Origin of the sequence: Zooshikella ganghwensis (assembly GCF_018263875.1) — a bacterium.
GTDB classification, from domain to species: domain Bacteria; phylum Pseudomonadota; class Gammaproteobacteria; order Pseudomonadales; family Zooshikellaceae; genus Zooshikella; species Zooshikella ganghwensis.
This window is the reverse complement of sequence record NZ_JAEVHG010000011.1, coordinates 1-57,671: the sequence shown is the minus strand read 5'-3', so window position 1 is coordinate 57,671 and position 57,671 is coordinate 1. Positions and strand designations below refer to the sequence as shown.

The window sequence follows — 57,671 nt, the reverse complement described above, 5'->3', positions numbered from 1 at the left end:
AAACTATTACTCTCTATTCATAAAGGTTAACTATATTTAATCCTCTTTAATGATTAAATATTTTTTTATAAAGCTGGTAACGTTATACTTGCTTTATTATTACTTAAATTCACTCCACTTCTATATACCCAATACGAATGGTTTTTAGGTGCGACCATCGAGTGACGAAGCCCCATGAGCCTATATTAATAGGTGATTGCGGGTGAGGAGTGAAGATAACAAAACCTAGAAATCATTTGTGAAGGGTATACTTCGCTGTGGGTATCACTCTTCTGCCATTAATTAAAAATGAGATGTCTATGCATCAGCTTAAAACAAAGCTCTCTACTTTACTAACATGCTTGTTTATTACCTTTACCAGTCATACATTCGCTACCCAAACATCCACACCCATTGACAATAAAAAACTTCGTCCCCTATTGAACAGTGAACGTATTGAACTAAAGTTTGGTAGCTACGGGATTGACGTACTGGAATCTGGAGAGTCAATTAGAGTATCACGCTTATACAGTACTCACTCAAGTAAAAAAGTAACCAGGACTTTGGCAATTGTGCATTACCCTGAGCAAGTTGATACCTCTTTTGCCAATGAGCACAAAAAAATTCTCAATGGAGGGTCTATTGGCGCAGTTTTAAAAGCGGCTGGATGGAAAATAAGTAAACAACCTCAATTCTTTGGCGAACTAAAATCTGACCAGGATTTAGCTGCATTATACAAAAGCTTTCAGTCGTCTTCGAAAGAAAATTTAGCTATTCATATATACTCATTATATATTGAGAAAAACAACACAAAATTTAAGTATGCTACAATTGCCGAAGTTCACCACCCGGATTACTTAACGTTAAATGACTTAAAAGAAATATACAGTACTGATTATAATAATTTCAATACAGAAACTGAGGAAGTTAAAAAGCTCATTGCTTTTATCCAAAATAAAATTAAGTCCGTAAAAATCCCAACCACATAACCTAGGTAATTACGCATAAAGTAAGCGCATATTACTGCGCTTACTCATCATTGATTAAAAACAATTTTCATTGTGAGGCTGGACCCTACCATACCTAGCCTTTCACACAAACAATTTGTTTTAAGGTATAAACCACTTCGATCAAATCTGACTGAGCAGCCATCACGTTATCAATAGGTTTATAAGCAGCTGGTGTTTCATCAATCACAGCCTCATCTTTACGGCACTCAACCCCTTGAGTTGCCGCCAAGTGTTCTGCCAGTGAAACTACTTTCTTCGCTTGAGTACGCGACATAACACGTCCAGCACCATGACTACAACTGTTGAAACTTTCAGGATTTCCTTTACCTCTTACGATAAAAGATTTTGCCCCCATACTTCCTGGGATAATACCTAACTGCCCCTCTCTCGCACTCACAGCCCCCTTACGAGTAATCCAGACATCCTTTCCATAGTGATGCTCACGATTTACGTAATTATGATGACAGTTTACTGCTTCAACATGCGCCTCAAAGGTACGATTCAGTGCTTTTTGTACTGCTTGAATCACACGCTGCATCATGACTTCTCGGTTAATACGAGCATAGTTTTGTGCCCATTCAACACTTTGCATGTAGTCAGTAAATAAATTTGACCCTTCGGGCAAGTAAGCCAAGTCACGATCAGGCAGTTGAATTTGCCAGCGTTCCATTTCTTTTTTAGCAAGCTCAATAAAGTGAGTACCAATTCTGTTACCTACGCCACGGGAACCGCTATGTAACATAAACCAAACACTGTTCTGCTCATCTAAACAGACTTCTATAAAATGGTTTCCTGTACCAAGAGTTCCTAGATGATTTACGTTATTGGTTTGCTTCAAGACCGTATGCTTTTCCTGCAGCTGATCAAACACAGGCGCCAGTGCACGCCACGCATTAGCAACATCTTGCGGAATATCACCCCAGGCACCTTTATCCCGCCCTTTTCTGGCTCTAGCTGAACGCCCATGAGGAACCGCTTGCTCAATTGCACTTCGAATTCCACCAAGGTGTTCAGGTAAATCACTGGCGTTGAGTGATGTCTTACATGCCATCATTCCACAGCCTATATCAACACCAACAGCAGCCGGGATCACACAGTCAACCGTAGGTACCACACTACCTATTGTGGCTCCCTTACCTAAATGGACATCCGGCATTACCGCCAGCCATTTATACACAAAGGGTAACTGAGCTATATTCAATAACTGTTGTTTAGCGGCTTGCTCAAAGGCAACATCACGGGTCCAAGCTTTAATGGGAACACCTTTTTGTCCTTGAACAACTTCATATTTTCTACACATTGGAATGCTATCTCATTTAGTCAAAATCAGGTAAGGTAAACCACATATAACAAAGACCATGCCAAAATTTTTTTACACTAAATTCAATAGGATAGCAGTTAGCCGCTCAATGGGGACTATCTAAAAAGATAGATAATTATCAAATAAGTGAGTGACTTATGCCTACCCATACTACCCACTTCCCATTACTGCATCACCCTGTTATTCGCAAACTCTATGGAGCCTGGCGAAAATACCTTTATGCAATGAATGCACAGTGTGACAGCCAAACTCAGTATAAGGTTTTTGCCCAGCTCATTTCCCAATATCAGCAAACCCACCGCCATTACCATAACATTTACCATCTTGCACATTTAATGACACTTGCGGAACGATTTGCCGATTTAAGTCATGACTTACCAACAATTATGTTGGCCATCTTTTATCATGATAGTGTGTATAAGCGGTTTAGTCGGAGAAATGAATTAGCGAGTGCGAATCAAGCAAAAAATGAGTTATTGGATTTGGGTGTGGCGCCAGCACAAGTAGAATGCATTAGCCAGTGGATACTTTCGACAATACATCACCAGCCCTCCTCAAGTAGTAAAGACGAGCAATTATTTCTCGACCTGGATTTAGCCATTCTTGCAGCACCTGAAGCGCTTTATCAACGATACCAGCAGCAGGTACGCATGGAGCACCGCTTTATACCTTATCGTTTATATAAACGCCTAAGAAACCAAGTGCTTTCCAAGCTGCTATCACGTCCAACCCTCTACTTTACACCAGCACTACAAGCACGCTGGGAGCAACAGGCCAGAAAAAATATCATGCAGGAAATTAATGGAGAAGTTATAACAGAGTCTAGCTTTAAAGAGTGTGGCGCCTAGCCCAATACACCTGAGTTTCCTCCCCAAAAAAAAGCTACCTTACGGTAGCTATAAAATGTTGTTGGAAACTATATCGTTGGGCAGATATTTTCAAGCCAACAGCACTAAGAGGCCGCCTGACGTATATTTTCAAGCGTTTTCTTGCCTACTCTTGGTAATGAAGTCAATACTTCTTCTGGCGCGGTTGCAATCGCACTTAGTGACGTATAACCTTGATTAAACAATGTTTTAGCATTTGCCAGCGATAACCCCGTAATCACTCGCGTCTCTTCCTTAATAATCAAGTCACTTATCCAGTCTTCTTTGTTTTTAAGCTTTTTTTGCCCCCAGCTATGCCAAAGTGGGTTTTCTTCCATCTTGGCGCTCAAATCTTTAAGCTTTTCTTCATAGCCTAAATTACTCTCAACAACTTCTCGACATGCTAGCAAGAACGCCAAATACTCAGCCTCTTTAACAAAGCCAATATCACTTTTTAACATGCCATTTTCGTCAACACGAAGGGCAAAATCTGCAGCCTTTAACCACTCACCCTCTTTCTTCGAAGTCGACGCTTCAGGCAATTCAGCAATCTGTTTACCATGTTGTTGAAGCACATCTAACGAGGTATATAGTGTTAAGTTAGCAGCAAATACAAAAGTCTCTTCTTTCGTCACACTTAATGGTGCTTCTGGTGACTGATCAAATGTCTCTTGTGTCTCTGTAACCGGCTTAATTTGCTCATCACACTCGCTTGATTTCTCATTAACTGAGTCAGACTGTATTGAGTTATCATCAGGCTCATCCACAAAGGCTTTGGTTTGTGTCTCCTCAGTAAACTCTCTATCTGTTACTGAGTGAGTATTAGCCTGATTATTTTGGGTCTGAAGCGTTGTGTGCTGTTGATCATCGGAATGACCGTTATTATTCGCTTTATCGCTAGCGTTATCCTCACTAGCTTTTCCACTAAACCATGAAAAAAGTTTTTTAAACATTCAGCCTCCGTCATTAAAACGTACTGAAAGTATCTTCAATAATGACTTGGTTATGATTTCCATTTCGAAAAAATGTATTTACTTATCAGCCAAACCACACACTTAATTTAGCTTCATCCAATTCCAAACCAGCAACATACTACTGATACGCTTATGGCACTAAATATCAGCAACAATTAATACTTGCTTTTTGTTCATGAATTACACACCGTATAAGTCTTAGCCTCATCATCTTCTTTAATATACCTTGTCAACGGCATATACTGCTTATGGTGGATGACAAGTGTCATAAAATTCAAGTCCCTATTGAAAATTTAATATATTACAGTGAAATATACCCAGTACGAAGTTTTTTTGGGGTGGCCGTCAAGTGATGAAGCCCCAGGCGCTTATATTAATAAGTGACTGAGGTGAAGAGCACCGACAACAAACCCTTAAAATGATTCGTGAAGGGTATAAAGTTACACGGGGTAAGAATTCAATAGTACTCTATGATAAAAAGCCTTGACCAGTTAGAAACCAAAAATCAAACAAAAAAACACTATATTTATGAGACAACTCACATTAAAAAATAGCACTTAAGCATTATAGATATCACAACAATACACAATAAAACATAATGTCACATGGATATATACAGTGATTAATCCTCGTAACCTACAAACTTCGACAAATAACCAAAACCACCTAATTGCTTTACTTGCCGTCTAATCCAGTTGCTGCGCTTAACAACATAGTTGGATGGCCGATCGGCTCTATATATTACCGGGTTCGGTAAAACCGCTGCTAATCGCGCAGCTTGCCAGCCATTCAGTTCACTGGCTTTAATTCGATAGTACTGTTGTGCTGCTTGCTCTACACCGTAGGTACATTCACCAAACTGAGCAATATTCAAATACACCTCTAAAATACGCTTTTTTGGCCAAAGCAACTCAATCAGCATAGTAAAGTAAACTTCTAACGACTTTCTAAACATGTTTTTTGCCGGCCAAAGAAATACATTCTTTGCCACCTGCTGTGAAATAGTGCTACCACCACGTATTTTCCCCGTCTTTAAACGGGTTTGTAACGCGCTTTGCAGAGCTGCAAAGTCTAAGCCCCAGTGTGTTGCAAACTTTTGATCCTCTGCAGCTATTACCGCAATGGCAAGATGTTTCGATGTTTGAGACCATGGAACCCACTGATAACGAAGAGTTGAGCAAGGAGAGTGAGCAGACAACCACTGTTGTAACATAAATGACGTTGTTGGTAAGGGTAACCAACGAAAAAGTAAAACCAACAATACCGAAAAGAAAACCCAGATTAGCACTAGACGCTTTATGAAGTGCTTTACACCCTCCATTAAGCCTTGCTTTTTGCGTTTATGCCGAGCTTTTTTAGTCACCATATGTCTTAAACTGTTAAGTCTGGAGTTGACAAAAAATACTCCAAAAGGGTTATTTTCCTGGTTCACCTGCGAGCTGTTGGGCTCACAAAAACATAAATAGTTCCTAGTGGTCCTCGCGCCAAATATACCCAATACGAATGGTTTTTAGGTGCGGCCATCGAGTGACGAAGCCCCATGAGCCTATATTAATAGGTGATTGGGGTGAGGAGTGAAGATAACAAAACCTAGAAATCATTCGTGAAGGGTATAGGATAGCAGCTTCTTTGCTTACAATGCAGTATTATACGAACCAATCACTAGGGCCTGTTAACAGCCTCTAAGATACCCAGATATAAAAAGTATGAGTTATATCATACTTTTAAAACTTCCGCGAAACCCCAACGATGACGAAGTGACTAACCCTAGAACATATTTTCTCCGTATCAGTGGTATAACCTGTCCGCTGAGTCAAAGCTGTTAACTACTGCTATAGGGGATAATACTAAGCTAACTCACTAAACCAATAGAAAGGCCTATAATGAAAAATACGTTAAAACTTACACTTTTAGCTACCGTACTTTGCTTACACATACCTGCACATGCCGATACTGCAAGTCATCAGGCAGCAGCAGAAGAATTACTGAAAGTGATGAAAGTGAAAAACATGTATGAACCTTTGTTCAGCCAATATAAAACAATGTTTACTTCCCAATTAACTCAATATGCTAAAGATCCTGCTACTAAAGCTAAAGTGGAAAAGCATGTTACCCAAATCACATCAATTCTTCAGTCAGAACTTACTTGGAGTGCTATCAAAAAAGATTTCGTTAACATCTATATGAAGCATTACAATGAAAATGAATTAAAAGAAATGACTAAGTTTTATCAAACACCTGTCGGCCAAAAAACTATTAATATCATGCCAACAATTTCTAAAGAGTCTATGCAAATAGCTCAAGAACGTGCGAAAAAACTAACTCCTCAAATTCAAAAAATATCAATGGATCTCATTAAATCATTAAATACTGAAAAAAAGTAACCGCACCACTCGGTTATAAAACTCACGATAAGTTTATACCCTTAAGTCAAAGGGTATAAATTATTTCTCCACCTATTCCTTCATACAATACTTTCGATAAAGGTTTATACTTACCAATGGGTGTTGCAGACCAGGCTAAACACTCATGTAAAACACTTGTTCACTTTATGAAACATATTGACAAGTAATGCCTTTAAATCACAGCAATTTCTTGCTACATGACTAGGTTTTTGATAAAAAATGACTTAACCAAGACCGTCTCAAGCCAAGCGACTAGCAACTGTAGTCTTGCAATTTGCTTACCTTGCAACAACATCGGATAGGTATGAAAACGTTAAAACCCTTATTTGAAAAGAACCAAGCATGGGCAGCTCGGGTTACTCAAGAAAGTCCAGATTTTTTTGCTAACTTGTCAGCCCAGCAGTCACCTGAAATTCTGTGGATTGGCTGCTCAGATAGCCGAGTACCTGCTAACCAGATTGTTGATATGGAGCCAGGCCAGCTATTTGTCCACCGCAACATCGCTAATCAAGTAATACAAAGCGATCTTAACTGCTTATCTGTTGTAGAGTATGCCGTCAATATTTTAAAGATTAAGCACATCATTATTTGTGGGCATTACGGCTGTGGCGGTGTAAAAGCTGCTTACGATAATGTACAAGATGGCTTGGTCTCATATTGGCTTGCCCACATTCGAGATATTCACTTGAAGCACCAAGAAAACCTGGCAACGTTTAACAAAGAAGATCAGCTTGCTAAGCTTTATGAACTCAATGTCATTGAGCAGGTCTACAACCTTTGTCGCACACCCGTCATACAAAAAGCCTGGCAACGAAACCAAACGCTTTCCATTCATGGCTGGATTTATAGCCTACAAACTGGCTTATTAACCGATTTATCCGTATGCGTTAACCATGAGCATGAGCTAGACCAAGAATACAATAGCGCAATCGAAGCCTGCTACCGGTCAGAAACGAAGTCTTAAACCTTTATGGGACCTGCTCTTGAGATACTTTAGGGGTCCCCGGTGCTGTATACGGGTCATACAGTGTATGATAAAAGTCTGTTTGTTTAGCTTGTTGAATCACTTTATTTAAGTATTTTACATCTGACTCAGACACACTGGCTCGACTGAAGATGATAAATAGGGGATTATCGTGCACTTTATAGGGATGAATATCGACTGAGTCAGTAATCCCCATTTTTTCTACCTGATGCTTAAGAAAAATCACATCATTAATCACACCATCTGTGCGTCGATTAACCAATCGATTTAGATGCTTATCCGTTTCAGCATCAAGGGTAAGTAAATACTTGTACTTTGTATTCTTTTCTATTTGATCGAACTCTGCACCATACCATGCACCCAACAACCCTGTTAGATGCATGTCAAAGTTAGCAATATCACTTAATTTTTGCAGAGGCCAGCGCACCACCTCCCCTTTTCTAACCACAATTCTCATCTGTTCCCAGCGATACTCTTCGGAGTAATACGCATATTGGCTACGCTCTTCAACCCATGAAGATGACGCAGTGAGATCAACTGAACCCTGTTTGATCTCATATAACACTCTATTCCAGGGAAGCGCCTTAAATATTAATCGACACTTCGCCAGACGAAAGACCTCTTTAACAAACTTGATATCAAGCCCAGTGACTTCTTCATTGACATCGTAATACATCAGCGGCTCATAGTCGTCACTCCACCCCATTATAAATTCTTTCTTTTTACAGTTCGCAGAAACACTTAGTGAAGCGACTATACCGACTATCGTTAACACCAGCCATTCAAAACTAAAACGACCATCATTCATTTTAACCGCCCTACAAGTATTTCTTAATTATAATATCGAGCGGCGAATAAATGCCGTCTTTTGATTTCCCTTTGATAATATCTACTCCCTTTTGTAATAACTTTACTGCTTCTGGGTTTGATTGTTTATTAAAGGCAAAATGGGTTTTCGTTTTAGAAACCACATATACAACTTCAAAATCTTTTGAGTTATAACCTAAGTTATCTAACACCCAGTAACCAACAATATCATCATAAGACCATACGTGAATACGCCTTTGTGCAAGCATTTTGGCTAAGTTTTGCGGATAGCTTGCGATATAAACCCCTGATTTTGGTATGCCCAAGTTAACGATAACTCGTTCACCAATGTCATCACGGACAACACCTATCCGTAAATTGTGTAAATCGGCTACATTAGTAACGTTCAACTTACTGTCTTTACGTGCAATTAAACTATTATTAACCTCCATAATGGGTCCGACCCACGTAAATAAATTTTCACGCTCTAATGTTTTACTCATTCCAAAAAGCACAACATTTTTTTCCGAGAGTACGCGCTTATACCCCCTTGCCCAGGGTAAAACTCTAATTTCAGAGCGTTCAACTTTACAATTAACTGAGGTTGAGGCTGCTATCAAAATATCAACAACAATACCTTTCAGTACATTTTTTTCGATATAGCTATGTGGAGGGTATTCTTCTGTAATAAAGGTAATATCCTGCAAAGGACAGGAAATGGTCCAAATTGAATAGGTAGATAAAAAAAGTATGCCAACAAGTCTAATCATTTAAACAAATAATCATACAAAAATTGTTTACTTAGCTTGTTTTTATTTTAGACTTTATTTGATGAGAACACATTGCTACCTCCCTGCAAGAATACATTACATGTATAAACAGTATTTTTTAAACAAGGAGGCAAAGTTGTTTTGTCAATATACCCGCAAGCAAAGAATTTTTAGCAATAATCGCTCCCCTTGGAGTATAAAGATATAGTTTAAGGATATACGGTAAGTTTACAAAACACCCTCTGGTAACAGCTGCCCACCATCAACAACCAATGTCTGACCTGTAATAAAGCTGGCATCTTTACTCGCAAAAAAAGCAACAGCTCGTGCAATGTCATAAGGCGTGCCAAGCTTGCCTGTTGGAATAGCCTGTGCTACAGATTCGATGTAATCATTTCCCTGTTCCAGAAGAGCTTCCGTTATAATATTACCTGGCAATACAGCATTAATCGTTACATTATGTGATACCAACTCCAATGCCGCACTTCTCATAAAACCCAGCATTGCCGCTTTACTGGCTCCGTAATGTGTCCAACCTGGATATCCTGTAAAAGGCCCAGTAATTGATGATATTAATACCACTCTTCCAAATTTTTGCTGCTGTAATAATGGTAAAAACCCCTTAATTGTGAAGAAAACACTTTTCAGATTGGTATTTAAAACAGTATCCCACTCTGACTCCGTTATTTTATCCATCGTATTACTCGGGTAAATACCGGCACAACAGCACAAAACATCAAGCTTACCATAAGTATTGCAGATATAAGCAACCAGCTCTTGTTGACATTGCTTTTCGGTTAGATCAGCTTGAAAAAATACAACTTGCTTACCCTGCTTTTTATACAACTCAGTTAACTGCTCACCTTGTGTTTGGTCTCGGCCGACAAAAACAACAGTAGCATTTTCAGCAGCAAAGTAATCAACTATTCCCTTGCCAATCCCCTTAGTACCCCCTGTCACAACAACCACTTGATGACTAAACTGGCTCATGAGAACTCCTTTTTCTTAAAGTACTACATCGCTATTTATACTTATACTGATGTATTTTTTGGGAGCAGGTCAAGTAATACATTATCAGCAATAAGTTATACCAAACTCCGTACCCGATGAAAATTCTGCTTACTGAGCACTCTTCAAGTTTGAGAAAAAGTAGTGCAAATCACTATTTAACCTATGTTATGCTTGTTCGCCCTGATGGTTTGAACACTGTCAGTACCTCTGGCTAGGTGCTTGTGTTGGTGGTTTCATACCCTTACTTTATTCCGGTAGAAGATAGCCTGAGAGGCTTAGCTATCACTTTTATTTTATAGTGGTAGCATTATCTGCTATAGAATATAGATATAGAGAGTAATAACAGTACCATCTCAGGTTCCATCTCAGTCACTATACTAGATGTATAGTGGGTCAATAGTCACAGACCTTAGGTGTCTGCCTGTAACGAGTGGCGCACCAAAGGATTGAGTCAGATCTGGTATCGTTTCCACTTTACTGGGTAATGTTTAACCAACTAATCTAAAAGCTAACTTATGTCATTACTGATTGAAAAGAACACAGTTGTCAGCTTCCACTATACCCTGACGAATGCAGAGGGTGATGTACTGGATCGTTCAGAGCAAGATGCACCTATGACTTACCTCCATGGTGCAGGAAACATTATCCCAGGGCTTGAAAGCGCACTTGTAGGTAAAACAACAGGTGATCAACTTAAAGTAACAGTAGCCCCTGAAGAAGGATATGGTGAAAAGCACTCTGACCTAATCCAAACTGTTTCCAGAGAACTGTTTGAAGGTGTTGAAGATATCCAGGCTGGCATGCAGTTTCAAGCTCAGTCTCCAGATGGTAACGTTCAGGTCATTCGGGTTGTAGGTGTTGATGGTGATGAGATCACAATTGATGCAAACCACCCTCTGGCAGGTGAGACACTTCACTTTGAAGTAGAAATCACGCAAGTACGTGAAGCTGCTGCTGAAGAGCTAGAGCATGGACATGCCCACTAGTCGTTAATCTAGCGCTATACCCATTGCTGTGTCTGTAATGGGTATAACCCAGCTCTTCAAGCTTACAACATAATAGCCTAATGACTACCCCCTCCTCCCTGTAACAATCTCCAACAACCTTTCACCTTCCCAATTCAAACACTGTAAACCAGACCTACTTATACCGCCCTCTCATCACAAAAAAATAAACCATCATGATATTTGAGGTAAGGCCTGACATGCCATAGCCTGAGTAAAGTACACTTAACCATTTACCACAAAAGCCTCAAGAAAATAACTCACAATGAGCTCAACAGTTGTTATGCACTCTTTGGACAAAGTGCGCTTTAAAGGAGTATTTATACGATTGTCCTGTAAAACTCTGCCAAGTGTTTTTTAAACCTATAAAAAATCATTATTTGTAAAAGTGCCTAAAAGCTAAATTTTATTACAAGTTATACATCTTTAGTTCACATTATATAAATATACCAATCAATTTAATTAAGAAGGTACTAATTAACAATTCGATACATCTGGATTTACAAGTCTATTAATGACCAAAAAGTATTGAAATTCTGTTATTTTTTTTATAGCTTTAGTTTCACGAATAAAACTCCCTAAAAATGATGTAAACATTCACTTAATGAAGTAAGTTATTTAAGAAAAAGTAGCACGGCTTTAGTCAACAGTTACTGACTATCAACTAACTATAAACTGTTCTATACAGTAGCTCTAGAGACAAGCCAATGTACAAACTTCAGAGTACTTGCTAAAACCAATTATTATATTAAGACATATGCACCTAATTTAATTAACGCGAATATAACTATACTGTTAATTTTTATAAAGTATAAACCCTAATTCTGGGAGGCCGTTTTTTATCGAACAGCACTAGCACAACATAATACATTTCAGTGAAAACAAACCATATTATTAACACACTATTAATAGAAAATTAAAAAATTAGAATGCAGGAGTTATGCAATTTTTTCTACAACCGCTAATACCCCTCTTTACTCATCAATTCGGGGTATAAAAAGCCTTGAGCAAAGTGTTTATCCTTTAAACATGAAAGAATTTATTTTTAGCACAACCCTGCAATTGCCTATTTATACTTACTATTTACCCTTGAAGGTCAATTATGACGTGGTCTGCCAAAAGTATTAATCCTGATCATTTTGTTATTCCTGCCGATCTTAAAATAAATGCTGAGATTACTTCTATTCAACAACTGGCAAGCGATAAGTACACCACTACATGGATTCTTGACGAATACGGAAAAATACATTTAGTCAATTACCATGAAGGACAACGAAAACACCCTGCAGACCTCACCTTCTTACATACCATATTACAAGAATCCAGTTATTCATTTTCCCAGATTATTGCCAAAGATTCCGGCTCAATTTACGCGCTTGATACAAACAACCATATTCACCATTTTCAGTTGGATGACCAAAGCCTTACATGGCAAGTTGCACAATCAACAACAGGTAATAATTCTCCCAGTAATTTACAACAAGCCATTCAACGTACAGACTTAACCTATACAGACTTATTGACATTTAAATCCAACCCGGCAGAAACCTTTGCTTCAGTCAATGCACTCTGGCAGCGATTAAAATCAGGTGAAACTAGCGTTAGCATTCCTGGAACAGGTAATAGTGTAGATATCTCTAACAATGTTTTAACTGGGCCAGCCCCCTTCCCTAACAACGCATCTAAAAGCCTCACTGCTCCTCTGATTAATTACTTTAAAGCACACCTAATTAATATCGATCCCAGTAAACCTTGGTCCTCACATAGCTTCCCCCGTCCCATAAAAACACTCTCCTATTTTCTGCAACACAAGCTGACCGGGCGAAAAGGATTGTCAAACCTCTACCAAGCAACTAAAACGCTCTATGCAAGTCTTACCAATAAGTCCCATACTGCTGCCAGCCGCGTTAATATCAATACACTATTAAATCAGTTAAGCAGTGATGACCGCCCCAATAATCACCGACTAAATGACACGCAAGTTACTGACGCTAAAGAATTCCTAAGCTCATTATACAGTCACTCTGAGCAGCAGCTGACTCGTTTAGAAAAAAAACTGGGTATCTTAACAGAAGCGGGAACCCTTAATCCAAACTACAAGCCCAATAAAACAGCACATATCACAGCAGCATTAAACCCTAGCAGCACAACAGAAAACTTAACACACATTTGGAATAATTATTGGTCAACCTTTACCGATCAGGATACAGAAAACTCAATAACAAACGTTAAACGCATTGCTCAGTTATTAGTTAGTAAGGAGACTTTTTTAAAAACACCCTCTTCAAAAAATAACTTCTTGAACAGGGATCAGTATGACAATGTGAGCTTAGTTAATGCAGACATTTCTCTCGATTTAAATACGCATCAACAAGTTATCGCCTTACTTAGAGATGTTCAGCTGAGAAAAATTACTGCTGTAGAATTTTCGTCCAGACTAGAATCAATAAAAAATAATTATACGAATAGCCCAATTAAAAAAGTTGCAGATTTAGGTTTTTCTAACTTTGATCGACTTGAAGCGGCCTACGACAGTTTTAAGTACTTTAGTAAAGTGCTAAACAAATCTCACCATGCCGTGAATGTCGCAGCAGGAACATCGCTCGAAACAACAGATAGTAAAAGTACTATCGAAAAACTCCACAAGATTGTTAAAGATCTTTCACCAGGAGAGTCTGTGTCCCTGGAGCGGAATTATGGCTTTGGCCTAGGCACAAGACTGGTTGTTAAAGGGGTTCCAGATCATCTTGACCCTATTCCTGTGGTAGCTTCAGGTATGGACCGCAGTTACCAACTGATTATTTCCAGAAGCGACAAAGGCTACAACGTCATTGTTGGTCGCGATGGCACTATTCCTCTCTTTTTAGGCTACAGTCGAGGTATGTCACATGAGCTTAATGGTGATACAGGTGACAGCGCCTCCACAGAAGGTAGTGATTGGCAAACCAAGCTAAGGTTACCAGGTGTTTATGGTAAATTTCTCTTCCGGGCCAAGTTCAACAATGAAACAAATCTTGAACTATCAGAAGAAGAGTTCGACCAGTTCTATAAACTCCTCACCAAAAAAGATGCAAATCCCCTCGAGTTAATGACCTATGCCCAAAAGCTTGAGTTTAAACGTGGCCGAAAGCTGGCTTTCGATGCCGATGTAGGTGCTGGCACCGACCTAAATGTTGATAACAAGTCTTTGCTGCCAGTTGACGGTATAAGCCAAATGTTGCGTTTTCGCGGACGTGCTCGAATTATGGTTAATGTGTTATCTGGCACTAAGGAATGGTCAAGCACGACAACATCAACAGGAGAAAACAGCCATAGTCACTCTAATAACAGTCTTAATGTTGTTAATAAAGCGAAGGCTGAAATAGGTGTTGGCACAGTAATCCGTGGCGGGCCAGAAGCAGACCCTGTTGGTGGTGGAGGTATGTCTAAAACAGACATAGCCCTTGAAGCAGGTATTGATAATAAGAGTGGTAAAAAATACGACTGGAGCTTTGTTAAAGCAGACTCGGTCGAGCTGGAAAAATGGTCAGAAACAGCAACTAAACTACTTACCCAACGCCAAAGTCAGCTCAATAGTTCATTACACAATCATTTAATACTGCTTGAAAGCGTTCACTCCAGTGATGAAGTGAGTATTCTTATTCCCAAACTGCAAAAGGGAATTGACCAACTGTTAGCAACTGATAATATCGCACCTCAACTACGTAGCCAGCTTAATGAACTTAATCTACTAATTCAACAGCAAACGCTTGCTGACAAGGGTTATAGCCAACTAAGTAAAGTCAGCTATAGTAAAACATACTCCAACTTAAATCGTATTGATCAACCCTCTTTTTGGCGTCAGCTTTTTCCCAATAATGAAAGCCATGTACACGGTTTACAGCAGCTAATAAAAGACGATGCAAAGTTTCGTGTTATTGTTGCTGCATTACAGGCTTCTGAAGGAACAGAGTTAAAAATCAAACTGAGCCTAACAGATGACGCTAGAGTTAAACTTCAAGACTTATTACTTAATAATGAGTCACAAATGAGTGAAAATTTTGGTGATGAATTAACGAAAATTATCAGCCAAGAAAGTAATTATCGTATTCAGTCATTGGAAGTGGCTGCTGCAACTCAAAATCAAACATCCTTTGACGTATTTGTCGGCGCTAAATATAAAAGTACTGCTTCATTTGGCGTAAAACGACAATTAGGCAAAGTAGAATTTAATTATCAAGATGGCGTTCTCACAGGTTATCAACTATCGGGGGATTTAAATGAGTTATCCGCCACTAACTTAACCCGTGCTATCAATAATATAAATAAAAAACGCCATATCGCAGACCCTAAACTACTGTCTGACTTAACAGAATCATTACAGCAGACAAGGGCTGATCCAGACACACCTTCTCACTCAAAGCTCATGAAAAGTGCTCGAACCATCGGCAAATTCAATATGGGCTTACAATTAGCACAATTACCAGGGGCAATATACCAAATACAGGATGCCATTAATCGTGGCGATGTCAAAAATGCAGTTAAAGGAGGCCTTGCTACAGGCTTTGATACGCTAGACTTGTCTCTTGACCTTATTGCCAATAGCCGACATATGCAGCATTTATCTCAACGGCTCGCTAGTTCAGCAGGCAAAGCGGGTGCTTTTACCAGTTTTGTTGGCGCCGGGTTATCTGCTTGGAGTGCTGTTGATTCCTTCAATGAAGCAAGTAGAACTACAGGTCAAGCCAGAGTTGATGCCATCGTCAATGGATCATTAGCTATCGCCAGCAGTTTAGTGGCTATTGCAACCGGTTTAGCATCATTAGTCACTGCTGCTGCGGGACCCATAGGTGCAGCTATTGGACTGGCCATAGGTATCGCCCAAGGAATATATAATGCAGTTCGTGTTACCCAACAATTACGCGAGGCGGGTATCAGCGAGGGTGATTTATGGCGAGCGGGTGCTGCAACATTCTTTGGTTTCCCTGTACCTGAAGATATCCAAAATAAGGCTGTTCGTAATCAGGTTTTCAAAGCGTATCAAGACCAAATGAGTAAGCAATTTGAACAATTAAGCCGCTCTGGCATTGATAAGTTGGTCTACAGTGAAGGACATGTCGAAACCAGCTATGGTAAATATATTGCTCAAGCAGATCGCCATGACTATCACAACTTATCAAGTGCTGAGTATCAGGAATATTTACGGCATGTACCTAACAATAATGAAGGTCTCGTATTTGGTCACAAGCCTAAAGCAGCATTAGTCATGGAAAAGGCAAACTTGAGCAACACTGGCACCACCTTATTTATGCTAGGAAAAGGTTACGATGCTGCAAATGGAGATTTAAATCGTAAAAATATTTTTCAAATAAATGGCTGGGGTAGAAAACATTTAACCGGTGGAAACCAAAGTGATTTGTTTGAATTTAATGGATGGCGTCATGGCGAAGGTAATGCAGATAACGGAAAATCAACATTTAACGGCGGCAAGGGTGAAGATACAATCTCCTTCCGCAGTTACTTTAGTCATCGTCCCTCAAGCTACAGTCATGGTATAACAATTGATTTAGCAAAAGGTACCGGTGATACCCCTGCCACCTATAATTTTCAAATCAGCCAAATTGAACACGTGCTAGGTTCAGAAAAAAATGACCAAATAAAAGGTAATGACTTAAATAATGCACTTACCGGCTTTGAGGGAGATGATATATTAGAAGGTCTGGCTGGCGATGATACACTGGCAGGCGGTAAAGGAAATAACCAGCTTAAAGGTGGTCAAGGCCATGACTCTTACTTAATTCAAGCTGATGATATTGAAGGTACTGAGTCTAGCAACCTCATTAATAACTATGATAATCACTATCAAAAGAACTGGCAGGAGTTATACGACGATTATTATGCATCAGGGATGCGTCTTAGAGAGCGCGGTATTTCCTATCTTGATGATGACTCATTAAATACCCTTGCAACACAGTCCCGCTGGCATGCAGATCATCATATCAAAAAACCCAATACTTCATTACCTGTTAACCCTGCTGAAGATTTCATAATTACCAATATTTATAATCTGGAGCTTATACAGCAAGATAAAAATTTAGTGATTCAAACTCAGCAATCATCATTACACTGGCAACAGTTATGGCAACAATTACAACGTGTCAAAAATCAAAACAATGAGCAAGCAAGCTATTTTACTGCGTGGCAAAAACTACTTACTCAACGTTTGCCCTCCGCAAATATTAGCCAGGCACTGTTAACTGCTATTGATCAAACTATTGAGCAACCTGCAGCAATAGCAGGCCGAGATCCTCATCTTGCAACTATAAAAGCTCAGCTGGGAGATACATCCCAATACCAAGCTATCGCAACGGTTGAGAATTATTATGAAGGACGTGCCTGGCAACATTTATCATTAATGGACTTACAGGGTAATCGTTATTACTTTTCAGCATTGGAGGAAAACAAGCCTCTTACCGTAAATCAAGTACAACTCAGTGATCATCAGGAACTAACAGGGTATAACATTAATTTACGCACAGGTTTGGTAGAACAACAGCTTACTTCTGGAAAACAGGTGAGCAGCTTACTCAGTAGTCAGATTAACTTAGTTCAAGGTAGTAAAGGCAATGATGAAATTCGTGGAAATGAACAAGATAACTGGTTAGTAGGTGGAGCAGGTTTTGACAGAATATTTGGTGGGGCTGGTGATGATATATTAAATGCAGGTGAAAATGGTGGTCGACTCATTGGCGGGAACGGTCGGGATTTATACCAAGTCAATGGAAACCAACAGCAGGTTTTTATCAATAACAAAGCTGACGATGGGCTTTCCGATATACTTGAATTAACCAGTGGTTCTCACTCTTTAACAACGTCATTTACCAATAAGCACTTAAAACTGCATTATCAAAACACTCAGATTATTTTGCGAGAATGGCGCTTAAATAGTGAAAATCAGCATCTTGCTGTTAAAATCACTGACTCAGAACAAGCATCATTTGGAAACCACTATTATCAAATTAATAATGAAGGCACATTGAGACTAAACTATTTACAGCTAAACACGGCCAATGTTAATTATTCTGTAAACCTGTCAACACAGCAGCTAAGCTGGAATAATAATCATCAAACATTTTCATCGTCGATGGGCATGTTAGCCGATCAAGTCTTTATCACTTTAGGTGATGGAAATGATCACATTGTTGTTGATCAACAGCTTACATACTTAACCCTTGGTAATGGACAAGATACAGTTGAAATGAGTGAAAAAAGCTCTGTTGTGGTAATCGATAATTCGGCTACTGACAAACAACAAGACGCTATTAAATGGCAGTCACTCCAACAAGAGCAGCTAGAAGGCTACTTAGTCAATGATGATTTAGTGTTATTAAATCAAAGTAAACAACAGACGCTTATTGTTAAAGACTGGGCGGATAAGGAAGACAATCAGCACATTACAATTACTACAGGAAATGGCGACCAACTGGGTACAAGGCAGCTAGAACAGTTAGTCCAATCAATGAGTCATATGTCTGAAGAGTCATCAGCATATGATACGTTGACGAGTATTTACAACAGGCTCAATACTGACAATATACTTACTGCTAACAGGTAATACTTTACAGGTATCCAAATGACTATTGTTTATTTGGATACCTTTTTCAACACAGAAGTTAACTAGGGCCTGTTAACACTATTTGAATATCACTATAAATAGCGAAATCAAGGAATGAGCTAATATGGAACTACAACCTACCATTCAGGCTGATCCACTTTTACTACAAATTGTTGAAAACTTTATTCAAAAAGATATGCGCCTTAATATAACAGTCAGCATTAATGGGCTATTAATCAAGGGCCAGGCTATAAGCTTTCAAGATTACTTAAAAGAACTGGAAAATAGTTTTCTAAACCATGTCACTCTCGACCTAAGCGGCAAAGCAGAGACAACGGAAGAATTTTTTAAATCAGTTAAAGCATCAGCAAGCTATCAATGCCAACATCATATTGCCCCGCATTATCTCCACTTGAACCAAGTTCATTATTTAAGTCAAGTAGATACCGACGTGCCTCGTCTATTAAGAATACCACTTATGGCAATCAACACCTTTGCTATAGGCTAAAAACCACCTCGCGACATAACCATCAGGAAAATTGCATATAAAAATAGTTTGCGATAGTTAGAGGTTGCGCCGAAACATCGAATAGATTAATTTGTTCTTCCCACAGTAGAAGACCACCTTTGGTCTCTACTGCTCATAGTATTGGCATTAATAAATAAGTACAGGACAATATATGTCAAACAGTTTGCAGTAAGGAAGCGCTACTCAAGCATCATCTTCTGTAACTATTTCTGTAACAATGTTATTAACCTTATCCTCATCTTGCTCCCCATCAGCTGCTTTTAACTCCGCTGCAATTATTACATACTGGATAATATTATTCTGAATTAACCAGCGCAAAATCCATTCTAAAATTTTTAGACGCAACCTGACGTTCATAGCGATAGATGCTTTTAATGTATTTGTTTGTTGTTGAACCCAGTCACAAAATCCCCCTAAGACATCTGTCGTAATATCCTTACAACTGATTAACCTGAAACCAGCCTTATCAAGTTTCTGTTTATAGACAGCCTCAGGAATAATATTTTCTTCTGGGATCTTACAAATCGCTAAAAAACGATTAAACAGCCAAGCTTGCCAAGGCACATTAAATGGTTGAGTTAGCAATATATCGGTAATCCCTATTAAGCCTTTAGGCTGTAAGACACGGCTTGCATTGTCAAAAAAAGCTTGCTTATCTGAAAAAAAATAGATGCAATCTAGCGCTACAATTTTATCAATGCTTTTATCTTCCTGTTGTGTCAGCTGCATATGGTTACCAGAGAGCAGCTCTACTTGGGGATAAGCTTGGCAACGTTCACGAGCTAATTGTAAACGCCAAATATTCAAACCACAGGCTTTTATAGCATCAACCTGATACAAGTCAGCCCATACCAGCAACTGGTCAGGAGAACGAAAACCCGCATCAAACAAGTGATCTTTGGGAACAAGCTGGACCTCATCTGCAACAAGCCCAGCAAGATTCATACATGCTTGCACATAGTTATTGACATTTCGCCAATAACCAAAGTTACACCAAGTAAACAAGGGCGCAGATGATGTATTAAGTAACCATTGCTCAGGGGTAAAAAATTCTCCATTTACGCGCTGCTCATTGATCGAACCACGACATACGCTGATGAATAGGCCTGCCATCCCCGACATGACAAGCCAAGTCAAAACCACCCCAATTATTAATCCTAAAATAAACATGATGTCCTTATTCTATTTAAACTGGACTATCCATTTTATACACAAGTCATTTGGTGACTGCTCTTGTGCTATTGAATCCTTCTTGCATCAACACAGATTGCTATACCATCTACATTAAAGATTTAAGTTATAAATACTATGCCTTTTATAATTTTTTCCTATCAAACATAGACTAAAACTGAGTAACCTTTGCTGTATGTAGCTGCAAACGCCTTTGCGCGACAATCTTGCTAACCCGCTTAACCCAATAGGTTCAAAGGACACACATACGTCTATGTTAGTGTAGCACTCCATCCGCAGATAATTTTTAATTGAACATTGTTTAAAACATGCTATCATTCTGAACACTGTTTAATTGTTTACTTTCACCCTTTAATTGAACACTGTTTAATATGGCAAGACGTAACCAGCACACTAAAGACGAAATTCAACAGCTTTCACTTCAAGCAGTGGAAGCCTTACTTTATGAGCACAATCATGAAGCAATTAGTACGCGCATGGTGGCTAAAGCCATCGGGTATACTGTAGGTACTTTATACACGGTATTTAAACATCAAGCAGATATGCTATTGCATGTCAACGCCAGAACCATGGATCGCATGTTTTTACACTGCCAGAGAGGCATATCAGACTCTAATACGGCTGAACATAACCTAACACTCATGGCTTTAAGCTATCACCAGTTTGCCCTACAAGAGCCAAATCACTGGAATCTGGTCTTTTCACTTAGACTTCCTGAAAATGAACCACTCCCTCAGTGGCAACAAGCCAATATTGACCGAATCTTTCACTTGTTAGAATACGAGCTGGCTCGCTTGTCCCCGGAAACATCCCCGCAATCTATTCAAAAAAATGCTCGTATTTTATGGAGCGGTGTGCATGGAATGACAACACTTAGCCTTAATAATAAGTTATTTATTGAAGGTATCACTGATGTGGAAACATTATTAACAAACCTTGTTCATCAGCTGGTATTAACCTGGTCAGGAGCATAAGCAATGAGCTCTAACTCTGCGAAAAAAACAGCCCTTATAAAAAGTAAACGTTTTTTACCTTTTTTTATTACCCAGTTTCTAGGGGCATTTAATGATAATGTCTTTCGAAACTCTCTTGCTTTGTTAATTGGGTTTCAATTAACTCGTTTCGAAAGCAGCCTACCTTTCGCAGACAACAAAGATATTCTGATCAACCTAGCAGCCGTACTTTTTATTTTGCCATTGTTTATTTTTTCCGCAACGGCAGGCCAACTTGCCGATAAATATGAAAAGTCTCAGTTAATTAGAATTGTTAAGTTTAGTGAAGTTATCATTATGTCGCTCGCCGCGGTGGCTTTTTACTTTAATAGCCTGATTGGTTTGTTAGCCGTACTGTTTTTAATGGGTACCCAATCGAGCTTTTTTGGTCCCGTTAAATACGCCATTATCCCTCAACATTTAAAAGAAACCGAACTGGTTGCTGGCAATGCATGGGTTGAATTAGGTACTTTTATTGCTATTTTACTAGGCACAATTTTAGGCGGCTTACTCACAGAGCTTCCCTCTGCCACCACTTGGATTTCCTGCTTTATTATTGGTCTTGCAACCTTTGGCTATCTAAGTAGCAAACACATTCCTCCTGCACCATCAAGCGTGCCTGACCTTCATATTAACTGGAATCCAATTACCCAAACATTTCGTACACTACGCTACGCAAGAGAGACTAGAGCCGTATATTTATCTATTTTAGCGATTAGTTGGTTTTGGTTTTTAGGTATAGCGTATCTAACACAACTACCAAATTTTACAAGTTTCGTGATCAACGGTAACCCCAACATTTGGACCTGCTTACTTGCCTCATTTTCAATTGGCATTGCTTTAGGCTCACTTAGCTGTGATCGACTGTCAGGCCACAAAATTGAGTTAGGTATTGTGCCACTTGGCAGTATAGGCTTAACCATCTTTGGTATTGACTTATTTCTGGCTAGCTACGCCCTTCCCCCACATAATCTAGAAGAAATTACCATTATTAGCTTTTTTAGTATTTCAGCTAACTTAAGAGTACTTATTGATTTAGCTCTGATTGGCTTTTTTGGGGGATTATTTATTGTTCCACTATATGCAATGATACAGTCGAGAACTAATGAAGCCTATCGTGCTCGAGTCATTGCCGCAAACAATATTTTAAATGCATTATTTATGTTGGTAAGTGGCATTTGCGCCATCATCTCAATGGGTTTACTTAAACTCAGCATCCCACAGTTTTTCTTAATTTTAGCGCTTTCCAATGGTTTAGTTGCAATTTATGTATTCTCCGTAGTCCCAGAGTTTACTATGCGCTTTTTGATTTACTTGCTCAGTCATTCAATGTACCGCGTCAAATCGCTTAACCTGGATCGAATACCTGAAACAGGACCTGCCGTTATCGTCTGTAACCATGTTAGCTATGTAGACGCTTTACTGATTGCTGGTGCATGTCGTCGGCCTATTCGTTTTGTCATGGACAAACCTATTTACGACTTACCAGTGCTTAACTTCATTTTTAGAGTAGCTAAAGCCATTCCCATCACCGCTAAAGCTAAACATCCTGCCAGCTTTAATCATTCTTTTGACCGAATTGCCGAAGAGCTTGAGCAAGGCAATGTAGTTTGTATTTTTCCAGAAGGTAAATTAACTAAAACAGGTGACATTAACCCCTTTAAACGGGGCATTGAAAAAATTCTCAGTCGCACACCTGTTCCTGTGGTTCCTATGGCACTGCAAGGCTTGTGGGGTAGCTTTTTCAGTCATCACGGTGGCCCAGCCATGGCTAAACGACCTAGACGCTTTTGGTCCAAAATCAGACTTGTTACTGGACACCCTATTCCCGCAGAAGAAGCTAGTGCTGAAAAATTATATCAAGAAGTAGCACAGCTTAGAGGAGAGAACGCTTAAGAAACAACAATTGCTACACAAAAAACCATTAATCATACTAGCGAAAACATACTGCAGTCAGTGTACAAAAGCTGTTGTCTTCCACTGAGATTACTAATTATTAACTGCAGTATGTTGCCGAAGATCCTCAAGCACTTTTCGTCCTAAAGGCGTTAACTGCCAAACAGCTCGACTGCGATTAGAGTGAAGAGTGTCTTTCCGAATCAAACCCATTCGCCGTAAATGCAATCGAATCATACGCAGCGAGGTATCCGTAAACTGGAAGCTACTGACCGCATGAGCATCTTCATAAGCTTCATGGATATGGCGCGTATAACGCTCAGCCAAAAACTGAGCTAATGACTCTTTAATCTTATCTTCTGAAGCACTGTTATCTAAATCTATAGCAAATGCATTAAAAACATCCTGCCATATTAACGTTGCTTTAGAAGTAATAAGTTTACAGTTTCCTTCGATATAGATATTGCACGCAAATGAAAGCTCAACAAGTTCCTGCAAGGCATTAATTGAATTTGATTGAGAAGGTGATAAATGCTGAAGAGCATGTTTCACTTCTTGCAAATCCGCTAACTGCTTTCGTAAATCTACCTGCTTCTCTGTTTGGATTTCACTAACATCAGCAGCCCTTATCCACCCAGGTGCAGGTGTTTGCTCTATAAACGCAGGCAAGTGCTGCCTTAAAAGAGAAACTAGTGTCTCCGAGGTATCCCAAGAATAATTATTGTGCTTCTGCAAAGACTCTCTAAAAACACGCAAACGCGCAACCCCTTCAGCGGTTACTTCTTTTTTGTTCGCCGCTAATGGTGCTTTTAAATCTCTTACCAGGCATAAAATTGGCTTACGCAGCGTATGTGCATAAGTATATTCTCGGTGAAGATAGCTAATACCACTTCGCGTTAAAGAGCCATAACGGCCCCCAGAAACCAAAACAATATAATCACTCTGGTCAATTGCACGTCGGACATGAGGCCAATTATCCTGATCAGGATTTCTAAACCCAGGAAGAAACTCAGGCCCAACAGGTATGCACCCCAGGCAAAGCAAGGCATTGACTAACGCTTGGCGTTCCTCAACCAAATCACGATATGTGGAGCTAATAAATATTTGATAGCGTTTCAATAACGACATTCCGTCTACAACATACTAACGGCAAAAAAACCTATAAAGTCAGCATTTTTGCCAGTGTTAAACAAGTATAGCGATAAAGCCCTGAAAACGTTACTGACTTATTGGCTAAGGTATTAGACCCATAAGTACTCCCTTTCATTCATATGAAACTAAAACAGTTAGCTTATTACGCATTTCTGTGCATGATTTTTTCTTTTATTCCTTTATATCATGCCTTGAAAGAACAACATACCACCCCGAATGCAGCCTTCACTTGTTCACTGCGGACCGAAAACCCTGGCTTCAACAGTGTTACAGCTACAAAAAGTGCATACGATCTTTTTTGTTATTCCATACAATTATATAAAATGATTGTAACATCATGCTTTTTGCATTAAAGCTACTAGAGTACAATATTGAACAGTCAGGTTATTTTAATAAATTTGTGCCACAACAGAAACAGGAGGATTATGTTACAAAAATATGACAAACCTCATTGAATGATTAAATTTTCATCATCGCTATGTTTGCCAACAAGAGAAATCGGTACAACCGCACTTATTATTACATGCTTCATAATATAAGGCCTGGAAGTGTGAACAGCCACAGCAATCTGTAGAAATTTCCTGGCAAGCTAATTCCCTGAATATTTGTCAAAAAATCAACAACCTAGCCTCTGTAGTCACATTTCCCCTTCATTGTCACTACGTATAAATACTGCTTTAAATCAGTACTTTGAGCATTATGCTTCAGCCAGGTTGATTTTTCAGCATTGATGAGAAGGCGAGAATATAACAGTAACAACCAAAGGTATTTCTATGGATACAACTGCTATCACATCGCTGCTTAATGCAGCAAATAGCTTTATTTCGGGCAACATATTGATCTATGTGCTTATTGGTGCGGGGATATTATTTACACTACGCTCAGGTTTTATACAGTTTCGTTTATTTGGCTACGCAGCTAAGTCACTGGTTAAAAGCCGCCAAGTTGATCGCGACCATATTTCATCATTTCAGGCATTCTGCACCAGCCTTGCGGCACGTGTTGGTACTGGGAATTTAGCGGGTGTAGCCGCAGCATTATCGGTAGGTGGACCTGGCGCCATCTTCTGGATGTGGCTAATTGCTTTACTTGGTATGGCTACTAGCTGTATTGAGAATACATTAGCTCAAATTTATAAAACCAATGATCATGATGGTACCTACCGCGGAGGTCCTGCCTACTACATAGAAAAGGGGCTCGGTCAACGCTGGTTAAGTATTATTTTCTCAATTTGCCTTGTTATTACTTTTGGTTTTGCATTCAACGCGATTCAATCAAAGTCCATTGCAGAAGCAGTTGAAACAGCCTTCAATATTGACCAAAAATACATGGGGCTTGTCATTGCAGTCGTTGCCTCAATGATTATCTTTGGAGGTATTCGCTCTATTGCTCGTTTTGCTGAAGTCGTTGTGCCTTTTATGGCTTTAGCCTACATTGTCGTAGCATTGGGCGTTGTTGCATTTAACGCGGCAGAGCTGCCTAAAGTCTTTTCGTTAATCATCAGCCATGCATTTGGTTTAGAAAGCGCCATAGGTGGCGGGATGGGTTACGCTGTCAAGTCAGCTATCCAGCAGGGCGTTCAGCGTGGACTTTTCTCAAATGAAGCAGGATTAGGAAGTTCACCCAATGCCGCGGCTACAGCAACCCCGTATCCACACCACCCAGCTACTCAAGGCCTAATCTCCATGGTTGGTGTATTTGTAGATACCATCATTATCTGTAGTGCAACTGCTTTCATCATTTTGCTTTCAGGCCAACTTGATCCTTCTTCTCAAATGGAAGGTATCACGTTAACACAGTCTGCCTTACATACCCACGTTGGTGACTTCGGCCCTATTTTTGTGGCAATAGCTATCTTACTTTTCGCATTTACATCAATCATCACTAATTATTACTACGGTGAAACAAACTTGATGTTAATGAAGCAAAATAAGCTGCTTTTGATGTTTTATCGCTTGCTGGTATTGGCCATCCTTATTGTCGGCCCTGTTGCTGAACTACCTGTCCTGTTCTCTTTTGCGGATGTTTCAATGAGTGCAATGGCACTGGTGAACTTAGTTACTCTTCTCCTGCTATCTGGCATTGTGCTTAAAGTCGTTAAGGACTTTAAAGAGCAAGTGAAAATGGGGGTAGAGCCTGTTTTTGATCGGAAAAAATTCCCATTCCTTGATAAAACAATGGATAAAGATGTATGGGATGATACGAGTAAATAACAAGTATCATTGCATATAAAAAAGTAACTACTGATGTAACTTAACTTTCTGAGGACGGCATATCACCGTCCTCTCCGCCTTCAACATCAAACATATCTTTTTCAAGCCCTGTGCGTCCTTGCTCTTGTAAAATTGCACTTTGTCGTTTGACAACATGTTGTATCAGGGCTTCCTTTCCTGCTTCATCGGTCTCAATAAATGCCAGCCTTAGTAAGTACCGGTTGTGCTGTGCATCAAAACTACAAATCACTACCTCAGCCAGAGTTGTCACATACTTATCTTCAGGCCTGAGTACAATCTCTAACAATAACTTTGAGCCAATAGGAATACCCTCTTCATGATACAGGGCTATACCACAAGCACTAATATTCACCGACTGCACAGCAAAATTACTCACAACGCCTTGCGCTTGAAGCTGCTCTACTAGCTCCTCAACTTTTTGATTCAGTAGCCAGGCGACCGTTGCAGCCTCCTCACAAACTTTCCTCAAACTTGAGATTGCCTGACCTATTTTAAGATCTAGGTTATGGCTAAACAGCCCGTGGTTTTGTTGTAACGCTTCAGTAGCACCATTTTCTACAAAATCCTGCCACTCTTCCTCTGTAAGTACTCGATAGCGAAATCCCACTCGATCTGTAACTCGAAAATAGCGACGTCTATCCTCACTCATAATGGGCTGACCCTTATTCAGAATACTTCTTCAGGTCGAAGTTGGAAGTCATCCTGCGTAGAAGGTGCTTCCGGTTTAGAATCGGGTATATCTTCAAAAACTGCAGGTTTTTTTGGGGCTATGCCTGGGTACACTACAATCTCAACCCGCCGGTTCTTAGCTCGATTTTCACGAGTATTATTGGGCACTAAAGGCTGTGTATCCGCAAAGCCTTTCACTTCAATTCTACTTGGAGGAATTCTTCCATCTGCCAGCATTTCATGAGCCACCATCACAGCACGTGCTGAAGATAATGCCCAGTTTGAAGGAAACTCAGCCGTTTCTATGGGAATGGAGTCTGTATGCCCTTCAACAGAAATAAGCCCTTCAGTTGCCGCTAGCTGGTGACGAATTTTTTCCATGGTTGGAATGAAACTAGGCCTCAAATTAGCCGCTCCAGATCCAAAAGAGCCTTTTTCTTGGATCCTAATAACAATATTACTGCCTTTCGTCTCAATTTCTATATTGCCCTGATCCACCTCCTCCTTAAGAGAAGCAGTCAGTTTTTTAGCAACAGCCTCACTCTTTTTCTTCATCTCTTCTGTTTGTTTAGCTATCTCTTTTGCTTGCTGCCCTGCAGTAGTTTGCTTTCGCCCTTGTTTGGTTTCTTTTCCTGGCTCACATTGCTCATCAAGCTGAGGTTTTGGCAGGTCAGTGGTAAACTGCCTTACCATATTTAATGGCGTTGGTTCTGGTTTTCCTGGGCTAAAGTGACGCATGATCACGCTGGTTCCTTTAGGTATATCCCTATCCTTAACAACCTTCTGTACCCCAAATGCATTTTTCATTGTGTCGGCAATCTGCTTGTATTTCATGGCATCAATTTCAGAAAACGTCAGCAGCAGCACAAAAAAGCAAAGCAGTAAAGACATTAAATCGGCAAAGGTGGCAAGCCACCCAGGAAGCCCAGGAGGGGGTTCCGGACATTGACATTCTTCCTCATCATCTGTCACGTTATCACCCTAAGCCTCAGCCTCTTCTTCTTGCGCACGCTGTGCAACTGGCAGATAAGTACGCAACATAGAATCAATAACGCGAGGATTTTGACCTTCTTGAATAGCTAGCAGCGCATCAATAATCAGTGCTTTACTGAGTGCTTCCTCATTCCTTCGAATAGTCAGTTTGTCAGCAATTGGTATTGCAATCATATTGGCAATCACAGCGCCATAGAGTGTTGTCAACAGTGCAACTGCCATGGCTGGGCCTATAGACTTGGGGTCATCCATGTTAGACAGCATTTGTACTAAACCAATAAGCGTGCCAATCATCCCCATTGCAGGCGCAACATCCCCCATCGCTGAAAAAATTTTGGCACCCGTTTCATGTCTTGTAACGGCTAAGGCCATATCCCTTGAAAGTAGGCGCTTTACTACTACAGGATCATGACCGTCGACCAGAAGTTGTAAGCCGTACTTTAAAAAAGGATGGCCAACTTCTTTTTCCTCAAGCGCAAGCAGTCCTGATTTACGTGCAAGTTCTGATAGCCCAACAATCTCTTCGATCAATGCTGGCAAATCAAGGGGGACAAATTTAAATGATTTTCCAGCAATGCCCATGGCCCCGAAAAACTGCTTAAGATTAAACTTCATTAATACGACAAATAACGTACCAATAATTACTATCAGGATAGAGGGTACATTAATGAATACAAGCGCTGAGCCACCAAATAGAATGGCAGCAAGGACAATGGCAAAGCCACCGAGCAAGCCCGCTAAGGTCGCTAAATCCACTGAACACTCCTAGTGAAAGCTGTATATATCATGATGATATCTATGCTATTGCCCAATACGATTTGGCCCGCATAGCAAGTAGTTAAACGTTATGAACTAAGAAGTATGAAACAAGAACGTTCAATCTTTTTACCCCCAAAAAAGATCGCTTGCAACCGGAAATACTAAACGTTAGTAAGCTGCAAAACCTTATTATGGTTGGATGAAAACTAGCCTTGAACTGTGTTTGTAATTCTAGACGGTATTTTCAATACCTGCTCAGCTGAGAACACAGTCATACATCCCCTGGAGTCCATTGACCAAAATCAAACTGTCGGGTACTGTTGCGTGCTTGATGAATACGACAGGATGACCATCATGCCCCGGAAAAAACAAGCGCTTGACTTCGAGCAATCCCTTCAGGCACTGGAAAAACTTGTCGAACAGCTGGAGTCTGGTGAACTATCACTAGAAGAGTCCTTGCAAACCTTTGAACAAGGCATCAAACTCACTCGACAATGCCAAGAGGCTCTAAAAGAAGCTGAGCAAAAAGTGCAGCTTTTAGTTGAGAAAAAAGACTCTCTTTCTACACAACCCTTTGCGGAAGAAGATGACGCGTAATAATGTCCTTAAGTAAACTCATCACTCATTATCAGCAACGTATTGAGCAGCAGCTTGAGGCGCTTTTAGTTAACTATGCCTCTCCAGCTAAAACGCTCCAAAAAGCGATGCGCTATGCCGTTCTGGGTGGTGGAAAGCGGATTCGCCCCGTTTTAGTTTATGCCAGTACAGAAGCTTGTGGCGGACATATCGAACTTGCCGATCCTGCAGCTTGTGCCGTAGAGCTCATTCATGCCTACTCGCTGGTGCATGATGACCTTCCCGCAATGGATGATGATGACTTGCGTCGAGGACAACCTACCTGCCATAAAGCCTTTGATGAGGCAACCGCAATCTTAACGGGTGATGCTCTACAAAGCTTAGCCTTTCAGGCTATTATTGATACTCCTAACGACACTGCCAAGCTATCACTCAGTCAACAGCTCGCCCAGCTAAAAGTACTGACGGTTGCGGCAGGGGCAAATGGCATGGTTGCAGGGCAAGCACTTGATCTTGCAGCTGTTGGCAAGCAACATATGTTATTAGCCGATTTAGAGCAAATCCATCGCCATAAAACCGGTGCTTTAATTAGAGCAAGTGTCCAGCTTGGTGCTATTACCGCCAATGCCACAGCAGAGCAACATCAGGCCCTAACACATTTTGCGGATTGTATTGGACTTGCGTTTCAAGTAAAGGATGACATTCTGGATGTAGAAATGGATACCAGTGTACTTGGCAAACAGCAAGGGGCAGATGCAGCAAAAGATAAACCAACCTACCCAGCGTTATTAGGACTGGAAATTGCCCGACAAAAAGCGCAGGATCTCTACCATGAAGCAGTCAGCGCACTATCTATCTTCGATGATCGCGCAGCACCGCTACGAGAACTCGCCTCGTTTATTATTGAACGACGTCACTAATGTCGCAACAATATGGCTAAGTGTTTTATTAAACACGCAGAAAAGGTATATTGCAGAGGTTTACACCACCATTAACTAAACCGCCAATATAACCATCAATCAAATCAACCCTTAAACCTATGTGCCTAGCTTGAAGAACAAACTAACAATGACAAGATTAAGCACTATTTGAGTTCGTGATTGCCCATGTTCCACGACATACCACGCAGCAAACCAGAAACACCTCTGCTAGATACTATCAGTTCGCCTGAGCAGTTAAAGCAGCTTCCTGAAGCTAAATTGACTGAGTTAGCTAACGAATTACGACAATATTTACTGTTCTGTGTTGGACAAACAGGTGGACATTTTGGTGCTGGACTTGGTGTTATTGAACTGACCATTGCCCTTCACTATGTTTTTAACACACCCAGTGACCGCTTAGTATGGGATGTTGGGCACCAAGCTTACCCACATAAAATTCTTACTGAACGCCGTGATTTGATACATACTCTTCGCCAGCAAGGTGGTTTGGCAGGCTTTCCTAAGCGTTCTGAAAGTGAATATGACACTTTCGGTGTTGGTCATTCCAGTACCTCAATCAGTGCGGCATTAGGCATGGCCATTGGCGCCCAACTTCAACAGCAAGAGCGCAAAACAGTAGCCATCATTGGTGATGGAGCGATGACTGCAGGCATGGCATTTGAAGCACTTAATCATGCTTCAGATGTTGGCGCTGATATGCTGGTTATTCTTAATGATAACGATATGTCCATTTCAGATAATGTGGGTGGACTATCCAATTATTTTGCCAAAATTCTTGCCAGCAAAATGTACCATTCGGTGCGAGAAGGCAGTAAAAAAGTCTTAAAAAAAATGCCAAAAGCATGGGAATTAGCAAGCCGTACTGAAGAGCATTTTAAAGGCATGGTTGTGCCTGGCACGTTATTCGAGGAGTTAGGCTTCAACTATATTGGCCCAATTAATGGCCACGACTTAGATACGTTAGTTCATACCTTAAAGAATATTAAAGAGCTTAAAGGTCCTCAGTTTTTGCATGTTGTGACGACCAAAGGCAAAGGCTTTATCCCTGCTGAAGAAGACCCTATTGGCTACCATGCTATCACCAAACTAGAGCCATCCCCTCCGGTTCAGCCTATTGAGCCGCTGGTGAAAAAGCCGAAATTTTCTAATATATTCGGGCAGTGGCTTTGTGATATGGCAGAAGTCGATTCTAAATTGGTGGGTATCACACCCGCCATGAAAGAAGGCTCTGACCTGATTCAGTTTGCAGAGCAATATCCTGAACGTTACTTCGATGTGGGAATTGCTGAACAGCATGCCGTAACCCTTGCTGCAGGTATTGCCTGCGAGGGAGGTAAACCCGTTATAGCGATTTACTCCACTTTTTTGCAGCGTGCTTATGATCAGCTAATTCATGACGTCGCAATCCAAAATCTGGATGTATTATTTGCAATAGATCGAGCGGGACTTGTGGGTGAAGATGGCCCAACTCATGCCGGTTGCTATGATATTCCCTTTATGCGCTGTATTCCTAACATGCTGATTATGGCACCAGCCAATGAGGATGAAACCCGAAAAATGTTAAGTACAGGGTTTAAGTATAAAGGCCCTGCTGCAGTTCGTTATCCCAGAGGAACAGGACCAGGGACACCCATAGAGCAGTCTTTAGCTACACTGCCTATTGGCAAAGGTGAAATAACAAAGCAAGGAAAGAATGTCGCTATTCTTGCGTTTGGAACCTTACTTACTGAAGCTGAGGCTGCAGCTGCTGAGCTTGGAGCAACAGTAGCTAACATGCGTTTCATCAAGCCTTTGGATGAAATACTTATCAATGAACTAAGCAAAAATCACCAGCTACTGGTCACACTTGAAGAAGGCGCCATTATGGGTGGTGCTGGTTCAGCTGTTAATGAGTTCCTGCAAGCAGCTAATATCACAATTCCAGTAATCAATTTAGGTATTCCTGATCGCTACATTGAACATGGTAAACCAAAACACCAGCTGGCTGAGTGTGGGCTAACAAAAGACGGCATTATCAGTGCCGTGGAGGCTAGACTAAAATTGCTATCATTAGGCAATAGCTCAACAGCTTAATTATTCTCCCCCGCCATACTCTTTACTTCACTAAAGAGTATCATTACAAAAAAATCACCTTAAAAAGGTAGTCTTGCGAAAGGCTACCTTTTACGACTCACAATACAGTTTATGTAACACCGAAATTATTTCTGTAACTTCATAACTATTGAGCGCATAAAAAATGGTTTGCGCATCTCGGCGCGTTTTAACTAACGACTCCTGACGCAACCAAGATAAATGCTGTGACAATGTTGATTGCGGCATTGGAAATAATGCATTTAATTGGGAAACAGATAACTCTTTTTCTTGTAAAGCACATAAAATCATCAAACGATGTTTATGCCCTACTGCTTTTAAGACCTTTACGGCTCGATCTACGTTACTTTCCCATTTTGCATAATCATTCATTACTACTTTACCATTATTTAACGTGTTAATTGCGCCAACAATGGAGAGCATTTCATACCCACAAGCATGGCACCTATAAAAGCGAGAATTTTTAAATCACCACCACTTAAATTTGCCAATGCAGGTCCAGGACAAATACCAGAAACACCCCATCCAATACCAAAAATAATACTGCCCACAACTAGTGATTTATCAATAGTTTTTTTCGCTGGCAAGAAAAACTGTTCATCCAGAAGAGGTTTGCTTTTAGGTTTTACCCATACTAAATAACCCATAACGTAAATAAATAATGCGCCAGCCATTACCAGTGCCAAGCTAGGGTCCCAGTCTCCCGAAATATCCAGAAAGTTTAACACTTTTTGAGGGTTAACCATTTGCGCTACGGTTAAGCCTATTCCAAAAAGTACCCCACAACAAAGTGCAACAATTTTATTCAAACCCTGCCCCCTCATAAATTAAAGGAATACATGCCGAGACAAAAAGACAACGAGCCCAGCCGTTGTCATAAATAACAACGTTGCGACTATTGATCTTAAAGAGCCACGACCTATTCCACAGATGCCATGGCCACTGGTGCAACCAGAACCGATTTGGGTACCTATCCCGACTAAAAAACCACCAACAAGTACTGCTCCCCAAGACAAAGACAAATCAGATGGCAAAGAAAAGCCTAGCTTTGAAGCAAAAAAAGCACCTAGAACAATCCCTAAAATAAAAAGCCACCGCCAACTTAAATCAGCTTGCTTAAGCTTTACAGCACCATTAACAATGCCAGATATACCTGCAATACGACCATTTAACCAAAGCAACAAAAATGCTGAGAGACCTATGGCTAGACCACCAATAAGTGCTGAATAAGGTGTAAACGATGTCATGATAATCCCTTTTTTAAATCCACATTTTTTAAAATTAATTTGGCAAACACTCCGAGAAGCAACCAGTCTTCTCATCAAAAGCATGTGAAGGCTTATTCTTATTGTTCTATCAAACTATATATTGTATTTCGCAAATATACAATATATAAATAAGCTATCAGTATCAGCCAGCATTAGAAAGGAAAAAAAAGCTTTAGCTAACTATGCTAAAGCCTCGATACGATGGGTAAGATAAAAAAGATGGATGAAGCTCTAAGGAAATAAATGCCCTAATTTTCCAGCCTTTACCGCTAAATATCGTTCATTATGTGGGTTTTGACCAGTCTGTAAGGGAATACGCTCAACAACCTCCACTCCTTGCTGCTCCAGCGCTTGGACTTTTCGGGGGTTATTCGTTAATAAACGAACCTGTGAAACACCCAAATGACTTAACATGGCTTTACACATATCATACTTACGCAAGTCAGCTGCAAAGCCCAGGCGCTCATTGGCTTCTACAGTATCAGCGCCACCATCTTGCAGCTCATACGCTTTTATTTTGTTTAGCAAACCAATACCACGACCTTCCTGTCGAAGATAAAGCAACAATCCTCTGCCATTTTCAGCAATGGTTTGTAAAGCAGTCTGCAACTGAGCACCACAATCACATCGCAAACTAAACAGTGCATCACCTGTAAGACACTCTGAATGTACCCTCATTAGCACAGGCTTTTCAGATGAGATATCTCCCATTGATAAGGCGACATGCTCTTTTCCTGTATGTTCATCTGCAAAACCATGGAGTGTAAATATGCCAAATGGTGTGGGTAATTGGGATGCAGCAACAAATGATACGGTCACACAAGACTCCTAGCTAATTCTTACTGCCTGCAAGCTACAACAACTCATTAAAAGTCTTTAGTTTCAACTGGAACGTGGCTGCATTATGCTGCTCGGTAGTATACTCCTCTTATTGGGTATACAAGCACTCTGGGTAGCCAAAAATACTCTACAGTTTCTGTGTATACTTACAGGAAAGAAACAATAATAAAGCGAGACCTTTATTTTTCCTCAAGATACATAATGCCATCTTGTTTTATCATTTTCACTTTGTTTAAAAAGTTTGTGCCCAGTAGTATTTCACGTGGAGAATCACCTTCAATCACCGCCGCTTCAAGGTTATAGTGAACAATACCTTGCACCTCAACCTTATGTAACATGACGTTAAATGTTCTTACTGTACCACCCGCAGTGGATGCTGCCGAAAGTGTTCCATGTTTTATGTAGTTAATATTCAGCTTTTTCGCATGTTCAGAGTTCATTGCAATTAAGCTTGCCCCTGTATCAACCAGCATACGAATGGGCATACCATTAATAGTTCCGTGAGTATAATAGCTTCCATGGTTATCTTTAAGAATAGAAATACGCTTTTTAACGGGTGCACTAAATCCTTCTGAGTAATCTCTAGAAAGTGGGAATACTTTTTGAACACCGTCAATTTCAAGGGTCGCAGAAGCTGTATCTGCTGAGATTAAACGAACCCCCTGCTTAGCCGGCTTACCTACTTTCAATAAGTGGCGCTGGCCATTAATATTTACAACTGCAGCACCATTATTAAATAAGCCAATAACCTGAACATGAGGAGCAGCCTCTGCTGTAAGCCAGATAAAAAAAACAAAACTGCTAAGCACTAGCCTCAAGACGCGAACCATAACAACTCCTGACTGCAATACCTTTTTGATTATAGTTGACTGTTACCACTCAGCACGACGCCTGAAAATATGATTACCCAAAAAGCAAAACCAATAGCTGAGCTGTACACAATCCCATTACCCCAGCCATTACATCATCTAGCATGATGCCTAACCCTCCGTGAACATGCTTATCGACCCAGCGAATAGGCCATGGCTTAATGATGTCAAATATTCTAAATAAAATGACGCCTATCAAAACCCAAAACCAGTGGCTGGGTATCGCAAATAAGGTTATCCATAATCCAACAAACTCATCGCAAACAATTCCTGGGTGATCATGCACCCCCAGTTTGGCTGAAGCGATTCCACATAGCCAAATACCCAATACCGCAGCCAATAAAACAACAACTGCATAGCTAGCCAAAGGTAACCCCTGAAACAGCCACCAGAAAGGCAACGCCGCTATTGTACCAACAGTGCCAGGCGCTTTTGGTGATAAACCACTGCCCAGACCAAATGCCAGCCAGAGTCTTGGATCACGTCCTAATGTTGTAGGAGTAACCGCCTTCATATCTCTGTAACTCCTTAATGCAGATTTATACCTTTGCCTTTAGAGGCTGTTGCAAAACTACTGCGCTTGCAAATACTGCGTTAAAAATCGGCTCAAAGTACTCATTTATTAAGTATAAACTCCGCCTTTTCGCCGATTTTTGCCTTGTCTTTGCTTCGCTCATAACCTTTTGCGACACCCTCTTTAATTAAGAGAGAAGCGTTAATTGAAATGTTGATAACCCTGCTGGGAAATGCTCACAGGCTGGCCTGATGTAGTGAAAACACCTGGTGTCTCGATGATTTGCCCGATACGCGATACTGGGCAGAGGGGTGATAAGGAATGAGTGATATCTCCAGCGAGATGTGGAGGCGCAGTAAAGCAAAGCTCATAGTCATCCCCGCCTGTAAGCATTATTTGTTGCTGCTTTTCAAGCTCTGGCAACAGCTGTTGTAAAGCCTGAGAGGCAGGTAAAGATGAGAAGTCTAACTGAGCCCCTACCTGGCTCATTGTTAATATATGGCCTAAGTCAGCCAGTAGCCCATCGGAAATATCAATTGCACACCGACAACCCAGCGCTACAGCTTTTTGCGCCTCAACCACCCTGGGCGTTGGGAAATAATAACGATTCCACAATGTTCGCAGGTTTTCGTCAGTAGGCTTTTCCTCTAAGCCCTGTTGCAGATAGGGTAACCAGGCTGCCGCATCACCCAATGTACCTGTAACCCAGATGTCATCTCCGGGTTTCGCACACTGTCGGGATAACCATTTTTCTTTTTTAACTAAACCATGAACTTGAAGCGTAATGGTTAGTGGGCCTCGCGTAGTGTCCCCACCAATCAGTGAAATACCCACTTTCTGGGCCAACGTTTGCAAACCTTCAGCAAAGCCTGCTAGCCAGTCAGAATTCGCTTCAGGTAGCGTCAAACCCAAGGTAAACCAAGCAGGTTCTGCCCCCATAGCCGCCAGGTCACTTACTGTAATAGCCAAAGCTCGATAACCGATCAACTCAGGTGAAGCCACTGCAGGAAAGTGAACATCAGCAACCAGTGTATCCATTGAAACCACCAGCTGATACCCTTCAGGTACAGACATAACGGCACAATCATCACCAATCCCTAACTGAGGAGACCATGGCCCGGCATTTGCCAAGCCTGGTTGCTGAAAATATCGCGCAATCAAGCCAAACTCAGATAACACTCGTTACTTGCCTCGCAGTGCACGCATTTCTTCCATTCGTGCTCTAGCAGCTACCTTATCCAAAATACCATTGACATAACGGTGGCTTTCTTCAGCACCATAGCGCTTTGCAAGTTCAATGGATTCGTTGATGACGACCTTGTAGGGCACATCTAAACGAAACATTAACTCAAACGTTCCTATCCTTAGTGTTGTCAGCTCAATAGGATCTAACTCGTCAAAATTTCTATCCAAAAAAGGCTCAAATCCATCCTGAACTACTTTTAAATTACGTGGTATTCCATGCAGCAGCTCAGAAAAATAGCCAAGATCAACTTTCGACATATCATAGTCAGTACGGAACTGCGCATCGATATCTGTCAAGCTGGCCCCCGCCATATGCCATTGATATAAGGCTTGTAGCGCGTATTGACGAGCCCTTCTCCGCTCAGAAGGTTTTGGCTTGGCCGCATTGTTTGGATTAGAAACTGTATCGTTCACTTAAGACCCCAGCTGATTAAGTAAGCTAACCATCTCGAATGCAGTCATTGCTGCTTCTTCACCTTTATTACCAGCCTTGGTTCCAGATCGCTCGATAGCCTGTTCAATACTATCAACGGTTAACACGCCAAATGTCACTGGCAGTTCTGCCTCTAGTGACACAACTCCCAGTCCTTTTGCACATTCCCCGGCAACATAATCAAAGTGTGGTGTACCACCACGAATAACTGCTCCTAGTGCAATTATGGCATCATATTTACCTGAGTTGGCAGCTTTCTTCACAACCAAAGGCATCTCAAAAGCACCAGGGCAGCGAATAACAGTAATATGATCTTTCGCAACCCCATGACGCAGGAGGGCATCCAAAGCACCTTGCAACAAGCTTTCTACAACAAAGGCGTTCCAGCGTGTTACAACAATTGCATATCTCCCATCGTTAGGTGTTAACACCCCTTCGAGGGTTGTTATGTCTGACATAGTTTCCTCGTAAACAAAGACGACGTATATCGCTTAACCAATGATGTCACACTCTATCCCTTCGTTTTGGATAGATTAAGTGCAACTAATATATTCCACAATTTCCAGGTCAAACCCAGAAATTGCACTAAATTTTATGGGTGAGCTCATTAGGCGCATTTTAGTTACACCCAATAGGCGTAAAATCTGTGAGCCTGTGCCTACGGTCAAATAGGCGCCACTACTATTAAATGCAGGATTTCTTGGCCCTTTTTTATCTGGATAAAAGAAGCGTTGCATACTTCCAGCAAAGTCAATGGTTTGCTCAGAGTCTAAAAGAACAACAACCCCTCTACCCTCTTCTGCAACTACTTTCAACGCTCTTTGAAACGTCCAGCGTGGGGACTCAGCTTTTTGGGCCCCTAGTAAATCTCGGAAAGCATCCGCCACATGAACACGCACTAAAACAGGTTCATCGGTACTCACATCGCCTTTGACCAAGGCAAGGTGAGTTTGATCTTGAACCGTATCGTGGAAAACCACCAACTCAAACTCGCCAAACTCAGTAAGCACTGGCTGTCGTTGTGTCTCGACAACGGTCTTTTCATGTAAAATTCGATACTGGATTAGCTCAGCGATCGTTCCAATTTTCAGCTGGTGCTTTTCTGCAAAAAGCTCCAGGTCAGGGCGACGCGCCATAGTACCATCTTCGTTCATAATTTCCACAATCACTGCTGCTGGAGTCAGCCCTGCTAGCCGGGCCAAATCACAACCCGCTTCAGTATGACCTGCACGACTGAGGACCCCCCCAGGTTGAGCGCGTAATGGGAAAATATGCCCAGGCTGAACGATATCCTCTGGCTTAGCATTGGGGTCAACGGCCACTTGAATTGTTCTTGCCCGATCAGCCGCTGAAATACCTGTTGTTACTCCCTCCGCGGCTTCAATTGATACTGTAAAATGAGTCCCAAATGGTGTTTTATTGGCTGGCACCATAGGTGTCAAACCCAGGTAGTCACAGCGTTCAGTCGTCATAGGTAAACAAACCAAACCGCGTGCATGGGTTACCATAAAGTTGACTGCTTCGGGTGTCACTAAATCAGCAGCCATAATTAAATCACCTTCATTTTCCCGGTCTTCATCATCCATCAAGATGATCATTTTTCCTAATCGAAGATCTTCAAGAAGCTCAGGGATGGTATTTAATTTCATGGCTACTCCTAAACAGTCACGGCACTATTATTGAGTTTTTACTGAAGTATTGAGTTTTTATTTAATACTGAGTTTGTAGTTAATTTTATCGTTACAAATTACATTAAACAGGGCCAGCGAAAATAAGCGCTTTACGATAATTTTTTTTGCCAGCTATCGTTTTCTTGGCGTTAAAAAACCATGTTCAGCTAAAAAATCAGAGGTGATTGAAGATGATGGCATATCCGGCTCTGCAGCCTTATCGCCTAACAGTAAACGTTCAAGGTGTCTGGCTATAATATCGACTTCAAGGTTTACCTTATTTCCTTCTCGATAGTACTGAATAATCGTTTCGTTAATGGTGTGGGGTACAATATTGAGTTCAAACCAACTGCCGTTTACTCGATTCACCGTTAAACTTGTACCATCAACGGTGATTGAGCCTTTTGCAGCAATATATTTTGCCAATCCTTTAGGCGCTACAATGCCCAAACGCCAAGAGCGACCTTCCACCTTCAATGTATTGACTTCGCCTACTCCATCAACATGGCCACTGACAATATGTCCACCAAGATGAGAAGTTGGCATTAATGCTTGTTCAAGATTAACCTTTTTACCCACTTGCCAGAATGCTACTGTCGTGCAATCCAACGTTTCTTTAGAGACGTCCGCCCAAAAACCTTTGTCAGTAATTTTCGTTACAGTTAAACAAACACCATTGGTAGCAATACTATCCCCTAGAGCCACAGCACTCATATCAAATGAGCCAGCCTCAATGTGAAGGGATACATCATGGTTGTGTGGTTGAACCTTAAGAATTTGGCCAACTGCTTGAACAATACCTGTGAACATAAAACTGCCTATCAGAACCGCCAGCTATTTTTAGTGGGGTATCAAAAACACCACGCATATACTGCACTCAGCTTATCAAACAGCACTATTAACCAGGTTATTCATAAGCAGGATATGCAATCAACCGCCAATCATCGCCCACTTGTCGCCAATCAGCAATCTTAAGTTTGACTTTATCAAGCATGGAATTCCAGTGGGGGGTATAGAAAACAGGTCGTGTTTGACTCCCCATTAATACAGGTGCGGTATAAATGACCAGCTCATCAATTAATTGCTCTGCCAAAAATGCACCCGCCAGCCTTGCCCCTGCTTCAAGCAAAACATCATTAATTTCTGCTTGTGCGAGTTTTTTCAGCACTGCGGTCAGGTGAATCTTCTCTGAGCTGTCATGTTCCATTTCCCACAGCTCAATACCTTTCTCTCTCAAAGCGCGTTGTTGATCAATCGCAACTCCTGGGGAGTGCACAATAATAACTTTTCCTTTGGTATGAAGCAGCCTTGCCGTCAAGGGAATTCGCAACTGACTATCAAGAAGCACACGCACAGGGGGGAATTTTTGCTCGGTAATTTCGGGTAACTGTTCCTTAGTCAGGCGCACATTAAGTGCTGGGTCATCAGCCAGCACAGTACCAATACCTGTAATGACTGCAGCACTCTTTGCTCTAAGTTTATGCACATCAACTCTGGCAGCTGGGCCTGTTATCCACTGGCTTTCACCATTTTCCATGGCGGTAGCACCATCTAAACTCATAGCCGCTTTACAACGTACATAAGGTAAACCCTCACACATACGTTTTATAAAACCTGCATTAAGTGCTTTTGCCTCTGCTTCAAGCACACCACAGATGACATCTATACCCGCCGCTTGTAAATACTCTATCCCTTTTCCTGCCACTAAGGGGTTTGGGTCTTCCATTGCAATAACAACCCGTCTGACACCGGCAGCAACCAAAGCATCACTGCAAGGCGGTGTCCTCCCATGGTGACTACAAGGCTCTAAAGTAACATAAACGGTAGCGCCTTTAGCCGCGCCAGCAGGAAGACAATTAAGTGCTTCAAGCTCAGCATGAGGCTCCCCAGCCCGTTTATGCCAACCTGATGCAATAATCTGCTCATTAATGGTAATTACACAACCTACACGGGGATTGGGATGCGTAGAGTAAGTACCTTTAGCCGCCAGCTGAAGGGCTTTCGCCATCATGGCTTGATCAAGGGCAGAGACTATCGACATAACTTACTGTTCTGAAGATTTCAAATGATCAGTTGAATGCTGAGGCTCTTTTTCCAAACGGTCAATTTCTTCACGAAACTCATTAAGATCTTTAAAGCGCCGATAAACCGATGCAAAGCGAATATAAGCTACTTCATCCAGCTTTTGTAACTCGCGCATCACCAGCTCTCCTACAATCAGAGACTCTACCTCCCGATCACCGCAGGCGCGTAGATTATGCATAATGCGATTGATGGCTTCCTCAATCTTTTCAACACTTACAGGACGCTTTTCCAACGAACGAAGCATACCTGCACGAAGTTTATCTTCATCAAAAGGCTCACGACTCCCATCTTGCTTTATTAGTCTTGGCATGACTAATTCAGCCGTTTCATAAGTCGTGAAACGCTCAGTACATGATAGACATTCACGACGACGCCTGACCTGTATACCGTCGGCAACGAGTCGTGAATCAATGACTTTGGTGTCTTTAGCACCACAAAAAGGACAATGCATGGCTTAACTAAATCCCTGAAACACTATAAAGAGCAAGTCAAGCGCAATCGACAAACCATGGTAATAGATTTATTTGATGTAGACTGCTGTAATCATAGTACAGATATATTTAACTAACACAAGTCTATTGTCGTAATTTTCTATCCGGCCTAATCCTTTCGGCATATTGTCACTTTTCTATGTCACGTTATTTCAATTACCGATGCTTTTTTAAAAGGAGCAGGCAACAATGGCAAAATCACTTGATCAATGGTTTACTGAATACAGTGCAAGTCACCAACACCCGTTAAACAAAAAAATTCACTTTATTGCTGTACCCACTATTTATGCCACTGTTATTGCTTTACTGTGGTCAATCCCCTTACCTGAAATACTCACTCCTTTTGCCTGGGCTAACATAGGTACTCTATCTGTACTCTTGATCATCGCTTTTTATTGCACATTATCAGCTAAGCTCAGTATTATCATGATGTGTTTTTCCGGAATTATACTTTTAATGTGTTATTGGCTAACATTGAATAGCCCTTGGCCTCTATGGCTGGTAGCCCTGGCACTCTTTATCTTCATGTGGATACTTCAGTTTATTGGGCATGCTGTTGAAGGTAAAAAACCTTCTTTTTTTAAAGACCTACAGTTTCTATTAATTGGACCAGCCTGGGTTATGGCCTATTTATTTAAAGGGCTAAAGTAAAAAAACTAACTGCAATGATCATTAACTTCAGCCTGGTATAACTTAGTTTCTTTCATTGCTTATACCCTGATATTACCACCCCAGTCGTATCGTGAATAAAGACGCCTGGGGTATAATAATGATCTGCTAACTTGCTGACACTACTGTACTATCAGTTAAAACATCAAAGGAAAAATACTTTTTAAAAACTGCATTTACTCCCCCTAACTGGTCAACGGGTGTTTGTACCTTAGTGCCCCGACTATTTGTTTTTATTAACGTTGTGTCATGCAGTGTGATACGCCCATCGACCAAAGCTTTTGAGCACAGCAAATTGCGTTTAAATTTAGAGGCGAAAGAAGTTTGATGGTAATGGCAACGTTCAGTAAAGTCGCTCAGTGCTACAGGAGTAGAGTGAAAGCGATAGCGTGGTAACCACTGTAGTTGAGTGTACATTTCAAGCACCCAAAAGCCTTCCTTTTGCTGTAAACGATAACGGCCTGAGATATCCGTATGCTCCTTTCCCATTAGCAAAGGCAAAGGTGAACGAAAACTGTCACCAAAACCTACATCCACAAGCCAGGGTTGCTCTAAATTAACTAACAACGCAAGATGATCAAAAGGTGGTGTAAACTCATTTAGTTTTTCATCATACACTTCAGCTGCTACCAGACTAACGCGGTACCCCAGCTCGCTTAACAACCACCCAAACAAACCATTTAACTCAAAACAAAAGCCGCCACGCTGCTGCAAGACTATTTTTTGGTATAACCATGGTAACTTCAGCTCTATCGGTTGACTATAGATAACATTCAGGTTTTCAAACGGCACTTGCTGTAAATGTGCCTGATGTAACTTTCGCAAAAACGTTAATGTAGGTTGCTCCTTTGTACACCCTATACGTCGTAAGTAATTTGAGCTGTCCATATTCTCGTCCTTTTGTTTTAACCTGTGGCTCTTTTCCTAAAAACGTAAATATCAACTACTTTGCCATCCACTTCACCAGCTTGCCTTAGCTTTTGCTCTATTTCAAACCCTAACCGATTGGCTACAGCAATACTGGCTGTATTGTCTGCATGACAGTGAATTTCGATTGTACGTAGCTTTAGCTGAGAAAAGCAGTAATGAACGAGTTTTTCAGCACAACGATGAATAATGCCTTGACCAGTAAAATCTGCATCTAGCCAGTAACCTAATGTGGCTACTCTTTGTTGCCAGTTAATGGTATTTAAACTGACAGAACCAATTAGCTGGTGATTAAAATAAACACCTCCTAACCATATTGTATGAAAGCGCCAACTTTTATCCGCCACGCGGCTCAATAGCCCCTTCACAAAAGCTTCTGTTAGATGAATATCATGCCACCAAAAGAGTCTTGGCAAATTTTTAACGGCTAACTGATGAAATTGTTGAGCATCCTGTGGCTTTAATGTTTCAAGAGTTAGGTGCTTATCCACCTTTAATATAAACACTCATTTTGACCTATTTCTTGTTGCATAGTCTTTGTCATGCCCCCTTCGCCAATGAGTTTTACTCTCCTAGGGTAGCTGAGATTTGTCAAGCGCAAGTCCTACAGCAGACTTCCCCTCAAGCTTCATCACTTGACAGTTGCCCCTAAAATCCTTCGCTGAAGGTAAGCAATCAGCCAATATACAGCCCATAATTAAAATTATTTATTTAGTACAAACATACAAGTATTTATTATCTTAACCAATTGAACTTTAAGAGCGTATTAAATAAAATACCTTACATTGTTTATTTTTCTTCCAACCTACGGCTTACTGTTTTTTAAAACCCCCACCATTGAAAACATGACTAAGTCAGCAGTTACTTAGACTTTATATTTGCGAGATTATCATATAGTAGTTACCAACAGCACCCTTACTAACTCAACAAAAATTAATAAGCGATCATTACTAAATTTTCTAATTTTATTCAAACGATAATACAAAAACGACAGGTTTCAAATGAATTATACTCAAAATAAAGTCCATACGCTTATTATTGGATTTTTATGTTAGTACTCTCTATAAATTATCTAACAGTGCCTATTTAAAGTAGTAAGAAGTACCTGTATGTTGGAGCATTTGTTATGTTCAAAAAAAATACCCTTACAGTACCTGTTATGGGTATTGAACTATTAGAAAATCGCATTTTATTTGATGCAGCACTTGGCGCCACAGTTGATGCAGTCGAAGTACAACATGATCAGGCTAGTTTCGATCAAACTAATTTCGACCATGCTATCTTATCAAATGAGTTACAGATAACAGAGGCACCAAACACAATTGTCATCATCGATAGTCGTGTTGAAAATAGTGCACTCATTGAAGCAGAGTTTCCTGATGCTCAAGTGTTTACACTGTCAGGCCATTACAGTGGTGTTGAACAAATACACACTATATTACAACAGTTTCAAGCAAGCGAAACAAAGCCTCAAGAAATTATTTTATTCTCCCATGGCAAACCTGGTGAGTTATTAATTGGTAGTACTTCTCTCACAATAGATACGATTATCCAAAATTATTCTGAATTACTTAAAGATATACGTAACCTGACAGCAGATAATGCCGTATTGGCTGTCTACGGATGTGACGTTGCAAGTACTGCCGAGGGGCAAGTAGACCTCGATACCCTAGCCAATTTAACGGGGCTTGATATTGCTGCCTCTACCGACCTCACTGGAGCAAAAACTCTCACAGGAGACTGGGAACTAGAGTACACAACAAATAGTAAATTTGTTGCCCCAGTTTTATCTGCACAATTTCAACTGGAGTATCCAACAACACTCGCAGCACCAGGCAATGTAGCCAGTGCAAATCTAACGCTATGGTTAAAAGCCAATACAGGTGTTACTGAGTCTGGAGGCACAGTAACAAACTGGACTGATCAAAGTGCAGCCGGCGGTAACAACTCGGTTAGCCAAGGTGACAACACCAAACAACCCCAGCGCCAGCTGAGTACCGTTAACTTCAATCCATCACTTCGTTTTGACGGAACCAATGATGAGCTGACCAGAATTAATTTTCAGGGAACTGAAATTATCTCAAACAATAACAATACCATGTTTGCCGTCGTCAATGTTTTCTCTCCAGGAGTTGTAGCTCAATGGGAACACAACGATGGTTTTGCCCGCACAGATAGAATTAATATTGAATATACTGCCCCCAATAATCCACGCTTCGATTTTTCCGATGACGTAGGAGGGAAAATTTCCGGCCCAGCTGTTTCCAGCACTTATCATATTGTATCTGGTGTAGCAAATATCCCAAATAACTCCCTTTATGTTGATGGACTCCGAAGTGGTACTACAGGTGTTGCTCCTGCCGCTGATAACTCACTATTCGGTAACCTATCTATTGGATCTTACCCAGATGCTCTAGGTACTGTTAATGCAGGAATGAACCTTAGCGAAGTTATTATTTATAACACCACACTTTCTTTAGCTGATAAACAAAAAGTCGAAAGCTACCTAGCAGTAAAATACGGCATTACCCTTGATCCAACTGATAATGAAGGTGGTATCACTGAAGGTAATTATATTACATCTACAGGAGTAACGGCTTGGGACTTCACTGCTAACTCTGGATATCATAATAATGTCGCAGGGGTTGCCATTGACTCGGGTAGTGATCTTAACCAACTAAAATCAAAATCAATTAACTCAGGTAGTGCTGTAACCATAGAAGCAACATCATCTCTCGATGATGGTGACTACTTAATGTGGGGAAGTAATGGTGCGTCTGGAGAAATTTCAACAGAAATGCCTGCAAACTCAGGTTTTTCAAAACGTTTAGCTACCGAGTGGAAAGTGCAAGAAGTACAAGACTTTGTAAATACAACAGTTACATTTGATCTTACTACCCTTGGCTTAACAGGTAGATCATCAAGTGATTTTGCGATGGTTGTGGACACTGATGATGGTGACTTTTCAAATGCTTTTTCCTTTGTTTCACCCTCTGCATTTGACGGTTCTACTGTCACATTTAACTTAGGCTTTTTGAATAATGGTTTTTATTTTACACTTTTTACTGAAGCCAACACTGCTCCAACCATTAATAATTTAGATGGTGATTCAACAACACTAAATCCATTTGTCATTGCCACTACAACCTTAGACCAAGGCACATCAGCAACCTTTACAGATACAACCAGCAGCAACTTACAAGATGGCACATTAACAGTTCAGTTCACAGCAGGCAGCGATCCTTCTGAAGACACATTAGTGATTAATAATCAAGGTGTTGGTTTAGGCCAAATTGGTGTTGCGGGCGCTAATGTAACCTATGAAGGCACCACCATTGGTACCTTTGCAGGGGGAAGTGGTGGAACCCCTCTTACAGTAAACTTTAATACCAATGCCACTCCAACAGCCGTATCGGCCTTACTACAACAAATTCAGTATACTAATACTGATCCTGGCAGCCCTACCTTAGGCACACGAACCATCACCTTCTCGGCTACTGATGGCGATGGTGGTACCAGTAATACAGCAACTGTCACTCTTAACCTAGCCAATTCTGCACCAGCACTTAATAACTTGGATGGCGACACCCAAACCATTAACCCCGCTGTAACAGCAACAACAGCCCTCGACCAAGCAATGGCAGCAACCATTGTTGATACAGATAGCCCAGACTTCAATAATGGCAGTCTTGTAACCCAGTTTACTGCAGGTTCAGATCCAGCAGAAGACACATTAGTCATTAATAATCAAGGTGTTGGTTTAGGCCAAATTGGTGTTGCGGGCGCTAATGTAACCTATGAAGGCACCACCATTGGTACCTTTGCAGGGGGAAGTGGTGGAACCCCTCTTACAGTAAACTTTAATACCAATGCCACTCCAACAGCCGTATCAGCCTTACTACAACAAATTCAGTATACTAATACTGATCCTGGCAGTCCTACCTTAGGCACACGGACCATCACCTTCTCGGCTACTGATGGCGATGGTGGTACCAGTAATACAGCAACTGTTACTGTTAATGTAAATAATCCTGCTCCTGTCGTTAGTAATTTAGATGGTGATAATCAAAGTATTACACCTAATGTTTCCAATACCACTTTTCTAGATCAAGGCACTGCAGGTTCTGTCACAGATGATGCGCCTAATTTTAACACCGGCAGCCTCACTGCAACTTTTACTGCGGGTAGTGACAGTACTGAAGATGTTTTAAGTATAAATAATCAGGGTACCAGCCCTGGTCAAATAGGCATCTCAGGTAGCAATGTAACCTATGGGGGTACCATCATAGGTACATTTACAGGTGGCACTAATAATTCACCTCTAGTTATTACATTTAATGCAAATGCTACACCTGTAGCGGTTACAGCACTTACTCAACAATTACAGTACACCAATACAGACACCACTGACCCTACAGCAGGTACTCGTAGCATCAATGTTAATGTTGTTGATAATCAAGGGGCGACAAGTAATACTTCAACAGTCACCATAACAGTTAATAATATTAACCCTACCATTAATAACTTCACTGAAGTTATTAATGTAAATCCTGGTGATCCGACTACATTTCCTCTAGATAGAGGAACCCCAGCTACTATTGTTGACCCCACCAGTACTGACTTTAATTCAGGTACACTAACCGCAACATTTGTCAGCGGCTTAGTACCGGGTGAAGATGATGTAACGTTAAACAATCAGGGGAATGGCCCAGGTGAAATAGGAGTCAGTGGCTCAACGGTGAGTTATGGTGGAACCCCAATTGGCACATTTTCAGGAGGCACAAATGGTGTACCACTACAATTTAATTTCAATAGCAGCGCTAATCCCACAAGTGTCTCAGCTTTACTTCAGCAAATAACGTATGTTAATCAAAGTCCAGATGATCCCACAACAGGAACTCGAATAATCAATGTCGTTGCTACTGATGGAGATGGTGGTACAAGTAATGTTGCTGTAATTCGTATCGATATTAACGGAGCTACACCCAATATACCCACTCACCCTACGACATCTGGTGTAGATGGTGAAAGTAGCGGAGAGGAGTCCGAGGTTAAACCTCACATAACACCTCATCCAACATCATCCCCTATTAGCACGACATTATCCCCAGGACTTGCACCACCTAGTTTATTATCCAGCTCATTACCAGAATCCTTAAAACCTGCAACTACAGTATCGATAGATGGCAAAGTAGTCTATCACCCTTTACCTCACCATAATTATGATGCTGAACGTATTCAACATATGGTATTTGGACTCACAAATTATGATCGTGGTGATATTCCCAATGCCATGACCACCAAAGTACTTGGAGAGCCTGAAGCGACTATTCTTGATTTAATCTTTGTTGAAGTTGAAAAAGTACACGACAGTTGGGCAGGCTATATTGATCACTCTGTACAAATTAATGGACAGGCAGTAACAGGTTATGGTGGTTGCGTTATGGACGCACCAAACCATGCAAATTTCTCCATAGATGCTCAGCGAGGCGTATTTAATCTAAATCTATCGAGTGGCGAATCTGCAAAAGTTCATCTCGAAGTTTATTTAGCCAATGGCGAGACGATAGAACAAAATGTCGTTGTTGATGGCACAACAGGCTCAGTTTCATCAATGGGGTCAGGCTCAGTAAATTGTAAGCCTAGTCAAGCCACCAATGATACGTTTAATAATGAAAATTCTTTTTCAAACCAGTTAAGCAGGCTAGTGGCTACACACTATGAGCATTAATTAAAAAACACTTTACCCTTTTATTAAGGTAATAAAGACGACAACATAATTATTTTCATAACAAACTGTAAATAGCTTATAAATCAAGCCCGCCGAGGGTCATTGTACTGGAGTAGAACAGCATGTTAAAAAGCAATAAAGTAGTCCGTTTACAGCTTTCAAGTTTATTTATTGCAATAGCAGGCTGTAGTATTCAACCGGTACCATTTACAGAGCAAGAGCATTCTGCTCGGATTACTGAAGACCAACATGCCTTGGCCACCCAACAAATTGAAATCAATGGCATATTAACCTTAGAAGAAGCCTTTCAAAGAGCCTTAAAATATAATCTTGATAAACGTGTCGCGATGATGGAGGGCGTGCTTGCCTCAAAAGAGTTAGAAGCTGCAAAGTATGAACTACTACCTGACTTGCTGACCAAAGCAGGATTTAATCATCGCACTAATATTGATGGTTCTTCTAGTCGTTCAATTGACACCGGGCAGGAGACTTTGGAACCGTCTACATCAACCCAGCGTGATGTAGGTGAAGCCAGCCTAGAGTTAAGCTGGAATGTGTTGGACTTTGGTTTATCCTATATCCGCGCCAAACAACAAGCTGACCGCTACTTATTAGCCAAAGAACAAATCCGTAAAATGTCTCAACAAATCTTGCTAGATGTTCGTGCAGCTTATTGGCGAGCAGTAGCCCAACAACGTATTATGGACTACATTGAGCCTATTTTAGCAAGAGCAGAAAAAGCATACGACAACACCGAACAAATCCGCAAAAAACGTCTTCAGTCCCCTTATAAAACGCTTGTCTACCAACGAGATTTATTAACCATTATTCGTGAGTTACATATTCTTCGAAAAAATATTCTACACTCAAAAGCTGAGCTCGCTAAACTTATTAATGTTTCACCAAGCGCCAAGTTTCGTGTGGCCGTACCAAATCCTGAAGAGCTTTCTATCCCAGCTATGGCAATGTCAATTGAGCAACTTGAACAGCATGGAATTCGTTATCGCCCAGAATTAATTGGTGAAGCCTATAAAGAACGTATTTCTGCTGCTGAAGCTAAAGCAGCTTTACTTGAATTACTGCCATCTCTCAAATTAAAAGCAGGAGGTTATTACAACAGTAATGATTTTCTGGTTAATCAAAACTGGGGCAATCTTGGCCTTGATTTAAGCTATAACCTCATGGGTTTATTTGCAGGCAACAAGCGTAAAGAATCTGCAGAACTAGCAGTAGAAATCAGTAAAGCTAGACGGCTAGCGATGCATATGTCAGTACTCGCACAAGTTCACGTTTCATGGCAAAGCTATCAACAAGCTATTAAAGAGTTTGAGAGTGCACAACAGTTTGACCATGTTGAACTACGTATTGTAAAACACCTTCGGGCGAATGCACAAAAAGCCAAAATTGGTAAAAATGAAGTATTACGCGCTGAGCTAAATTACTTGCTAGGACAATTAAGACGCGACCTAAGTTATGCCGATGTCCAGTATTCGTACGGTCAATTATTACTGGCAGCAGGCATGGAGCCACTTGAAAACTCTCCAGAGTTAACCAAAGCTGACATTAATAAACAAAGCAACCAGCTCATAACACAGATTTATTATTGATTTAGCCTTATCGATCAAAATGCAAATATTAAAACGAACAATAAAAATGAAAGTTAATGTATTAAACCCGCTCCTGAATGCGTTACTGTTTATCTTATTAACTTGTGTACTTAGTACCAAGAGTTATGCAACAGATAGTTCACTGCGTGGCATTGTTCAGGCGAAACAGCGTTCCATATTATCTGCTCTAGTCGCAGGACAAATTATCCAATTACCTCTCCAGGCAGGCCAAAGTTTTAAGCAAGGAGATGTACTCATGGCACTGGACTGTCGCCATTACCAAGCAGCGCATAAAGGGGCAACAGCTGAATGGCGAGCCAAGCAAAAAGTGTTCACTAATAACCAGTCTCTGCAGCAATACAATGCGATTGGTCAACTTGAAGTTGAATTAGCAAAAAGTGAGAGGGATGTTGCCAAAAGCAAAGCAACACAAGCAAAAATTACGGTTGAAGGTTGCGAAATTAAAGCACCGTATGCAGGCACAGTTGTAAAAACATTTTCCCAGCCCTTTCAAACCATCAATGTAGGTGATCCTGTCATAGAAATTATTGACAATAAAAATTTATCTGTTGAAATGATTCTGCCTTATCAACAGTATTTTGCTACTCATCCTGGTGATAAAATTAATTTTATTATTGATGGACAGCCCAACACAACCACATTAACTATTACCCGACTTGCCCCCGTCATAGACTCTGTCAGTAACACTTTTCGGGCTTATGCTGATTTCACTCATTTATCAGCCTCCCAGCCTGTTTCGCCAGGTATGTCAGGGATTATAATTTTAAACAAAAAACCAAGTACAACTACTTCTCAATTACAGCCCTAGCGATGAATGCACCTTTACACGCTCCCCTAAAAGATAATCATATTCCTCGCACCTTACTATCTCTTTCATGTTATCATCAGTTTATCAGCGAACTTTATGAACAATCTTCCAAAGAAGCAATAACCTCACAAATTACCAGCCCACCAAACCAATTAATAAACTATGATCTCATATTATTTATTGGGTATAAAAGTAAAAAAGCCTTTGTTTATGGCGTGAGTCATAATCACCATATCAACCAAAAAGCACCACTTATACATGCCGCAAGAAAACTAATACAATCTGAGCTTATTACCAATAAAAACTCAGCATATACAACAGACCAAATTAATGATCAGTCACTGCAAGCTACGTTTGAGCAATCAGGATTAAAACAATTATACTGGTCTCCCTTCAATACCAAAAATAAATACTATGGAGGATTACTTTATTGCCGTCATACGCCATGGTGTCGCTCCGAGGAAGAAATCATTCAATTGTTAAGCTATCACTACCTTTTTTTACTACAGCAGCATCATTTTGGTAGTCTAAGAGTTTCTGGCTCAGATAAAAAACGTAGTATAAAGTACCTTAGTATCTGTGCTGTATTCATACTGTTTATGGCACTGCCTGTTCGCTTATCTGTATTGGCTCCAGCAGAAATTGTTCCACGAACCCCCATCCCTATCACGGCACCGCTCACAGGGATAATAAGTCAAGTTTTAGTGAAACCAAACCAACCCGTCAAACAAGGTGATATTCTTTATCAATATGAACCCATTGAATTAAAAAATAACTATCAGATAAAATTAGAGCAACTACAAGTTGCGGAGTCACGCTATAAAACAGCACTACAAAACACTCTTGTACAATACAATAATCAGGCATTTGCTCAGCAAAAAGCAGAGTACGAACTAGCCAAAGCACAATTAAAGCTATCCAAAGAGCAGTTGGCATTTACTCATGTTACTGCACCTAAAGATGGAGTCATACTGTTTGGGGATACACAAGCACTTATAGGTAAACCTGTGACTATAGGTGAACGTATTATGTTTTTAAGCGACCCAAATGACACTGAGCTTTCTATTGCTCTCGGGGTGCAAGACTTTACGCCTCTCCAACAAGGTAACGAAGTACTTTTTTTTCGCAACGCTGAAGCAACAATGCCTATTTCTGGCTTGTTAACTTCAATCAGCTACTTTCCTGATATCAAACCAGGGATAGGTTTAAACTACCCGCTACGAGCCAAATTAAAAATTAACACGTCAGTAGCCGACAAAGAACTCGTTAGAATAGGCCTACAAGGAACTGCCAAAGTATATGGTGAACAAGTAACACTCTTTTATTACCTATTCCGACGTCCGCTTACCGCTGTGCGCCAGTGGTTAGGTTTATGAATAAGCTACCAGCATTACGCCAAGAATTGAAAATTGAACCAGGTCCAGTAACAGCTCAAGGTTTACCTAGCTGGACACTTTATGACCCAATTCAACACAAATACTTTCGCTTAGATGAAACCGTCTTTACTATTTTAGCAGAATGGTGTAACGCACAAACAAAAGAAGCATTGCTTAATAAACTTAAACTCCGCGCTATTAATGAACAACAGCTTTCAACTGTCGAGCACTTTTTAGATAATCACCAGCTTGTTACTCACACACAAAAACCACCCAAGCGAAAACTAACCTGGCATGATATAACCCTAAAATTATGCTTTTTTAATATTTCATTATTCCAACCTCAAAATGCTTTACAACATTGGCTACCCTATTTTAATGCTCTATTTAGTAAATACTTTATTGTAACCTGGTTTATTTTAACCGGTTTAGGATTATTATTAGTAGGTCATCAGTGGGATCAATTTACGTATTCATTTAACTATCTCTATAAACCGTCAGGTTGGCTATTACTGGGTGTTTGCCTTATTTTTCTCAAGTTTTGTCATGAACTTGGCCACGCTTTAATGGCCACTCGTTTTAAAGTTCCAGTCACCTCAATTGGGATCGCTTTTATCGTTTTCTGGCCTCGTTTTTTTACTGATACAACAGCATCATGGTCACTTATATCTCGGCAGCAACGGCTAGCCATTTCATATGCAGGTGTAATGGTCGAGTTAATCATTGCTGGCGTAGCATTATTTATCTGGCCCTTTTTACCTGCAGGACCTTTTCAAACCTGTCTTACATTTATTATTACAACCAGTATTGCGATGACGTTGTTAGTCAATCTTAATCCATGCTTAAAGTTTGATGGATACTATTTACTTGCTGACTTTATTAATATCGATAATCTACAAAGCAAGTCGTTTGCGCTTGCTCGTTGGCAACTACGACATTTAATATTTGGCGCTCAATATCCTAACTATATTCATCACTTCGATACTCATAGAGTATTCCTTATCAGCTATGCCTGGCTTACCTGGATTGTTCGCTTAATTTATTTTTTAAGTATCATTTATGTTGTATACAGCTTTGTATTTAAAGCCCTAGGCATCATTCTTTTTATTGTTTTAACGTATAAATTATTGCTTATGCCGATCGTCAAAGAAATCAAGTTATGGTTTGCTCATTATGCTCCCAACAGCTCAAATCATCGAAAACTATGTATTACCAGCTTACTCTCTTTACTCGTACTAATATTTTTTATACCGCAACAATGGTCTATTAGATACCCTGCCGTTTATGTACCCACCGAGTCTGTTAAACTATACCCAATTATGCCTTCACAAGTTAGCGAAATTAGTATTTATGAAGGCATGCAGGTTCAAAAAGGTGACGTCGTAATTCGTTTTAACAGCTCTCAATTAAATTTAGATATTGCATCAACTCAAGTAACTTTAGCCGTTATTAATGAACAAATTCGTCAAATAATAGGCTCAAAGGAACAACTTATTCAATATGAGATTTTACTTCGACGAAAATATGAAGCTGAGACTAAGCTTTCTGGACTGATTAAAAACAAAGCACTATTGACAGTTCATGCTCCCTTTTCTGGCAAAATATCCTGGGTCGATCCCTCTTTAGCTGAAAATATGTGGATAAATAATAATTATCCTTATGCTCGCTTATCCAGTGAAAAGCCCGGTATATTAAACGCTTTTATTCATGCTGACGACTTACCATTATTTCAGTCTGGCCCTGCTACTTTCTACCCTGAAAGTCCGGAATTAAGCCCACTAACAGTAACCGTCTCAGAAATAGGGTCAGTCAATTTAATCTCCATAGATGAACCTCTACTTCAGTCTACACATGGTGGAGATATCCCTATAAATCAAGATCAGCAACAAAAAAACAGTCCTGTTACTAGTATCTACCCGCTTGAAGCTAAGATCACAGAAAACCTTACATATCCAGTAATGCGCTTAAAAGGCACAATTATTGCTGAGAGTAAAGCTGTGAGTCTAGCTTCTCTTGCTTGGAGGCGGATAGCCTCCATTTTACGGAGAGAATTAAGTTTTTGATTGGTTATATTAGATTGTTTAGACATGTAAAGTGATCAGAGCAACACTTAACGAATAACGATATATCCAATACGACAATATCCGTGCTCATCCTTTGTGCTATATATAGTAACTTCAGCTTGTGCAAACTTTGCAGCTAACAATGCACTTATATAAGTATCATAAACTGGGCTATCGTTATTTTTTTTCAAGTAAGCAAATCTATGACTGTTTTCACACATTGAAGGAACACCTTTTAGTAAAACTCTAAAAGTCATATCATCTGTACTACTCACATCAATTTGTTCAATTTGACCTTTAACAACTCCATCCCATGAGTGGTCAGACATCACGTTTGTAGAAAATAACCCGACCAAAATAGCAATAATAATTTTTTTCATATAAATAATACTTCCTACTTAACTCTCAGAGCAACTAAGTTAAAAGATACTCAAAAACAATATATACCAGACATTAATTTGAAGTTGATATTATCTAATCTAAATAAACATCAATTAGTCGATACCAACCCCCTCCAGAATCACATCCTTGCGTAGTTACTGTTACTCTTTTTCCTGATAAATACGCCGCTAACAAAGCCGATTTAACTGTGGGGTCAATATTGGTATCTCCAGCCCAGTCACCTGCAGCATTTGGACACTGGCGATCACCAGATGCTTTAGGAAAACCAGCATTAAGCGAAACAGCTACAGCTCCAGAATTGCTCGCATGAAACCTCTTTATCACACCGGTATCTTGCGAATAGGGCACCGCTGATACAACCGTAGATGCTACAAGTAATAAAGAACAAAACACATATTTCCGAATCAAGGATATTCCCCCTACTTTCCCACATAACTACAAGTACTAATGTATATTTCATTATCACTCAAGAACTGAAAAATCAGTGATTCGGCTATTTTCACATCTTACATTAACTACTTTCTTCGCTGAAAAAGCCGTAAGTAATAAACTATGCTTAATTTTGCTAACTTCTAGATATGCCTCTTTCTCAATAGGTAAAACCCAAAAGTTAGGGTGTCCACAAGTACCCTGTACATCTTTAAATGCAAACAAGGTTCTTGTTGCTTCACTATGTATCTTGCTAATAGTAGTATTTCCAGTCCAACCATTTACAATATCTGATGCAACCGATGTCGATGCCGACAATACTAAAAGTACTCCAAAGAAATAACCTTTCATTTTACCCCACTAAAACATAATACTACAGTCCGATAGTCAGTATTTCCTTTAGTAAGCTAGTATTACATTGATGCTTAATCTGTTTACCCAAATTAAGACTTCCTTTAACCAGTAATATAGGCTTAATAGTTTAAACCAATACTGCTTTCTACTAACTATTTTAATAGCTCAAAACTTGAGCGAATTATACATAAAGAATATCTAATCATCACTAAAATTAAGACCATTAGCATAAAATCCCTTTTTTGGCCATATGAAAATTGGATACTAGAGGAAACTCTAAATGAGCTTAATCAGTAATATACAACCAGTCAGGTGTTGGGTGGTCTTGAAAACATGCTTCTGTTTTAACACGTATTCTTTTGCCTCCCATAAAAGCAGTCAACAGCGCTGAATACTGTCCTTTGCTACCTTTACTGTCAGGATTAAGCCTTAATTGCTTTTTGTGTGTACAATTTGATCCTGCTAATGATTCTCTTAAAATCGCAAAACAAGTGCCATCCTCCGAGTCGCAACCGACACCAATTGGCGTTACCACGTCTATGCTAGCTGATACATTCATAGAAACGACTAACCAAGCAATACCCATTAGTAAATGCTTGAGAGTGAACTTCATTTATCTTTACTCCTTGGATTTAAAAGCTGATCACCAATAGTCATTGACAATTTTAAGTTTCCAACTTGCTAGCACAGCCAACCACTTCTGACTACCCTTTAACTACCACCAAACCCTGACAGTTCTATTCTTTTCCCTATATCTTGTTCCAAAGTCAGAAGACGATTTGATTTACGAAGAACCATCGTACTATTGATCAAGTAATTTTTTAGCCCTGACATACTGAAAAGCATAGACTGTGCTATTGCAGTTCATGAATTAATTTGTTCCTCCAGCAGCAGAAGACCATCCTTGGTCTCTACTACTAACTGTGCTCCCAGCACCTGCTTCACAAACAAATTCAAACCCTGCAAACAACCATCTTGCTATCCTTACAAATTTAGGGCCTGTTAACACTAATTAACTTGTCTACGATAAGCGCAAAGTGAATAAAAAAACGAAAAACAGCGTCTAGTTTTTCAAATCGTGAAAATATGCGTCTAAAGCCTTTTAGCCTACGAAATAAGC

The 57,671-nt window shown here is 40.4% G+C and carries 49 protein-coding genes; 19 read left to right on the top strand and 30 right to left on the bottom strand.

Annotated elements, in window-relative coordinates; translation table 11 throughout:
- The first annotated feature begins 299 nt into the window (after window positions 1-299).
- Complete coding sequence (locus tag KHS79_RS15555; RefSeq protein ID WP_212720162.1) at window positions 300-968, top strand: hypothetical protein; 669 nt, start codon at window positions 300-302, stop codon at window positions 966-968.
- Between the two features lie 94 nt (window positions 969-1,062).
- Here the strand turns inward: KHS79_RS15555 and KHS79_RS15550 are convergent, their stop codons facing one another.
- On the bottom strand, window positions 1,063-2,289 hold the full coding sequence (locus KHS79_RS15550; RefSeq protein WP_212720161.1) for an RtcB family protein: 1,227 nt from the start codon (window positions 2,287-2,289) through the stop codon (window positions 1,063-1,065).
- Window positions 2,290-2,447: 158 nt separating this feature from the next.
- Between KHS79_RS15550 and KHS79_RS15545 the strand changes: the two genes are divergently transcribed.
- Entirely contained in the window at window positions 2,448-3,158 is a 711-nt protein-coding gene (locus KHS79_RS15545) for an HD domain-containing protein (protein ID WP_212720160.1), read from the top strand.
- A 104-nt stretch (window positions 3,159-3,262) separates the two neighbouring features.
- On the opposite strand, the gene KHS79_RS15540 is transcribed toward KHS79_RS15545, so the two are convergent.
- Both KHS79_RS15540 and mtgA read right to left on the bottom strand, forming a co-directional pair.
- The gene (locus KHS79_RS15540; protein WP_212720159.1) at window positions 3,263-4,129 is read right to left on the bottom strand and encodes a helix-hairpin-helix domain-containing protein; all 867 of its coding nucleotides are present in this window, start codon (window positions 4,127-4,129) and stop codon (window positions 3,263-3,265) included.
- 643 nt (window positions 4,130-4,772) lie between these two features.
- The gene (gene mtgA, locus KHS79_RS15535; protein WP_233468456.1) at window positions 4,773-5,516 is read right to left on the bottom strand and encodes a monofunctional biosynthetic peptidoglycan transglycosylase; all 744 of its coding nucleotides are present in this window, start codon (window positions 5,514-5,516) and stop codon (window positions 4,773-4,775) included.
- A 517-nt stretch (window positions 5,517-6,033) separates the two neighbouring features.
- Between mtgA and KHS79_RS15530 the strand changes: the two genes are divergently transcribed.
- Both KHS79_RS15530 and can read left to right on the top strand, forming a co-directional pair.
- On the top strand, window positions 6,034-6,534 hold the full coding sequence (locus tag KHS79_RS15530; RefSeq protein ID WP_212720154.1) for a DUF2059 domain-containing protein: 501 nt from the start codon (window positions 6,034-6,036) through the stop codon (window positions 6,532-6,534).
- Between the two features lie 325 nt (window positions 6,535-6,859).
- The gene (gene can / locus KHS79_RS15525; protein ID WP_212720151.1) at window positions 6,860-7,519 is read left to right on the top strand and encodes a carbonate dehydratase; all 660 of its coding nucleotides are present in this window, start codon (window positions 6,860-6,862) and stop codon (window positions 7,517-7,519) included.
- 4 nt (window positions 7,520-7,523) lie between these two features.
- Here can and KHS79_RS15520 read toward each other — a convergent pair whose 3' ends face one another.
- From KHS79_RS15520 to fabG, 3 genes are all read right to left on the bottom strand, one after another.
- On the bottom strand, window positions 7,524-8,348 hold the full coding sequence (locus KHS79_RS15520; protein ID WP_212720149.1) for a substrate-binding periplasmic protein: 825 nt from the start codon (window positions 8,346-8,348) through the stop codon (window positions 7,524-7,526).
- Window positions 8,349-8,358: 10 nt separating this feature from the next.
- On the bottom strand, window positions 8,359-9,117 hold the full coding sequence (locus KHS79_RS15515; protein WP_212720147.1) for a substrate-binding periplasmic protein: 759 nt from the start codon (window positions 9,115-9,117) through the stop codon (window positions 8,359-8,361).
- Window positions 9,118-9,345: 228 nt separating this feature from the next.
- Entirely contained in the window at window positions 9,346-10,107 is a 762-nt protein-coding gene (gene fabG, locus KHS79_RS15510) for a 3-oxoacyl-ACP reductase FabG (protein ID WP_212720145.1), read from the bottom strand.
- A gap of 536 nt (window positions 10,108-10,643) precedes the next feature.
- On the opposite strand from fabG, the gene KHS79_RS15505 reads away from it, so the two are divergent.
- From KHS79_RS15505 to KHS79_RS15495, 3 genes are all read left to right on the top strand, one after another.
- Entirely contained in the window at window positions 10,644-11,114 is a 471-nt protein-coding gene (locus KHS79_RS15505) for an FKBP-type peptidyl-prolyl cis-trans isomerase (protein ID WP_027707963.1), read from the top strand.
- Between the two features lie 1,120 nt (window positions 11,115-12,234).
- Window positions 12,235-18,726, top strand: coding sequence for an AvrE-family type 3 secretion system effector (locus KHS79_RS15500; protein WP_212720143.1), 6,492 nt, complete (start codon window positions 12,235-12,237; stop codon window positions 18,724-18,726).
- Between the two features lie 124 nt (window positions 18,727-18,850).
- The gene (locus tag KHS79_RS15495) at window positions 18,851-19,234 is read left to right on the top strand and encodes a hypothetical protein (RefSeq protein ID WP_094786171.1); all 384 of its coding nucleotides are present in this window, start codon (window positions 18,851-18,853) and stop codon (window positions 19,232-19,234) included.
- Between the two features lie 204 nt (window positions 19,235-19,438).
- Here the strand turns inward: KHS79_RS15495 and KHS79_RS15490 are convergent, their stop codons facing one another.
- Window positions 19,439-20,425, bottom strand: a complete 987-nt coding sequence (locus KHS79_RS15490; RefSeq protein ID WP_212720141.1) for a class I SAM-dependent methyltransferase — start codon at window positions 20,423-20,425, stop codon at window positions 19,439-19,441.
- A gap of 392 nt (window positions 20,426-20,817) precedes the next feature.
- Here KHS79_RS15490 and KHS79_RS15485 point away from each other — a divergent pair, with 392 nt between their 5' ends.
- Both KHS79_RS15485 and KHS79_RS15480 read left to right on the top strand, forming a co-directional pair.
- Window positions 20,818-21,420: a TetR/AcrR family transcriptional regulator gene (locus KHS79_RS15485; protein WP_094786170.1), complete on the top strand. Its 603-nt coding sequence runs from the start codon at window positions 20,818-20,820 to the stop codon at window positions 21,418-21,420.
- A gap of 3 nt (window positions 21,421-21,423) precedes the next feature.
- The gene (locus KHS79_RS15480; protein WP_212720139.1) at window positions 21,424-23,334 is read left to right on the top strand and encodes an MFS transporter; all 1,911 of its coding nucleotides are present in this window, start codon (window positions 21,424-21,426) and stop codon (window positions 23,332-23,334) included.
- Window positions 23,335-23,427: 93 nt separating this feature from the next.
- Here KHS79_RS15480 and KHS79_RS15475 read toward each other — a convergent pair whose 3' ends face one another.
- The gene (locus KHS79_RS15475; protein WP_212720137.1) at window positions 23,428-24,462 is read right to left on the bottom strand and encodes a DUF4062 domain-containing protein; all 1,035 of its coding nucleotides are present in this window, start codon (window positions 24,460-24,462) and stop codon (window positions 23,428-23,430) included.
- 797 nt (window positions 24,463-25,259) lie between these two features.
- Here KHS79_RS15475 and KHS79_RS15470 point away from each other — a divergent pair.
- Window positions 25,260-26,699, top strand: a complete 1,440-nt coding sequence (locus tag KHS79_RS15470; RefSeq protein WP_212720135.1) for an alanine/glycine:cation symporter family protein — start codon at window positions 25,260-25,262, stop codon at window positions 26,697-26,699.
- 40 nt (window positions 26,700-26,739) lie between these two features.
- On the opposite strand, the gene KHS79_RS15465 is transcribed toward KHS79_RS15470, so the two are convergent.
- Genes KHS79_RS15465 through pomA form a run of 3 tightly spaced genes read right to left on the bottom strand, consistent with a single transcriptional unit; the run spans window position 26,740 to window position 29,138 of the window.
- Window positions 26,740-27,369, bottom strand: a complete 630-nt coding sequence (locus KHS79_RS15465; protein ID WP_212720133.1) for a PilZ domain-containing protein — start codon at window positions 27,367-27,369, stop codon at window positions 26,740-26,742.
- 17 nt (window positions 27,370-27,386) lie between these two features.
- Window positions 27,387-28,361 (bottom strand): MotB family protein, encoded by a 975-nt coding sequence (locus KHS79_RS15460; RefSeq protein ID WP_212720131.1) that lies wholly within the window; start codon window positions 28,359-28,361, stop codon window positions 27,387-27,389.
- Between the two features lie 9 nt (window positions 28,362-28,370).
- Window positions 28,371-29,138, bottom strand: a complete 768-nt coding sequence (gene pomA / locus KHS79_RS15455) for a flagellar motor protein PomA (RefSeq protein WP_212720129.1) — start codon at window positions 29,136-29,138, stop codon at window positions 28,371-28,373.
- A gap of 357 nt (window positions 29,139-29,495) precedes the next feature.
- Between pomA and KHS79_RS15450 the strand changes: the two genes are divergently transcribed.
- The 3 genes from KHS79_RS15450 (at window position 29,496) to dxs (ending at window position 32,731) form a co-directional block, all read left to right on the top strand.
- On the top strand, window positions 29,496-29,738 hold the full coding sequence (locus KHS79_RS15450) for an exodeoxyribonuclease VII small subunit (protein ID WP_212720128.1): 243 nt from the start codon (window positions 29,496-29,498) through the stop codon (window positions 29,736-29,738).
- 2 nt (window positions 29,739-29,740) lie between these two features.
- Complete coding sequence (locus tag KHS79_RS15445; RefSeq protein WP_212720127.1) at window positions 29,741-30,637, top strand: polyprenyl synthetase family protein; 897 nt, start codon at window positions 29,741-29,743, stop codon at window positions 30,635-30,637.
- Between the two features lie 186 nt (window positions 30,638-30,823).
- The gene (gene dxs / locus KHS79_RS15440) at window positions 30,824-32,731 is read left to right on the top strand and encodes a 1-deoxy-D-xylulose-5-phosphate synthase (protein ID WP_212720126.1); all 1,908 of its coding nucleotides are present in this window, start codon (window positions 30,824-30,826) and stop codon (window positions 32,729-32,731) included.
- 90 nt (window positions 32,732-32,821) lie between these two features.
- On the opposite strand, the gene KHS79_RS15435 is transcribed toward dxs, so the two are convergent.
- The 13 genes from KHS79_RS15435 to nrdR form a co-directional block, all read right to left on the bottom strand.
- Window positions 32,822-33,121, bottom strand: coding sequence for an ArsR/SmtB family transcription factor (locus tag KHS79_RS15435; protein WP_212720125.1), 300 nt, complete (start codon window positions 33,119-33,121; stop codon window positions 32,822-32,824).
- A gap of 17 nt (window positions 33,122-33,138) precedes the next feature.
- Window positions 33,139-33,558, bottom strand: a complete 420-nt coding sequence (locus KHS79_RS15430) for a YeeE/YedE family protein (RefSeq protein WP_094786159.1) — start codon at window positions 33,556-33,558, stop codon at window positions 33,139-33,141.
- Between the two features lie 18 nt (window positions 33,559-33,576).
- Window positions 33,577-34,071, bottom strand: a complete 495-nt coding sequence (locus tag KHS79_RS15425; RefSeq protein ID WP_212720287.1) for a YeeE/YedE family protein — start codon at window positions 34,069-34,071, stop codon at window positions 33,577-33,579.
- A 177-nt stretch (window positions 34,072-34,248) separates the two neighbouring features.
- Entirely contained in the window at window positions 34,249-34,836 is a 588-nt protein-coding gene (ribA, locus tag KHS79_RS15420; protein WP_027707978.1) for a GTP cyclohydrolase II, read from the bottom strand.
- Between the two features lie 200 nt (window positions 34,837-35,036).
- Window positions 35,037-35,687 carry a retropepsin-like aspartic protease family protein gene (locus KHS79_RS15415; protein WP_212720124.1) on the bottom strand — a complete coding sequence of 217 codons (651 nt, stop codon included), beginning with the start codon at window positions 35,685-35,687 and terminating at the stop codon, window positions 35,037-35,039.
- A 73-nt stretch (window positions 35,688-35,760) separates the two neighbouring features.
- Window positions 35,761-36,240 carry a phosphatidylglycerophosphatase A family protein gene (locus KHS79_RS15410; protein ID WP_212720123.1) on the bottom strand — a complete coding sequence of 160 codons (480 nt, stop codon included), beginning with the start codon at window positions 36,238-36,240 and terminating at the stop codon, window positions 35,761-35,763.
- A 201-nt stretch (window positions 36,241-36,441) separates the two neighbouring features.
- Window positions 36,442-37,419 carry a thiamine-phosphate kinase gene (gene thiL, locus KHS79_RS15405; RefSeq protein WP_212720122.1) on the bottom strand — a complete coding sequence of 326 codons (978 nt, stop codon included), beginning with the start codon at window positions 37,417-37,419 and terminating at the stop codon, window positions 36,442-36,444.
- 3 nt (window positions 37,420-37,422) lie between these two features.
- Entirely contained in the window at window positions 37,423-37,899 is a 477-nt protein-coding gene (gene nusB / locus KHS79_RS15400; RefSeq protein WP_212720120.1) for a transcription antitermination factor NusB, read from the bottom strand.
- Window positions 37,900-38,376 (bottom strand): 6,7-dimethyl-8-ribityllumazine synthase, encoded by a 477-nt coding sequence (ribH, locus tag KHS79_RS15395; protein WP_027707983.1) that lies wholly within the window; start codon window positions 38,374-38,376, stop codon window positions 37,900-37,902. It lies immediately after the preceding gene.
- 75 nt (window positions 38,377-38,451) lie between these two features.
- Complete coding sequence (gene ribBA / locus KHS79_RS15390; protein ID WP_027707984.1) at window positions 38,452-39,567, bottom strand: bifunctional 3,4-dihydroxy-2-butanone-4-phosphate synthase/GTP cyclohydrolase II; 1,116 nt, start codon at window positions 39,565-39,567, stop codon at window positions 38,452-38,454.
- A gap of 153 nt (window positions 39,568-39,720) precedes the next feature.
- A complete protein-coding gene (locus KHS79_RS15385) occupies window positions 39,721-40,398 on the bottom strand; it encodes a riboflavin synthase (RefSeq protein ID WP_212720118.1) in 678 nt (225 codons plus the stop codon).
- 97 nt (window positions 40,399-40,495) lie between these two features.
- Window positions 40,496-41,629, bottom strand: a complete 1,134-nt coding sequence (gene ribD / locus KHS79_RS15380) for a bifunctional diaminohydroxyphosphoribosylaminopyrimidine deaminase/5-amino-6-(5-phosphoribosylamino)uracil reductase RibD (RefSeq protein WP_212720116.1) — start codon at window positions 41,627-41,629, stop codon at window positions 40,496-40,498.
- A 3-nt stretch (window positions 41,630-41,632) separates the two neighbouring features.
- Window positions 41,633-42,124 (bottom strand): transcriptional regulator NrdR, encoded by a 492-nt coding sequence (gene nrdR / locus KHS79_RS15375; protein WP_027707987.1) that lies wholly within the window; start codon window positions 42,122-42,124, stop codon window positions 41,633-41,635.
- A 229-nt stretch (window positions 42,125-42,353) separates the two neighbouring features.
- Between nrdR and KHS79_RS15370 the strand changes: the two genes are divergently transcribed.
- Entirely contained in the window at window positions 42,354-42,815 is a 462-nt protein-coding gene (locus KHS79_RS15370) for an Mpo1 family 2-hydroxy fatty acid dioxygenase (protein ID WP_212720114.1), read from the top strand.
- Window positions 42,816-42,941: 126 nt separating this feature from the next.
- Here the strand turns inward: KHS79_RS15370 and KHS79_RS15365 are convergent, their stop codons facing one another.
- Together KHS79_RS15365 and KHS79_RS15360 are read right to left on the bottom strand one after the other, a co-directional pair.
- Window positions 42,942-43,721, bottom strand: coding sequence for an arylamine N-acetyltransferase family protein (locus KHS79_RS15365; RefSeq protein WP_212720113.1), 780 nt, complete (start codon window positions 43,719-43,721; stop codon window positions 42,942-42,944).
- 17 nt (window positions 43,722-43,738) lie between these two features.
- Window positions 43,739-44,266, bottom strand: coding sequence for a GNAT family N-acetyltransferase (locus KHS79_RS15360; protein ID WP_027707990.1), 528 nt, complete (start codon window positions 44,264-44,266; stop codon window positions 43,739-43,741).
- Window positions 44,267-44,886: 620 nt separating this feature from the next.
- On the opposite strand from KHS79_RS15360, the gene KHS79_RS15355 reads away from it, so the two are divergent.
- The 5 genes from KHS79_RS15355 to KHS79_RS15335 all read left to right on the top strand — a co-directional run bounded on the left by KHS79_RS15355 (window position 44,887) and on the right by KHS79_RS15335 (window position 55,366).
- The gene (locus tag KHS79_RS15355) at window positions 44,887-49,491 is read left to right on the top strand and encodes a DUF4347 domain-containing protein (protein ID WP_212720112.1); all 4,605 of its coding nucleotides are present in this window, start codon (window positions 44,887-44,889) and stop codon (window positions 49,489-49,491) included.
- Between the two features lie 122 nt (window positions 49,492-49,613).
- Window positions 49,614-51,098 carry a TolC family protein gene (locus KHS79_RS15350; RefSeq protein ID WP_212720111.1) on the top strand — a complete coding sequence of 495 codons (1,485 nt, stop codon included), beginning with the start codon at window positions 49,614-49,616 and terminating at the stop codon, window positions 51,096-51,098.
- A gap of 46 nt (window positions 51,099-51,144) precedes the next feature.
- Window positions 51,145-51,927: an efflux RND transporter periplasmic adaptor subunit gene (locus tag KHS79_RS15345; protein ID WP_212720110.1), complete on the top strand. Its 783-nt coding sequence runs from the start codon at window positions 51,145-51,147 to the stop codon at window positions 51,925-51,927.
- A gap of 2 nt (window positions 51,928-51,929) precedes the next feature.
- Window positions 51,930-53,303 carry an efflux RND transporter periplasmic adaptor subunit gene (locus tag KHS79_RS15340; RefSeq protein ID WP_094786143.1) on the top strand — a complete coding sequence of 458 codons (1,374 nt, stop codon included), beginning with the start codon at window positions 51,930-51,932 and terminating at the stop codon, window positions 53,301-53,303.
- Window positions 53,300-55,366: a site-2 protease family protein gene (locus KHS79_RS15335; RefSeq protein ID WP_094786142.1), complete on the top strand. Its 2,067-nt coding sequence runs from the start codon at window positions 53,300-53,302 to the stop codon at window positions 55,364-55,366. Before KHS79_RS15340 ends, KHS79_RS15335 begins: the two co-directional genes overlap by 4 nt.
- A gap of 47 nt (window positions 55,367-55,413) precedes the next feature.
- Here the strand turns inward: KHS79_RS15335 and KHS79_RS15330 are convergent, their stop codons facing one another.
- The 4 genes from KHS79_RS15330 to KHS79_RS15315 all read right to left on the bottom strand — a co-directional run bounded on the left by KHS79_RS15330 (window position 55,414) and on the right by KHS79_RS15315 (window position 57,164).
- Window positions 55,414-55,746: a hypothetical protein gene (locus KHS79_RS15330; protein ID WP_027708894.1), complete on the bottom strand. Its 333-nt coding sequence runs from the start codon at window positions 55,744-55,746 to the stop codon at window positions 55,414-55,416.
- Window positions 55,747-55,840: 94 nt separating this feature from the next.
- Entirely contained in the window at window positions 55,841-56,176 is a 336-nt protein-coding gene (locus KHS79_RS15325; RefSeq protein ID WP_133296008.1) for a hypothetical protein, read from the bottom strand.
- A gap of 54 nt (window positions 56,177-56,230) precedes the next feature.
- The gene (locus KHS79_RS15320) at window positions 56,231-56,548 is read right to left on the bottom strand and encodes a hypothetical protein (RefSeq protein WP_094786140.1); all 318 of its coding nucleotides are present in this window, start codon (window positions 56,546-56,548) and stop codon (window positions 56,231-56,233) included.
- Between the two features lie 289 nt (window positions 56,549-56,837).
- Complete coding sequence (locus KHS79_RS15315) at window positions 56,838-57,164, bottom strand: hypothetical protein (RefSeq protein WP_212720109.1); 327 nt, start codon at window positions 57,162-57,164, stop codon at window positions 56,838-56,840.
- Window positions 57,165-57,671: the final 507 nt, after the last annotated feature.

Coding starts and splice junctions, on each gene's coding strand:
- KHS79_RS15555 (WP_212720162.1), top strand. CDS start 300: ATGCATCAGCTTAAAACAAAGCTCTCTACTTTACTAACATGCTTGTTT.
- KHS79_RS15550 (WP_212720161.1), bottom strand. CDS start 2,289: ATGTGTAGAAAATATGAAGTTGTTCAAGGACAAAAAGGTGTTCCCATT.
- KHS79_RS15545 (WP_212720160.1), top strand. CDS start 2,448: ATGCCTACCCATACTACCCACTTCCCATTACTGCATCACCCTGTTATT.
- KHS79_RS15540 (WP_212720159.1), bottom strand. CDS start 4,129: ATGTTTAAAAAACTTTTTTCATGGTTTAGTGGAAAAGCTAGTGAGGAT.
- mtgA (WP_233468456.1), bottom strand. CDS start 5,516: ATGGTGACTAAAAAAGCTCGGCATAAACGCAAAAAGCAAGGCTTAATG.
- KHS79_RS15530 (WP_212720154.1), top strand. CDS start 6,034: ATGAAAAATACGTTAAAACTTACACTTTTAGCTACCGTACTTTGCTTA.
- can (WP_212720151.1), top strand. CDS start 6,860: ATGAAAACGTTAAAACCCTTATTTGAAAAGAACCAAGCATGGGCAGCT.
- KHS79_RS15520 (WP_212720149.1), bottom strand. CDS start 8,348: ATGAATGATGGTCGTTTTAGTTTTGAATGGCTGGTGTTAACGATAGTC.
- KHS79_RS15515 (WP_212720147.1), bottom strand. CDS start 9,117: ATGATTAGACTTGTTGGCATACTTTTTTTATCTACCTATTCAATTTGG.
- fabG (WP_212720145.1), bottom strand. CDS start 10,107: ATGAGCCAGTTTAGTCATCAAGTGGTTGTTGTGACAGGGGGTACTAAG.
- KHS79_RS15505 (WP_027707963.1), top strand. CDS start 10,644: ATGTCATTACTGATTGAAAAGAACACAGTTGTCAGCTTCCACTATACC.
- KHS79_RS15500 (WP_212720143.1), top strand. CDS start 12,235: ATGACGTGGTCTGCCAAAAGTATTAATCCTGATCATTTTGTTATTCCT.
- KHS79_RS15495 (WP_094786171.1), top strand. CDS start 18,851: ATGGAACTACAACCTACCATTCAGGCTGATCCACTTTTACTACAAATT.
- KHS79_RS15490 (WP_212720141.1), bottom strand. CDS start 20,425: ATGTTTATTTTAGGATTAATAATTGGGGTGGTTTTGACTTGGCTTGTC.
- KHS79_RS15485 (WP_094786170.1), top strand. CDS start 20,818: ATGGCAAGACGTAACCAGCACACTAAAGACGAAATTCAACAGCTTTCA.
- KHS79_RS15480 (WP_212720139.1), top strand. CDS start 21,424: ATGAGCTCTAACTCTGCGAAAAAAACAGCCCTTATAAAAAGTAAACGT.
- KHS79_RS15475 (WP_212720137.1), bottom strand. CDS start 24,462: ATGTCGTTATTGAAACGCTATCAAATATTTATTAGCTCCACATATCGT.
- KHS79_RS15470 (WP_212720135.1), top strand. CDS start 25,260: ATGGATACAACTGCTATCACATCGCTGCTTAATGCAGCAAATAGCTTT.
- KHS79_RS15465 (WP_212720133.1), bottom strand. CDS start 27,369: ATGAGTGAGGATAGACGTCGCTATTTTCGAGTTACAGATCGAGTGGGA.
- KHS79_RS15450 (WP_212720128.1), top strand. CDS start 29,496: ATGCCCCGGAAAAAACAAGCGCTTGACTTCGAGCAATCCCTTCAGGCA.
- KHS79_RS15445 (WP_212720127.1), top strand. CDS start 29,741: ATGTCCTTAAGTAAACTCATCACTCATTATCAGCAACGTATTGAGCAG.
- dxs (WP_212720126.1), top strand. CDS start 30,824: ATGTTCCACGACATACCACGCAGCAAACCAGAAACACCTCTGCTAGAT.
- KHS79_RS15435 (WP_212720125.1), bottom strand. CDS start 33,121: ATGAATGATTATGCAAAATGGGAAAGTAACGTAGATCGAGCCGTAAAG.
- KHS79_RS15425 (WP_212720287.1), bottom strand. CDS start 34,071: ATGAGAAGACTGGTTGCTTCTCGGAGTGTTTGCCAAATTAATTTTAAA.
- KHS79_RS15415 (WP_212720124.1), bottom strand. CDS start 35,687: ATGGTTCGCGTCTTGAGGCTAGTGCTTAGCAGTTTTGTTTTTTTTATC.
- KHS79_RS15410 (WP_212720123.1), bottom strand. CDS start 36,240: ATGAAGGCGGTTACTCCTACAACATTAGGACGTGATCCAAGACTCTGG.
- ribH (WP_027707983.1), bottom strand. CDS start 38,376: ATGTCAGACATAACAACCCTCGAAGGGGTGTTAACACCTAACGATGGG.
- ribBA (WP_027707984.1), bottom strand. CDS start 39,567: ATGAAATTAAATACCATCCCTGAGCTTCTTGAAGATCTTCGATTAGGA.
- KHS79_RS15385 (WP_212720118.1), bottom strand. CDS start 40,398: ATGTTCACAGGTATTGTTCAAGCAGTTGGCCAAATTCTTAAGGTTCAA.
- ribD (WP_212720116.1), bottom strand. CDS start 41,629: ATGTCGATAGTCTCTGCCCTTGATCAAGCCATGATGGCGAAAGCCCTT.
- nrdR (WP_027707987.1), bottom strand. CDS start 42,124: ATGCATTGTCCTTTTTGTGGTGCTAAAGACACCAAAGTCATTGATTCA.
- KHS79_RS15370 (WP_212720114.1), top strand. CDS start 42,354: ATGGCAAAATCACTTGATCAATGGTTTACTGAATACAGTGCAAGTCAC.
- KHS79_RS15365 (WP_212720113.1), bottom strand. CDS start 43,721: ATGGACAGCTCAAATTACTTACGACGTATAGGGTGTACAAAGGAGCAA.
- KHS79_RS15355 (WP_212720112.1), top strand. CDS start 44,887: ATGTTCAAAAAAAATACCCTTACAGTACCTGTTATGGGTATTGAACTA.
- KHS79_RS15350 (WP_212720111.1), top strand. CDS start 49,614: ATGTTAAAAAGCAATAAAGTAGTCCGTTTACAGCTTTCAAGTTTATTT.
- KHS79_RS15345 (WP_212720110.1), top strand. CDS start 51,145: ATGAAAGTTAATGTATTAAACCCGCTCCTGAATGCGTTACTGTTTATC.
- KHS79_RS15340 (WP_094786143.1), top strand. CDS start 51,930: ATGAATGCACCTTTACACGCTCCCCTAAAAGATAATCATATTCCTCGC.
- KHS79_RS15335 (WP_094786142.1), top strand. CDS start 53,300: ATGAATAAGCTACCAGCATTACGCCAAGAATTGAAAATTGAACCAGGT.
- KHS79_RS15330 (WP_027708894.1), bottom strand. CDS start 55,746: ATGAAAAAAATTATTATTGCTATTTTGGTCGGGTTATTTTCTACAAAC.
- KHS79_RS15320 (WP_094786140.1), bottom strand. CDS start 56,548: ATGAAAGGTTATTTCTTTGGAGTACTTTTAGTATTGTCGGCATCGACA.
- KHS79_RS15315 (WP_212720109.1), bottom strand. CDS start 57,164: ATGAAGTTCACTCTCAAGCATTTACTAATGGGTATTGCTTGGTTAGTC.